General features: G+C 68.6%; 48 protein-coding genes and 7 pseudogenes (2 of these 55 only partly in view). 31 read left to right on the top strand and 24 right to left on the bottom strand.

The window, feature by feature from the left end:
- The 3 genes from rnpA to GVO57_RS09115 form a co-directional block, all read right to left on the bottom strand.
- Window positions 1–310, bottom strand: partial view of a ribonuclease P protein component gene (gene rnpA / locus GVO57_RS09125; protein WP_407695684.1) — the 5' portion only. It extends 185 nt beyond the left edge of the window; the window shows 310 of its 495 coding nt (coding positions 1–310); the start codon lies at window positions 308–310; its stop codon lies off the left edge, out of view.
- A gap of 26 nt (window positions 311–336) precedes the next feature.
- Window positions 337–471, bottom strand: a complete 135-nt coding sequence (rpmH, locus tag GVO57_RS09120; protein ID WP_160592881.1) for a 50S ribosomal protein L34 — start codon at window positions 469–471, stop codon at window positions 337–339.
- 121 nt (window positions 472–592) lie between these two features.
- Window positions 593–2464: a sensor domain-containing diguanylate cyclase gene (locus GVO57_RS09115; protein WP_160592880.1), complete on the bottom strand. Its 1872-nt coding sequence runs from the start codon at window positions 2462–2464 to the stop codon at window positions 593–595.
- A gap of 271 nt (window positions 2465–2735) precedes the next feature.
- On the opposite strand from GVO57_RS09115, the gene cysS reads away from it, so the two are divergent.
- The 7 genes and pseudogenes from cysS (at window position 2736) to GVO57_RS09080 (ending at window position 10682) form a co-directional block, all read left to right on the top strand.
- A complete protein-coding gene (cysS, locus tag GVO57_RS09110; RefSeq protein WP_160592879.1) occupies window positions 2736–4175 on the top strand; it encodes a cysteine--tRNA ligase in 1440 nt (479 codons plus the stop codon).
- Window positions 4172–5130 (top strand): annotated as a pseudogene (locus GVO57_RS09105) (D-2-hydroxyacid dehydrogenase). Before cysS ends, GVO57_RS09105 begins: the two are co-directional and overlap by 4 nt.
- 100 nt (window positions 5131–5230) lie before the next feature.
- Window positions 5231–6895 (top strand): putative bifunctional diguanylate cyclase/phosphodiesterase, encoded by a 1665-nt coding sequence (locus tag GVO57_RS09100; protein ID WP_160592878.1) that lies wholly within the window; start codon window positions 5231–5233, stop codon window positions 6893–6895.
- A gap of 137 nt (window positions 6896–7032) precedes the next feature.
- Window positions 7033–7836 carry a diaminopimelate epimerase gene (dapF, locus tag GVO57_RS09095; protein ID WP_160592877.1) on the top strand — a complete coding sequence of 268 codons (804 nt, stop codon included), beginning with the start codon at window positions 7033–7035 and terminating at the stop codon, window positions 7834–7836.
- A gap of 28 nt (window positions 7837–7864) precedes the next feature.
- The gene (gene mtaB, locus GVO57_RS09090; RefSeq protein ID WP_160592876.1) at window positions 7865–9103 is read left to right on the top strand and encodes a tRNA (N(6)-L-threonylcarbamoyladenosine(37)-C(2))-methylthiotransferase MtaB; all 1239 of its coding nucleotides are present in this window, start codon (window positions 7865–7867) and stop codon (window positions 9101–9103) included.
- Window positions 9100–10029 carry a signal recognition particle-docking protein FtsY gene (gene ftsY / locus GVO57_RS09085; protein WP_160592875.1) on the top strand — a complete coding sequence of 310 codons (930 nt, stop codon included), beginning with the start codon at window positions 9100–9102 and terminating at the stop codon, window positions 10027–10029. Before mtaB ends, ftsY begins: the two co-directional genes overlap by 4 nt.
- The gene (locus GVO57_RS09080; protein WP_160592874.1) at window positions 10026–10682 is read left to right on the top strand and encodes a septation protein A; all 657 of its coding nucleotides are present in this window, start codon (window positions 10026–10028) and stop codon (window positions 10680–10682) included. The genes ftsY and GVO57_RS09080 overlap by 4 nt, the downstream gene beginning before the upstream one ends.
- Before the next feature lie 78 nt (window positions 10683–10760).
- Here GVO57_RS09080 and GVO57_RS09075 read toward each other — a convergent pair whose 3' ends face one another.
- A complete protein-coding gene (locus GVO57_RS09075) occupies window positions 10761–11381 on the bottom strand; it encodes a superoxide dismutase (RefSeq protein WP_160592873.1) in 621 nt (206 codons plus the stop codon).
- 172 nt (window positions 11382–11553) lie between these two features.
- Window positions 11554–12642, bottom strand: coding sequence for a phage shock protein operon transcriptional activator (gene pspF / locus GVO57_RS09070; RefSeq protein WP_160592872.1), 1089 nt, complete (start codon window positions 12640–12642; stop codon window positions 11554–11556).
- Window positions 12643–13053: 411 nt separating this feature from the next.
- Here pspF and pspA point away from each other — a divergent pair, with 411 nt between their 5' ends.
- From pspA to GVO57_RS09025, 9 genes are all read left to right on the top strand, one after another.
- Window positions 13054–13725 (top strand): phage shock protein PspA, encoded by a 672-nt coding sequence (pspA, locus tag GVO57_RS09065; protein WP_160592871.1) that lies wholly within the window; start codon window positions 13054–13056, stop codon window positions 13723–13725.
- A gap of 1 nt (window position 13726) precedes the next feature.
- Window positions 13727–14002, top strand: coding sequence for an envelope stress response membrane protein PspB (gene pspB / locus GVO57_RS09060; RefSeq protein ID WP_160592870.1), 276 nt, complete (start codon window positions 13727–13729; stop codon window positions 14000–14002).
- A 2-nt stretch (window positions 14003–14004) separates the two neighbouring features.
- Window positions 14005–14385, top strand: coding sequence for an envelope stress response membrane protein PspC (gene pspC, locus GVO57_RS09055; protein ID WP_160592869.1), 381 nt, complete (start codon window positions 14005–14007; stop codon window positions 14383–14385).
- A gap of 26 nt (window positions 14386–14411) precedes the next feature.
- Window positions 14412–14702: a hypothetical protein gene (locus tag GVO57_RS09050; RefSeq protein ID WP_160592868.1), complete on the top strand. Its 291-nt coding sequence runs from the start codon at window positions 14412–14414 to the stop codon at window positions 14700–14702.
- 35 nt (window positions 14703–14737) lie between these two features.
- Window positions 14738–15064 (top strand): hypothetical protein, encoded by a 327-nt coding sequence (locus GVO57_RS09045; protein ID WP_160592867.1) that lies wholly within the window; start codon window positions 14738–14740, stop codon window positions 15062–15064.
- A gap of 91 nt (window positions 15065–15155) precedes the next feature.
- On the top strand, window positions 15156–15422 hold the full coding sequence (locus GVO57_RS09040) for a hypothetical protein (RefSeq protein WP_160592866.1): 267 nt from the start codon (window positions 15156–15158) through the stop codon (window positions 15420–15422).
- Window positions 15423–15437: 15 nt separating this feature from the next.
- Entirely contained in the window at window positions 15438–15692 is a 255-nt protein-coding gene (locus GVO57_RS09035; protein WP_160592865.1) for a hypothetical protein, read from the top strand.
- Window positions 15693–15716: 24 nt separating this feature from the next.
- A complete protein-coding gene (locus GVO57_RS09030; protein ID WP_160592864.1) occupies window positions 15717–15956 on the top strand; it encodes a hypothetical protein in 240 nt (79 codons plus the stop codon).
- A 100-nt stretch (window positions 15957–16056) separates the two neighbouring features.
- On the top strand, window positions 16057–16473 hold the full coding sequence (locus tag GVO57_RS09025) for a SufE family protein (protein WP_160592863.1): 417 nt from the start codon (window positions 16057–16059) through the stop codon (window positions 16471–16473).
- Here GVO57_RS09025 and GVO57_RS09020 read toward each other — a convergent pair.
- From GVO57_RS09020 to GVO57_RS09010, 3 genes are read right to left on the bottom strand one after another with little or no spacing between them, the layout of a single operon-like run.
- The gene (locus GVO57_RS09020) at window positions 16464–16766 is read right to left on the bottom strand and encodes a hypothetical protein (protein ID WP_160592862.1); all 303 of its coding nucleotides are present in this window, start codon (window positions 16764–16766) and stop codon (window positions 16464–16466) included. The two genes, GVO57_RS09025 and GVO57_RS09020, sit on opposite strands and share 10 nt — an antisense overlap.
- Window positions 16767–16813: 47 nt before the next feature.
- Window positions 16814–17341, bottom strand: a complete 528-nt coding sequence (locus GVO57_RS09015) for a J domain-containing protein (protein ID WP_160592861.1) — start codon at window positions 17339–17341, stop codon at window positions 16814–16816.
- A gap of 17 nt (window positions 17342–17358) precedes the next feature.
- Window positions 17359–18204, bottom strand: a complete 846-nt coding sequence (locus tag GVO57_RS09010) for an LD-carboxypeptidase (RefSeq protein WP_160592860.1) — start codon at window positions 18202–18204, stop codon at window positions 17359–17361.
- A 97-nt stretch (window positions 18205–18301) separates the two neighbouring features.
- Between GVO57_RS09010 and GVO57_RS09005 the strand changes: the two genes are divergently transcribed.
- Window positions 18302–19720: a Mur ligase family protein gene (locus GVO57_RS09005; RefSeq protein ID WP_160592859.1), complete on the top strand. Its 1419-nt coding sequence runs from the start codon at window positions 18302–18304 to the stop codon at window positions 19718–19720.
- Between the two features lie 281 nt (window positions 19721–20001).
- Window positions 20002–21320, top strand: a pseudogene (locus GVO57_RS09000) (L-serine ammonia-lyase).
- Window positions 21321–21470: 150 nt separating this feature from the next.
- Here GVO57_RS09000 and GVO57_RS08995 read toward each other — a convergent pair.
- A complete protein-coding gene (locus tag GVO57_RS08995; RefSeq protein ID WP_160592858.1) occupies window positions 21471–21920 on the bottom strand; it encodes a DUF6456 domain-containing protein in 450 nt (149 codons plus the stop codon).
- A gap of 92 nt (window positions 21921–22012) precedes the next feature.
- Between GVO57_RS08995 and GVO57_RS08990 the strand changes: the two genes are divergently transcribed.
- Window positions 22013–22591 (top strand): helix-turn-helix domain-containing protein, encoded by a 579-nt coding sequence (locus GVO57_RS08990; protein WP_160592857.1) that lies wholly within the window; start codon window positions 22013–22015, stop codon window positions 22589–22591.
- A gap of 213 nt (window positions 22592–22804) precedes the next feature.
- Here the strand turns inward: GVO57_RS08990 and GVO57_RS08985 are convergent, their stop codons facing one another.
- Window positions 22805–24220: a coniferyl aldehyde dehydrogenase gene (locus GVO57_RS08985; protein ID WP_160593923.1), complete on the bottom strand. Its 1416-nt coding sequence runs from the start codon at window positions 24218–24220 to the stop codon at window positions 22805–22807.
- A gap of 308 nt (window positions 24221–24528) precedes the next feature.
- On the opposite strand from GVO57_RS08985, the gene GVO57_RS08980 reads away from it, so the two are divergent.
- Window positions 24529–26613 (top strand): TonB-dependent receptor, encoded by a 2085-nt coding sequence (locus GVO57_RS08980; protein WP_160592856.1) that lies wholly within the window; start codon window positions 24529–24531, stop codon window positions 26611–26613.
- A 307-nt stretch (window positions 26614–26920) separates the two neighbouring features.
- On the opposite strand, the gene GVO57_RS08975 is transcribed toward GVO57_RS08980, so the two are convergent.
- The 7 genes from GVO57_RS08975 to GVO57_RS08945 form a co-directional block, all read right to left on the bottom strand.
- Window positions 26921–27337, bottom strand: coding sequence for a DUF3617 domain-containing protein (locus GVO57_RS08975; protein WP_327785559.1), 417 nt, complete (start codon window positions 27335–27337; stop codon window positions 26921–26923).
- An 81-nt stretch (window positions 27338–27418) separates the two neighbouring features.
- The gene (hslO, locus tag GVO57_RS08970; RefSeq protein WP_160592854.1) at window positions 27419–28330 is read right to left on the bottom strand and encodes an Hsp33 family molecular chaperone HslO; all 912 of its coding nucleotides are present in this window, start codon (window positions 28328–28330) and stop codon (window positions 27419–27421) included.
- The gene (gene argF / locus GVO57_RS08965) at window positions 28327–29268 is read right to left on the bottom strand and encodes an ornithine carbamoyltransferase (protein WP_160592853.1); all 942 of its coding nucleotides are present in this window, start codon (window positions 29266–29268) and stop codon (window positions 28327–28329) included. Before argF ends, hslO begins: the two co-directional genes overlap by 4 nt.
- A 49-nt stretch (window positions 29269–29317) precedes the next feature.
- Window positions 29318–30508 (bottom strand): aspartate aminotransferase family protein, encoded by a 1191-nt coding sequence (locus GVO57_RS08960; RefSeq protein ID WP_160592852.1) that lies wholly within the window; start codon window positions 30506–30508, stop codon window positions 29318–29320.
- Window positions 30509–30711: 203 nt separating this feature from the next.
- Window positions 30712–31068: a hypothetical protein gene (locus GVO57_RS08955; RefSeq protein WP_160592851.1), complete on the bottom strand. Its 357-nt coding sequence runs from the start codon at window positions 31066–31068 to the stop codon at window positions 30712–30714.
- Between the two features lie 81 nt (window positions 31069–31149).
- The gene (locus GVO57_RS08950; RefSeq protein ID WP_160592850.1) at window positions 31150–31854 is read right to left on the bottom strand and encodes a dienelactone hydrolase family protein; all 705 of its coding nucleotides are present in this window, start codon (window positions 31852–31854) and stop codon (window positions 31150–31152) included.
- On the bottom strand, window positions 31851–32678 hold the full coding sequence (locus tag GVO57_RS08945) for an ABC transporter permease (protein ID WP_160592849.1): 828 nt from the start codon (window positions 32676–32678) through the stop codon (window positions 31851–31853). Before GVO57_RS08945 ends, GVO57_RS08950 begins: the two co-directional genes overlap by 4 nt.
- Before the next feature lie 133 nt (window positions 32679–32811).
- Here GVO57_RS08945 and GVO57_RS08940 point away from each other — a divergent pair.
- The 3 genes and pseudogenes from GVO57_RS08940 (at window position 32812) to parE (ending at window position 36016) form a co-directional block, all read left to right on the top strand.
- A pseudogene (locus tag GVO57_RS08940) lies at window positions 32812–33554 on the top strand (GcrA family cell cycle regulator).
- 87 nt (window positions 33555–33641) lie between these two features.
- Window positions 33642–33983: a hypothetical protein gene (locus tag GVO57_RS08935; RefSeq protein ID WP_160592848.1), complete on the top strand. Its 342-nt coding sequence runs from the start codon at window positions 33642–33644 to the stop codon at window positions 33981–33983.
- A 56-nt stretch (window positions 33984–34039) separates the two neighbouring features.
- Complete coding sequence (gene parE / locus GVO57_RS08930) at window positions 34040–36016, top strand: DNA topoisomerase IV subunit B (RefSeq protein ID WP_160592847.1); 1977 nt, start codon at window positions 34040–34042, stop codon at window positions 36014–36016.
- 102 nt (window positions 36017–36118) lie between these two features.
- Here parE and GVO57_RS08925 read toward each other — a convergent pair whose 3' ends face one another.
- From GVO57_RS08925 to mutM, 3 genes and pseudogenes are all read right to left on the bottom strand, one after another.
- Window positions 36119–38620: a TonB-dependent receptor domain-containing protein gene (locus GVO57_RS08925; protein WP_327785508.1), complete on the bottom strand. Its 2502-nt coding sequence runs from the start codon at window positions 38618–38620 to the stop codon at window positions 36119–36121.
- Between the two features lie 264 nt (window positions 38621–38884).
- A complete protein-coding gene (locus GVO57_RS08920; RefSeq protein WP_160592846.1) occupies window positions 38885–40477 on the bottom strand; it encodes a hypothetical protein in 1593 nt (530 codons plus the stop codon).
- Between the two features lie 164 nt (window positions 40478–40641).
- Window positions 40642–41402 (bottom strand): annotated as a pseudogene (gene mutM / locus GVO57_RS08915) (bifunctional DNA-formamidopyrimidine glycosylase/DNA-(apurinic or apyrimidinic site) lyase).
- Between mutM and GVO57_RS15000 the strand changes: the two are divergent.
- The 7 genes and pseudogenes from GVO57_RS15000 to GVO57_RS08885 all read left to right on the top strand — a co-directional run bounded on the left by GVO57_RS15000 (window position 41292) and on the right by GVO57_RS08885 (window position 48743).
- Window positions 41292–41561 (top strand): hypothetical protein, encoded by a 270-nt coding sequence (locus GVO57_RS15000; protein WP_233281597.1) that lies wholly within the window; start codon window positions 41292–41294, stop codon window positions 41559–41561. The pseudogene mutM and the gene GVO57_RS15000 sit on opposite strands and share 111 nt — an antisense overlap.
- A gap of 11 nt (window positions 41562–41572) precedes the next feature.
- On the top strand, window positions 41573–42304 hold the full coding sequence (locus GVO57_RS08910; RefSeq protein WP_160592845.1) for a class I SAM-dependent methyltransferase: 732 nt from the start codon (window positions 41573–41575) through the stop codon (window positions 42302–42304).
- 2 nt (window positions 42305–42306) lie between these two features.
- Window positions 42307–43837, top strand: a pseudogene (gene ubiB / locus GVO57_RS08905) (2-polyprenylphenol 6-hydroxylase).
- 5 nt (window positions 43838–43842) lie between these two features.
- Window positions 43843–45065, top strand: a pseudogene (gene coaBC / locus GVO57_RS08900) (bifunctional phosphopantothenoylcysteine decarboxylase/phosphopantothenate--cysteine ligase CoaBC).
- Window positions 45062–45567 (top strand): annotated as a pseudogene (dut, locus tag GVO57_RS08895) (dUTP diphosphatase). Before coaBC ends, dut begins: the two co-directional pseudogenes overlap by 4 nt.
- Window positions 45564–46319, top strand: a complete 756-nt coding sequence (locus tag GVO57_RS08890) for a HesA/MoeB/ThiF family protein (protein WP_160592844.1) — start codon at window positions 45564–45566, stop codon at window positions 46317–46319. The pseudogene dut and the gene GVO57_RS08890 overlap by 4 nt, the downstream one beginning before the upstream one ends.
- Before the next feature lie 114 nt (window positions 46320–46433).
- The gene (locus tag GVO57_RS08885) at window positions 46434–48743 is read left to right on the top strand and encodes a TonB-dependent receptor (protein ID WP_160592843.1); all 2310 of its coding nucleotides are present in this window, start codon (window positions 46434–46436) and stop codon (window positions 48741–48743) included.
- Between the two features lie 47 nt (window positions 48744–48790).
- On the opposite strand, the gene topA is transcribed toward GVO57_RS08885, so the two are convergent.
- On the bottom strand, window positions 48791–51394 hold the full coding sequence (topA, locus tag GVO57_RS08880) for a type I DNA topoisomerase (RefSeq protein WP_160592842.1): 2604 nt from the start codon (window positions 51392–51394) through the stop codon (window positions 48791–48793).
- A gap of 103 nt (window positions 51395–51497) precedes the next feature.
- Between topA and GVO57_RS08875 the strand changes: the two genes are divergently transcribed.
- The gene (locus GVO57_RS08875) at window positions 51498–52445 is read left to right on the top strand and encodes a DUF481 domain-containing protein (RefSeq protein ID WP_160592841.1); all 948 of its coding nucleotides are present in this window, start codon (window positions 51498–51500) and stop codon (window positions 52443–52445) included.
- Window positions 52446–52926: 481 nt separating this feature from the next.
- Here GVO57_RS08875 and GVO57_RS08870 read toward each other — a convergent pair whose 3' ends face one another.
- The 3 genes from GVO57_RS08870 to GVO57_RS08860 all read right to left on the bottom strand — a co-directional run.
- Complete coding sequence (locus GVO57_RS08870; protein ID WP_160592840.1) at window positions 52927–54351, bottom strand: aldehyde dehydrogenase family protein; 1425 nt, start codon at window positions 54349–54351, stop codon at window positions 52927–52929.
- A gap of 195 nt (window positions 54352–54546) precedes the next feature.
- Window positions 54547–54945, bottom strand: a complete 399-nt coding sequence (locus GVO57_RS08865) for a tetratricopeptide repeat protein (protein WP_160592839.1) — start codon at window positions 54943–54945, stop codon at window positions 54547–54549.
- Window positions 54946–55030: 85 nt separating this feature from the next.
- Window positions 55031–56423 carry the 3' portion of a ribonuclease R family protein gene (locus GVO57_RS08860; protein WP_160592838.1) on the bottom strand. The gene runs 911 nt beyond the window's last position, so only the last 1393 of its 2304 coding nucleotides appear in the window; its start codon lies beyond the right edge, outside the window; its stop codon occupies window positions 55031–55033.

Here is a 56423-nt window from a genome sequence, read left to right as displayed (position 1 = left end):
GCGCAAGCGCGCGGAACCGGCGCTTCATCCGGTTGCGGACGACCGCGCCGCCGATCTTCTTGGTGACGGTAATGCCCAGGCGCATGGCAGGATCGCCATCGCCGCGCGGGCGGACGAGCAACACAAAGCCGGGCATCGGCACGCGAAGCCCCGCATTGGCAGCCAGAAAATCGGCCCGGCGCGTGATCGTCAGGACCGGCGCACCGCCCGCACCAATGGCCGGATGCGCACCGGTTTCTTTTTCCTGGCCGGCTTTTTCCCCCTGACCGGCGGGCACCATGGCCGCGCTGCGGGGCGCGGCCGGGGTCATCCCGCCCGCGCCGGGGTCCTGCCCGGTCAGGCCGACAGCGTCTTGCGACCGCGGGCGCGGCGCGCCGCGATCACCTTGCGGCCGCCGACCGTCGCCATGCGGGCGCGGAAACCGTGGCGCCGCTTGCGAACCAGGTTGCTCGGCTGAAACGTGCGCTTCATCGCTCATTCCTCAACAAATCTGAACAAAAAAGCCGCCCAAGCACAGGCGGCCACTTCACCGCGTCCCGTTAGCCGCGCGGCACCCCGGAGTCAATGCGGCGCAGGCGGCCCGCATCGGCATTTACGCGGCGCTGCGCAGGCAGTTGCGCCCGGCATTCTTCGCCGCATAGAGCGCCGCATCGGCCTCGCGCAACAGGCCGGTCGTGTCGATGCCCGGCTGCGCGACCGCGACCCCCAGGCTGACCGTCACCGTCAGCCCCGGACAGGACGGATGCACCTCGGCCGCGCAGGCGGCGCGCAGCCGCTCGCCCACCGCCACCGCCTGGGCCAGCGTCGCGCCGGGCATCAGCACGGCAAACTCCTCGCCCCCCAGCCGCCCGACCACATCATTGTCACGCACCGAGCGGCGGGCGACACGGGCGATGGCGCGCAGCACATCATCGCCCGCCAGATGGCCGAACCGGTCATTGACCTGCTTGAAATAATCAAGGTCGAACAAAGCGATGGCGAGGCCCGGCTGGTCCCGCCCGCGCATGGCATCGGCGCGGACCACCCCTTCTTCGCCCGCCTTGCCGGCCCGGTCGGCAAGCGCGCGCCCGAGCAGGTCGAGAAACGCCCGGCGCGACGCCAGCCCGGTCAGCTCGTCGGTCGCCGCCAGCAGCCGGGCGGCCTCCGCCTCGCGCTCGGCACGCCGCCGCGCCTCATCGGCATGGGCGGCAAGCGCCACACGGTCGGAGATGTCGACGATGGTGCCGGCAGTGCCGGTCACCACGCCTGCCGCGTCGCGCAGCGCGTGCGCGTTGACCTCCACCCAGCGCTGGCCGCCGTCGCGGCGGCGGAAACGCAGCTGCATGCGCAGCGAATCGAACAGCCCGGTGTCCATGCCCCGCGCGCGGGCCAGCACGGTATCGCGGTCTTCGGGCACCACCTGGCTCAGATAGGACTGGCCGAGCGACTCCGCTGTCGAAAAACCGGTCATCGTTTCCCAGGCGGGATTGAGAAAGGTCCAGCGGCCGCGCCCGTCGGTGCGGTAGATGACGTCCGACACCGCATCGACGACGGTGCGGAACTCGCGCTCGCTGCGGCGCAGCCGGGCGCTGAACCGGTCGCGCTCGCCCAGCACGGCGGCAAGCGCCAGTTCCGACAATATGGTGAGCGCGAGGAACAGCTGGAACACCAGCACCCGTTCCTGGTCACTTCCCCTGACCAGCACAAACGGCCCGGTATCCATGCCCAGCGCGACCGTGCCGATGATCGCCAGGATGCAGGCGGCCGCGGCCGCGCCGAAGCCGCGCAGCCAATAGGTGACGTGCATGACCAGCGGCACCAGCATGAAGGACAGCGGCCAGCGCGCCTGCGCGAACACGAAGGCGGCAACCGGCACCAGCGCGACCAGCGCAAGCATGCCGTTTTTCAGATCGCGCGGCGGCAGCGACAGGCTGCGCCGCCACGCGGTCCAGCCGATCAGCAGCGTGGGCGTGACGATCAGCAGCCCCAGCAGGTCGGACAGGAACCAGTCATGCGCGGTCGTGATGATCGGATCGCCCAGCCAGAAGGCGGCCGCAAGGCTGGCCCAGATCGCGCCCCACAGCGAACCGGCCAGCGCGGCGATCACGAACCGCCCCAGCCCGGCCAGGCTTTCAAGGTCCAGCGATTGCCGGCGCACCGACAGCAGCCGCCCGACGATATAGACCTGGCTGGCGTTGATCAGACCATAGCCTAACGACAGCGCCCAGATGCGGCCGTCGAGCGCCAGGTCGGTCCCCGAGGATGACAGGAACACGGCGGCGATCACCGCCGGCCAGCGCGTGCGCGGCGACAGCATCAACACGCACAGGGCGATCGCATTGGGGGGCCAGAACACCGCCGGCCCGTCGGTCCAGCCACCCAGCGCCAGCGACCCGAGGATCGTCGCCGACAGCAGCGGCGCGAGGGCGAGCGTGATGCCGGCCATCAGCGCCCAGTGCCGAAGTCGCGACCGGGCCGGCGTCATCGCGCGCCCGGGCGGGTCTTGCGGACGGGATGGGGAATGGCGCTCACAGTCTCCGGACACGGGCTTGCTTGGCAGGGGCAGGCCGGACCGGGAACCGGCGGGTGCGGGCCTGGGCGGCGCGGACCGGCCGGGTGGCTTGCCCGCACCTTGACCTGCCACCCATACCCTGCCTGACCCGGGTGAACAATCGGTTGCATCGCCCCTCCGGCATGACCGGTTGACGCGGCAGCGGTCACGCCCATAACCCCGGGGCCATGACCACCGCCCGCTCATGCTGTTCAACAGCCTCACGCGCCGCACCGAAGCCTTTGCGCCCGTCCATTCGGGGGAAGCGCGGGTCTATACCTGCGGGCCGACCGTCTATGCCTATCAGCATATCGGCAACATGCGCGCCTATGTGTTTGCCGACACGCTTGGCCGGGTGCTGAGCTGGAAGGGGTTTGCGCTGCGCCACGTCATCAACATCACCGATGTCGGGCATCTGACCTCGGATGCCGATGCCGGCGACGACAAGATGGAAAAGGCAGCGCAGCGCGCCGGGCAGTCGGCATGGGACATCGCCCGCCACTATACCGAGGCCTATTGGGCCGACATCGCAAGGCTCAATATCCGCCAGCCGTTCAAATGGACGATCGCGACCGATTATGTGCCCGCGATGATCGCCTTTGCCGAAACCATCGCCGACAGGCACTGCTATCTGCTCGACAGCGGGCTGTATTTCGACACCTCGACCGTGCCCGAATATGGCCGGCTGGCGCGCGCCGAAACCGGGGCCGGCGAAGGCCGCATCGACAGCGTTGAGGGCAAGCGCCACCCGTCGGATTTCGCGATCTGGCGGCGCACCCCGCCCGGCGAGACGCGGCAGATGGAATGGGATTCGCCCTGGGGCCGGGGCGCGCCTGGCTGGCACCTTGAATGTTCGGTGATGTCGGAGGCCGAGCTCGGACTGCCGTTCGACATCCATACCGGCGGCATCGACCACCGCGAAATCCACCACCCCAACGAAATCGCGCAGAACCAGGCGCGCTGCGCCAGCCATGACAGCGGCGCGCGCATCTGGATGCACAACAATTTCCTGATAGACCGTGGCGGCAAGATGTCGAAGTCGAGCGGGGAGTTTCTGCGCCTGCAACTGCTCGTCGACCGGGGCTTTCACCCGCTCGCCTACCGGCTGATGTGCCTGCAGGCGCATTACCGGTCGGAACTGGAGTTCAGCTGGCCGAGCCTGGCCGCCGCGCTCACCCGGCTGAAGCGCATGGTGATGGCGGCGGCCAGGCTCGGCGACACCATGGCGGCGGAGATCAAGACCCCGGCGCTGGTCGCCGCGATGGCGGCATTCGATGCGGCGCTCAGCGACGATCTCAACACCCCGCTCGCGCTCACCCAGCTCGAGGCGGTGCTGACGATGAAACAGGCCGCCCCGGCGGAACGGCGCGCGGCGGCGGCGCGGATGGACGAGGCGCTGGGGCTGCAGCTGTTCGCGATCGACCGCGCGGCGCTGCGCGTGCGCCCGGCCGATGCCGCGATCGACGAAGCCCGGATCGACGCCATGATGGCCGCGCGCCAGGCGGCGCGGGCGGCAAAGGATTTTGCCGAATCCGACCGCATCCGCGACACGCTCAACCAGGCGGGCGTCGAGGTGATGGACGGCGATCCGCTGGGCTGGGACTGGATCCTGTCCGCCGACGCGCCACGGGGAGAGAGCGCATGATCGTCGTTCTGCCCGCCCCCGCCCGGCCGCTGCTGGAGCCGCATCTGCCCGCCGATGTCGAGCCTTTGTGGTTCGGCACCGCCGAAGATGCCTATCGCATGGCGCCGGAGGCCGAGATTGGCTGGCTGGACATGCAGGTGCCCGGCCATACCGGCCGGGCGATCGCGCTGGGCGAAAAGCTGCGCTGGGTGACGACCATCTATGCCGGGCTCGATGCGTTTCCGCTCGATCTGCTGAAGGCGCGCGGCACCGTTCTGACCAACGGGGTCGGGGTCAACACCAATGCGGTCGCCGAATATGCGGTGCTCGGCATGCTGGCGCTGGCGAAGGATTTTCCCGCCGTGGTGCGCGCCGGCGACCGGCAAGAATGGCTGCGCGATTCGCCCGGCAAGGTCGAGCTGGAAGGCGCGCGCGCGCTCATCATCGGCTATGGCGCGATCGGCCGCCGGATCGGCCAGATTCTCGGCGGGTTCGGGATGAAGCTGACCGGCGTGCGCCGCTCGCCCCCTACGGAACCGGCCGGCGCGGACGGCACCGAGATTATCGGCCCCGGCGACTGGCGGGCGCGGCTGGGCACGTTCGACTGGGTGATCCTGGCCGCCCCGGCGACGGCGGAAACCGGCGCGATGATCGGCGCGGCGGAGCTGCGGGCGATGCGGCCCGATGCCCGGCTGGTCAATATCGGGCGCGGGTCGCTGGTCGATCAGGATGCGCTGGTCACCGCACTTGCAACGGGCGGCATCGCGGGGCGCATCTGGACGTGACCGATCCCGAACCTTTGCCCGCCGGCCACCCGCTATGGACCGCGCCCAACGCGCTCATCACCATGCATCTGTCGGGCCGCGCCCAGACCCGCATGTTCGCGCGCGCCGGGCAGCTGTTCCTCGACAATCTCGCCCGCTACCGCGCGGGCGAACCGCTGATGAACCGGGTCGATCTCGATCTTGGTTATTAAGGCCGGACGGGTGCGCCGGCCCGGCCTTAATCCTTCCATTTAACGCTTCCTACATCCCGCGCTGGCACGGTTCCCCGACCTTTGATGACAGGCCGGTGCCATGCGCGACGAGGCGTTTGAGGAAGTTGGGCGGCAGGATGCGCTGGGCACCGCCCGCCGCGATCTGCTTGCCGGCGGGGTGACCGTCGCCGCCGCGATCATGCTGGTCGGCCTGAGCGGCCCGGTGCTGTCCGAGGCGGTGAGCGTGATCGGCCGCGACGGTTCGGATCAGGTGCTGGCGACCGCGCTCATCCTCAACATCGCCCTGCTGCTGTTCGGCTGGCGGCGCTATGCCGATCTGCGCCGCGAGGTGCGCGAACGCGCCATCGCCGAGGCGCGGGTGCAGGCGCTCGCCTCGCAGGATCCGCTGACCGGCCTCCACAACCGCGTCGCCTTTCTCGCCGCCGCCGCGCAGATGATCGACCGCGCCCGCCGCCACGGCCAGGCCGCGGTGCTGGTGGTTCTCGACCTCGATCACTTCAAGACGATCAATGACGTGAACGGCCATGCCATCGGCGATGCGGCGCTCACCTTTGTCGCGCGGATCATCGACGCGCACCTGCCGCCCGATGCCCGCGCCGCGCGGCTGGGCGGTGACGAGTTTGCCGTGCTGATGACGGTGCCCGCCGGCCAGACCGATCTGGCAGAGGCCTTTGCCGATCAGCTGCTCGCCCGGCTTGGCGGCCAGATGGACACGGGCGGGGCCGCCGTTCATGTCGGCGCGTCGATCGGGCTGGCGGTGATCGAGGACCAGTCCGACACCGTCGATGCGCTGATGCGCCGTGCCGATATCGCCATGTATGCGTCGAAAAATGCCGGGCGGCACCGGTTCAGCTGGTTCGACGCCTCGATGGAGCGCGAGCTGTCGACGCGCAACGCGCTGGAGATCGGGATGCGCGAGGGCATTCCGCTCGGCCAGTTCGTGCCATTCTACGAACAGCAGATCGATCTCGCGACCGGCCAGCTGCACGGCTTTGAAATGCTCGCGCGCTGGCGGCACCCGAGCCGGGGCATCGTGCCGCCCGACATCTTCATCCCGATCGCCGAGGAAACCGGGCTGATCGCCGACCTGTCGATGTCGGTGATGCGCCAGGCGTTTGAAGAGGCGAAAAGCTGGGATCCTTCGCTCACCCTGTCGGTCAACATCGCGCCCAGCCAGCTCAAGGATCCGTGGCTGGCGCAGAAGATCGTCAAGCTGCTCGTCGAAACCGGCTTTCCGGCCAGCCGGCTGGAGGTGGAGATCACCGAAAGCGCGCTGTTTGAAAATCTGGGCGTCGCCCAGTCGATCATCGGCAGCCTGAAGAACCAGGGCGTGCGCATCGCGCTTGATGATTTCGGCACCGGCTATTCGTCGCTGTCGCATCTGCGCGCGCTGCCGTTCGACCGGATCAAGATCGACCGCAGCTTCGTCACCTCGATCGGCAGCAGCAGCGAAAGCGCGGCGATCGTCAACGCGATCACCAGGCTCAGCGACAGCCTCGGCCTGCCGGTGACCGCCGAAGGCGTCGAGACGCCGGCCATCGAGCGCCACATGCGCGAACTTGGCTGCCACAAGGCGCAGGGCTGGGTGTTCGGCAAGCCGATGGATGTCGGCCAGGTGCGCGCGCTGCTCGCCGAACAGAATCTGCTCCCGGCGCTGCGCGGCGACGAACGCGGCGAGGCGCTGCGCCGGGCGGTGCCGTCCGAGCCGGCCGCTTTGCCCCCGGTCGACCGGCTGAGCGCCTGAGGGGGTGTTTGTGCTGCGCCTTGTGGCGCAGGGAGTTGTTTGTTGCGCGCCTCACGGCGCCGGTGCCGTTCTTCCCAAGCAAACAACCGCCTCCGGGAGTGGACTTGGCGGCCCGCGCTGCTTAAGTCGCCGCTCCCATGCGCTTTGCCTTCGACAAGATGCACGGCCTCGGCAACGACTTTGTCATCGTCGATGCCCGCCGCCAGCCGGTCGCGATCGACGCGGCGCGCGCGCGCGCGGTTGCCGACCGGCACCGGGGCATTGGCTGTGACCAGCTGATCCTGATCGAAGCCTCGGGCGAGGCCGATCTGCGGATGCGGATCTGGAACGCCGATGGCGGCGAGGTCGAGCAATGCGGCAATGCGCTGCGCTGCGTCGCCGCGCTGACCGGGGCGACGCGGATCGAGACGGCGGGCGGGCTGGTCGCCGCCGAACAGGGCGGCGGCGGCATCACCATCGACATGGGTGCGCCGCGGTTCGAGTGGGATGCGATCCCGCTTGCCTATCCGCTCGACACCGCACCGCTGCCGCTGGGCTGGGACGGGCTGGCGGGCGGCCATGCGCTCAGCGTCGGCAATCCGCACATCGTGTTTTTCGTGCCCGATCTGGCGGCCGTGCCGCTCGACCGCATCGGCCCGGTGATCGAAACCGATCCTGTCTTTCCAAAGCGGATCAACGTGAACGTCGCTGAAGTGACCGGGCCTGCCGCGCTCCGCCTCAGCGTCTGGGAACGCGGTGCCGGGCTGACCCGTGCCTGCGGCACCGGCGCGTGCGCGACGGCGGTGGCGGCGATCCGCCAGGGGCTGGTGTCCGGCCCGGTCGAGGTGCGGCTGCCCGGCGGGCCGCTGGTCATCGACTGGACGCCGGGCGGCACCATCCGCATGACCGGTCCCGCCACCCATGTCTTTGCCGGCGAGGCCGAGTGGGAGGCGTTTGCGTGACCGCCCTTCTGCCCCGGGAAGGCCGTGCATGACCGTCATTTCGCTAGGCTGCCGGCTGAACATCGCCGAAAGCGCCGCCATCGGCGCGATGATCGGCGCGCGCAGCGACGTCGTCGTCATCAACAGCTGCGCCGTCACCGAGGCGGCGGTGCGCGAGACGCGGCGCGCGGTGCGCCGGGCGCGGCGCGACCGGCCCGATGCGCGCATCCTCGTCACCGGCTGCGCGGCGGAAACCGAACGCGACATGCTGGCCGCGATGGCCGAGGTCGATGCGCTGGTGCCCAATGTGGCCAAGCTCGATCCGGCGGCCTTTGCCGGGCTGCTGCCCCCGCCCGCCCCGGCTCTTGCCGAGGCGGAGGCGGAGGCGGAGGCGGAGGCGGAACCGGCTCCTGCCCCCGCCCCTGCCCCCCGCCATGCCCGCGCCTTTCTGCCCGTGCAGAATGGCTGCGATCATCGCTGCACCTTCTGCATCATCCCCTATGGCCGTGGCCCCAGCCGGTCCGAGCCCGCGGGCGCGGTGATCGCGCGGGCGCAGGCGCTGGTCGATGCCGGGCACCGCGAGATCGTGCTGACCGGCGTCGATGTCACCAGCTATGGCGACCTGCCGGGCGACGGGCTGGGCCTGCTCGTCGAACGGCTGCTCAGGCACGTGCCCGATCTGCCGCGCATCCGGCTGTCGTCGCTCGACCCGGTCGAGATCGACCAGCGGCTGATCGATCTGATCTGCCACGAACCCCGGCTGATGCCGCATCTGCATCTGTCGCTGCAGGCCGGCGACGACCTGATCCTCAAACGGATGAAGCGCCGCCATCTGCGCGCCGATGCGATCCGGCTGGTGGAACAGGTCAAGGCCGCGCGGCCCGAAATCGCCATCGGCGCGGACCTGATCGCCGGCTTTCCCACCGAGAGCGAGGCGGCATTTGCCAACAGCCTCAAAATCCTCGACGAATGCGATATCGTGTTCGGCCATATCTTTCCGTTTTCGCCCCGCCGGGGGACGCCCGCCGCGCGCATGCCGCAGGTCGATCCGGCAACCGTGCGTGCGCGCGCGGCGCAGCTGCGCGCCGCCTGTGGCGACCGGCTGGCCCGCCATCTCGACACGCTGATCGGCACGACCCAGCAGCTGCTGGTCGAGCTTGACGGCGTGAGCGGCCATGCGCCGGGCTTTCAACGCATCATGCTCGACCGGCCGCAGCCGCCGGGCAGCATCGTCGCCGCGCGGATCACGGGGCGGCTGGGCGAGACGCTACAGGGGACATTGGCATGAGCGAGGGAAGCTGGCGCGACCGGCTGCTGGGCGGGTTCCGCCGGACGTCGGACCGGCTGAGCGACAATCTGACCGGCCTGTTCACCCGTGCCGCGCTCGACAAGGCGACGCTCGACGAGATCGAGGATGCGCTCATCGCCTCCGATCTCGGCCCGGCCATGGCGCAGCGCATCCGCAACCGGCTGGCCGAGGGCCGGTTCGAACGCGGGCTCGACGCGCGGGCGGTGAAGGAAATCGTCGCCGAGGAGATCGAGAAGGTGCTGGCCCCGGTCGCCCGCCCGCTCGACATCGACGCCTTTCCGCGCCCGCAGGTGATCCTGGTCATCGGCGTCAACGGTTCGGGTAAGACGACGACCATCGCCAAGCTGGCGCGCCGGTTCCAGGAACAGGATTATGGCGTGATGCTGGCGGCGGGCGACACGTTCCGCGCCGCCGCGATCGCGCAGCTGCGTATTTGGGCGGAACGGATCGGCGTGCCGATCCTGGCCGGTCCCGAAGGCGGCGACCCCGCCGGGATCGTCTGGGACGCGGTCAAGCAGGCGACCGGCACCGGCATCGACGCGCTGATCGTCGATACCGCCGGGCGGCTGCAGAACAAGCGCGAGCTGATGGACGAGCTGGCGAAGATCCGCCGCGTGCTGGGGCGGCTCAATCCGGCCGCGCCGCACAATGTCATCCTGGTGCTCGATGCGACCACCGGCCAGAACGCGCTGGCGCAGATCGAGGTGTTCAAGGATGTGGCGGGCGTGACCGGGCTGGTCATGACCAAGCTTGACGGCACCGCGCGCGGCGGCGTGCTGGTGGCGGCGGCGGAGCGGTTCGGCCTGCCCATCCATGCGATCGGCGTCGGCGAGGGGATGGACGATCTGCGCCCGTTCGACGCGCGCGAGGTGGCGCGGATGATCGCCGGACTGGAGGATGAATGACCAGCGAACGCCCCACCCCCGCGCCTGCCCCACCCCCTGCGCCTGACAGCCGGCCGCGCGAGCTGTCGCCGGGGCTGCGCATGGCGGTCGATTTCGGGCCGCTGCTCGTGTTCTTTGCGGCCAACAGCCTCGCCTCCGGCCCCAAGCTGATGAAGGTGCTGGCGGCGACGACGGCATTCATGGTCGCGGTTGCCGCCGCGATGATCGTGTCGCGCATCAAGGCCGGACGCATTTCGCCGATGCTGTGGATTTCGGGCGGGCTGGTGCTGTTCTTCGGCGGCCTGACGCTGTGGTTCCGCGACGACACCTTCATCAAGATGAAGCCGACCATCGTCTATCTGATGTTCGCGGTGATCCTGGGCTATGGCCTACTCTCGGGCCGGCCGCTGCTCCGGATGCTGCTCGAGGCCAGCTATCCGGGGCTGAACGACGCCGGGTGGCGCAAGCTGACCGTCAACTGGACGGGCTTTTTCCTGCTGATGGCGGCGCTCAACGAGGCGGTGTGGCGCACGCAGAGCTGGGATTTCTGGGTGGCGTTCAAGCTGTGGGGCGCGGTGCCGCTGACCATGGTGTTCGCCATCGCCAACATTCCCATGCTGCTGCGCCACGGCCTGCAGGACGCGCGCAAGACCCCGCTTCCCCCCGAGCAATAAGCCGCAGACGTCCACGCAAAAGGGGCGGCGACCACCGGGTCGCCGCCCCCTTCATGTCACCCTTTCGGGTCCGGGCGATCAGCCCTGGTCGGCGCGCGACGCGCCGGCGCCGTCGAGATTCTGGCCGACAAACTCCCAGTTGATCGCCTTGGCGAGCAGGGCGGTCACATAGTCCGGCCGGGCGTTGCGGTAATCGACATAATAGGCATGCTCCCACACATCGATGGTCAGCAGCGGCTTCATCCCCGGATAGACGAGCGGCGTGTCGGCATCGTGCAGCGACGTGACCTTGAGCTCGTCACCCTCGAGCACCAGCCAGCCCCAGCCGCTGGCGAAATGGCCGACCGATTCGGCCTTCAGCTTTTCGACGAGCGCCTCGACCGAGCCGAAGGTCGCGTCGATCCGCTCCTTGAGCACGCCGGTCGGCGCCTGCGCCTCGGGGCTCAGGCACTGCCAGTAAAAGCTGTGGTTCCAGATCTGGGCGGCGTTGTTGAACAGCGCCTTGTTGCCGGTTTCCTTGGCGGCGACGATCACCTCGGACAGCTTGCGGTCGCCAAGGCCTGCCGCCGGCGCCAGCTCGTTGGTCTTGGTGACATAGGCGCGGTGATGCTTGCCCCAGTGATATTCGAACGTCTCGGCCGAAATCGTGTCGCCGAACGCGGTCGGCTCATAAGGCAGGGCGGGAAGTTCATATGCCATGTCGCTTTTGCTCCTTGGTTTTATCTCGGCGTTTTTACTTCGGCGTTTCTACTGCGGCGGTCCTGCATCGACCCGCCCGGTCAAATCCCCCGGGGCCGGCGCGGCCCCGGATGTGCCGTTGCGGCCTAAGCCGGTCATCGTCAACACCCGAGGTGCAGGTGCGTGCCCCCCGTCAGCCGGCAGCGGCGTCCTGGCCGGGTGCCGCCGCCTGGGCCTGCAGCCCGGCCAGCATGTCGTGCCGCCGCAGCGCGTGGCGAAGCTGGTCATAGCTGAGCGCCAGCGCCTTGGCGGTCAGCCGCTGATTATAGCGGCAGCGGCGCAGCGCCGCCTCAAGCAGCTTTTTCTCATAAGCGTCGCAGGCGGCGCGGAAATCGCTGCATTCCAGATCCTCGGCCGGCCGGGCGGGCGCAGCACCCGCCGCGCCATCCGCCGCCGGGCCATTGGCGGTCGCCGCCTGATCGGCGCGGGCATTTTCGCCGCGCGGACGCCAGGGTGAGGCAAAGGGATCGAACTCGACATCGCCGACCGGCCGTTCGGGATCGTCCCAGCGATAGACCGCGCGTTCGACGACATTGCGCAGCTCGCGGACATTGCCCGGCCAGTCATGGCCGACCAGCGCCGCCATCGCCGCATCCGCAAAGCCCGGCCAGCGGCTCCAGCCCAGCTCGGCGGCCATGCGGCGGCCGAAATGATCGGCCAGCACCGGCACATCGCCTTCGCGCGCGCGCAGCGGCGGCAGGGTGATGACCTCGAAACTCAGCCGGTCGAGCAGGTCGGCGCGGAAGCGGTTGCGCGCCACCATCGCCGGCAGATGCTCGTTGGTGGCCGCCACGATGCGGACATCGACGCGCACCGGCCGCGACGCGCCGATGCGCGTCACCTCGCCATATTCGACCGCGCGCAGCAGCCGTTCCTGCGCCGCGGCGGACAGCGTGCCCAGTTCGTCAAGGAACAGCGTGCCGCCATCGGCCTCCTCAAACCGCCCCGCCCGCGCCCGCGTCGCGCCGGTGAACGCCCCGGCCTCATGGCCGAACAGCTCGGCCTCGATCAGCGTTTCGGGCAGGGCTGCGCAGTTCATCACCACCAGCGGCCCGTCCCACCGCGTGCTCAGCCGGTGCAGACGCTCGGCAACCAGCTCCTTGCCGGTCCCGCGCTCGCCGATCACCAGCACCGGGCGGTTGAGGGCGGCGGCGCGGCTGGCGCGTTCGACCGAGTCGAGAAAGGCCAGCGACTGGCCGATGAATGCGCTTTCCCGTTCCATGGCCGAAACATGGTGCATTTTCCCAAATATTGGCAAGCGGGAAATGCCGTCCGGCTGACCTGCCGCAGGAAAAATGGCGGTTTTCCGCCATTTCCTCGAATTGGCACGGCTTCTGCAAAACATTCTGCGACGCCGGCGGTGACAGCCGGCCCCGCACACAAGAGTTCAAGGAGGACCAAGATGTCGAACCCGCTTCCCCCCCGCCAGGCCCTTTCGGCGGTGCTGTGCGCGATCCTGTTCAGCGCCACCTGCGTGCTGAGCGCGGTCGGCCCGGCCGGCGCGGTTTCGGCCCACACCCCCGCGCGGCGATCGGCACGCTTGCCTGATCCCGCCCCAGGCCGGGGCGGTCGCCTCTCCCCCCGAACGGCACCGCCCCGGCCACCCCAGAGTTTTCGACAGGAGCACGACCAGATGGGTATTTTCTCCCGCACCCGCGACATCATCGCCGCCAACGTCACCGACCTGCTCGACCGGGCCGAAGACCCGGCCAAGATGGTCCGCATGATCATCCTCGAAATGGAAGAGACGCTGGTCGAGGTGCGCGCCTCCGCCGCCCGGACCATCGCCGACCAGAAGGAAATGCGCCGCCACATCGCCAAGCTTGAAAAGCTGCAGGACGACTGGACGGAAAAGGCCGAACTGGCGCTGTCCAAGGGCCGCGAGGATCTGGCCAAGGCGGCGCTGGTTGAAAAGCAGAAGGCCGCCGACATGGCCGGCCAGCTCAATGCCGAGATCGGCGTGCTCGACGAGGCGCTGCAGGCGGCCGAAGCCGACATCCAGAAGCTGCAGCAGAAGCTGCGCGAGGCCCGCGCCCGCCAGAACTCGATCACCGCGCGGCTGGAATCGGCGCATAACCGCATGAAGCTGCGCGAGGCCTATGCCGGTGCGCGCGTCGAGGAAGCGTTCAGCCGCTTCGACGTGCTGGAACGCCGGGTCGACATGGCCGAGGGCCGCGCCGATGCCGCGGGCATGGGCAGCGCGCCCAAGACGCTGGAGGACGAGATCGCCGAGCTGCGCGCGTCGGACAAGGTCGATGCCGAACTCGAAGCGCTGAAGGCGCGGCTCGCCAAGCGGGAGGGCTGAGATGGAAGACATCATCGTCCCGCCGCTGATCGTCGGCCTGCTGTTCATCGGGCTGCCCTGGCTGATCCTCCATTATGTGACCCAGTGGAAGAAAAGCTCGGGCATCACCCGCGAAGACGAAAATCTGCTCGAAGACCTTTACGAAACCGCCCGCCGCCTCGACGACCGGCTGCACAGCATCGAACGCATCGTGGCGGCGGACAATCCGGAACTCGGCCTGCGGCCCCAGCCCCAGGACCAGCTGCGCGGCGACGTCCGCAAGATCAGGGAGATGTGAAGATGAACCCGCGCCGCACGACCTTCTATCTCGACAAGCAGAATGCCAAATGGATGGGCGTCTGCTCGGGCATTGCCGATTATCTGGGCTGGGATGTGACCTGGGTGCGCATCGGCATGGTGATGCTGACGCTGTTCGGGGCCTTTCCCTGGACGCTGATCGCCTATCTGGTCGCCGCCTGGGCGGCCAAGCCCAAGCCGTCGGGCCTGTATTCGGACAAGGACGAGGAACAGTTCTGGCAGGGCGTCCGCCGGTCGCCGGCTCGCTCCACCCGCGAGGTGCGCGCCAAGTTCCGCGACATTGACCGCCGCCTTGCCGATGTCGAGCTTTACTACACCAGCCGCAACCGTCGCCTGGCCGACGAAATCGACAGCCTGCGCTGATCGGGGCTTCAGGGGGAGACACGCACATGAACTGGAACTGGCTGGTGCCCGTGCTGATCGTCGGATCGATCAGCCTCAGCTGGGCCTTCACCACCTGGGTCCGTGCCCGGCACGGCTATCCGATCGACGACGGCAACGGCAACATCGTCCACAAGACGACCAGCCTTGAGGACAGCCGCAAGCTGGAACTGCTGGAGCGCGAAAATGGCGCGCTCAAGGGCCAGATCGGGCGGCTGGAAGAACGGATCGCGGTGCTGGAACGCATCGCCACCGATCCCGCCGAACGCACCGCCCGCGCGATCGACGCGCTGCGCTGAACCCGACCCAAGCTTTCAACACAGGATGTCCCGAAATGGCTGAAGCCCATATCATCCCCAACCTGCCCTGGATCATCGGCGGCGGCCTGCTGATCGGTTTCATGAGCGTGATCGGCTGGATCTTCACCACCTGGCTGCGCGTCCGGCATGGCTATCCGCTCGACGGCGCCTGGGGGCAGGCCATCTATCCGCAGAAGAATGAGGAACTGGTCGAGCGCATCCGCCTGCTCAGCCAGGAAAGCGCCCAGCTCCGCGCCGAACTCGGCTCGGTCAAGGACCGGCTCGCCAATGTCGAGCGGATCGTGACCGACGAAAGCCACCGCGTGGCGAGCGAGATCGAGGCGCTGCGGCGGCCCAACTGACCGCATTTGGTCGATCCGGGTCAGCGCTCAGTCGAAACGCGCTGGCCCGGACAGAAGAATGCCGTCCTCAAGGACAGCAAGGGAGGCAAACATGCCGGGTTTTGTCTGGTTTTTCGTGGTGGTGGTCGGGATCCCGGTCGTCGCCGGCGTGCTGGGGGACGCGTTCAAGCGCCATCTGCGCTTCAAGGAGCGCCAGCTGGAGGCCGTGACCAGCGAGACCGCCGAAAAGGCCGCGCAATATGCCGCCCAGGTCGAACGGCTGGAACAGCGGGTGCGCGTGCTCGAACGGATCATCACCGACCGGGGCATGGACCTCGCCACCGATATCGAACGGCTGCGCGACGCACCGCTGAACTGACGAGGAGCCGGCACGATGAACCCTTTTGAAATGGTCGTCCTGATCGTCGCGATCGTCATGGTCGCCAGCATCTTCAAGGCGAAATATCGCGCCGGGGGCAAGGCCGGCATCCGGCTCGACGCCGAAACCCGGGCCGAGAATGAACGGATGCGCGCGGAACTCGACCTGCTCAAGGACCGGGTGGCGGTGCTCGAACGGCTGGCGACCGAGGACGAAGCGCCCCGCGCGCTCAACCGTGAAATCGAAAAGCTGCGCTCGCGCGACGCCTGAGCGCGCCCGGGCAGGAGAGAGGATATGATGGACCCGATCGTCTATCTGGAAATGGGCCTGATGGGCCTGGCCGGCACCGGCATCGTGACCATGGCGGCGCTCGCCGGCTGGCGCGGCTGGCTGGATCTGAAGCGGCTCGAGCTGCAGGACCGGCGGCAGATCGATCCCCAGCCCGCGCCCAGCGCCGCCTCGCGGATCGAGCTTGCCGACTTGAAGGAACGCATCCGCAAGCTCGAAGCGATTGCCGCCGGGGTCGACCTCTGACCCCGGCCGCACCGGCCGGGCGGCGGCCGGTGAACGGATCGCAGCCGGGGCCGCACACCGCCCCTTAACCCGGCCCGCGGCTTCGGCTATCTGGCCGGCCATGCCGAACCCAGCCGCGCCCAGCCTTGCCGACATCCAGTCCGACTATGAACTGCTCGACGCCGATGATCGCTATCGCCTGCTGATCGATCTTGGCCGCGCGCTCGAACCGATGCCCGATGCGCTCAAGACCGATGCGACGCTGGTGCGCGGCTGTTCGGCCTCGGTCTGGGTCTATCCGACCCGCACCGACACCGGCCTGCATTTCCTCGCCGATTCGAACGCGGCGATCACCAAGGGCATCATCGCGCTCGTGCTGCTGACCGTGCAGGACCGGGGGGCGGCCGAAATCCTGGCGACCGATATCGATGCCGCGCTCGCCCCGTTCGATCTGCGCAACCAGCTGAGTTCCAACCGCACCCAGGGCATTCCCAACATGATCGCGCTGATCCGCGAGACGGCGGCGCGCTACGCCTGAGGCGGTGCCGCCCCCTCGCCCGGCTGCGCATCCTCAAGGCCGAGCGCGGCGATCACGTCGGGCAACGGCGTGCCCGGCCTGGCCACCAGCCAGTCGCCGGGTGCTGCGGCATTGAGCAGCGTCACGCCATGCGCCGGGCACAGCCCCAGACAGCGTGTCTCGACAATGCCGATCGCGGCCTTGCGTCCCTTGCCGAGCCCGAGCGCGCGGCGGAGCGCCTTGGCCAGCGGGGTGCGCCCCTTGCGTCCGAAACCCCCGCCCTGCTTGCGGCTGCATTTGCCGCACACCAGCACGGCCGCGCCCCAGCGCGCGGCGAGCGCGCGGACCGGCGGCTGGCCGCTCAGGCCGCGCGCCTTTCCTCGGCCCGGCGCAGCACGTCATAGGCCGCCTGCACGGCGCGGAACCGCTCGGCAGCCTCGGCATCGCCGGGCTTCACATCGGGATGGTTGGCCTTGGCCAGCCGGCGCCACGCCGCCTTGATCGCGTCAAAGCTGGCATCGGCATCGAGATCGAGCACCTCGAGCGCGCGCAGCTCGTCGCGCGAGCGGCTGCCATCGCCCGGCCCGCCCCAGCCATAATGCGCCGAACGGGCATAGCCGGCAGCGCCGCGCGCCTCGCCCTCGGCGCGGGCGGCCGCTTCCTCCGCGCCCAGCCCTTCGAAATAATTCCAGTTGCGGTTGTATTCTGCGGCGTGGTCGACGCAGAAATACCAGCGTTCGGGGCTGTTGGGCGCCTTGGGCGCCGGGCAGTCACCGGGCCGGTCACAGCCTTCGCGGTCGCACAGCCGCACCCGCGCCGCCCCGCGTTCGGAGCCATAGCTGCGCCAGCGGGGAAAGCCCCAGTCATCGGATCGGGTCGAACGCGGCATAGGGCCCAGATAATGGTTCAGCCGGTGGGGGCAAGCGCGGCGAACTGCGGGGTGGCGGTGAACGGGCCGAACGGCACGATGCGATTGGCCGCATCATGGCCGATATCGGCCAGCCCCAGAAACGGGATGCCCGAGCGCGCGCACCAGTCGCGCACCAGCGTCGGCCCGTCCATGCCGAAATCCGGATCGTTTTCGGGCACATCGCTCAGCCGCCCCAGCCGGATGCCGGCCAGACCCGGCAGCGAGGCGGCGATCTGCGCCAGATCGCGGTCGGTGCGGTAGAGATATTCACCCACCTCCTCGATCATCAGCACATGGCCGGCCAGATCGGGCAGATGGCGGGTGCCGGCCAGATGGGCGAGGATGCAGATGTTGAACGCCGCGCGCGGATGGCCGTCATCGGTCGGCTCCACCCCCGCAGTCCCGCCGCCCAGCCAGTCGAGCGCGCGGCCGACCGCCGTCTCGCCGCCGTCACGGCGGATATCAGCGGGCATCGGGCCATGGGCGACGCGGCCGATCCCCGCCGCATAGAGCGCGCCGAGCAGAGTGCCGCCATCCGAATAGCCGAGATAGGATTTGTCGCGCGCCGCCGGGCCAAGCGCGTCCATGACCCGATCAACGATCCGCACCGCGCCATAGCCGCCGCGCGCAAACCAGACCGCATCGATCGCCGGATCGTTCGCAACCTCGATCAGCGCAGCCGCGCGCGCCGCGTCCGGCCCGGCAAAATGGCCGTGCGACAGCCAGCATTGCGGGTGCCAGACCAGTTCGACACCGGCATGATCGCGCGCGGCCAGGGCGGTGACGCGGTCATGGATCGCATCGTCGATGCGGCAGCTGGGTGCCACGATGCCGATCCTCATTCGCCCGCTGCCCATGCCGCTCCGTCCCCGCTCAGCCTTTGCACGTCGCGCCCGCGCGCTTGTCTGGCCGGGCAAAAGCGGTGATAGCGCTCAGGTCATGGCTGCCAAATCCTATTTCTTCTGCGGGATCGGCGGCAGCGGCATGCTGCCGCTGGCCGCGATCGTCCGCGCGCTCGGCCACCGCGTCGCCGGATCCGACCGGGCGCTCGATCAGGGGCGGACCGCACCCAAATTCGCGTATCTGCGCGGGCTTGGCGTCGATCTGTTCGCGCAGGACGGCAGCGGGCTGACCGATCCGGGGCAGATCCTCGTCGCCTCGGCAGCGATCGAGGACAGCGTTCCCGATGTCGCGGCGGCGCGCACTCTGGGCTGTGCGCGGATCAGCCGTGCCGGGCTGCTGGCCGCGCTGTTCAACCAGGCCGAAGCGCGGGTCGCGGTCGGCGGCACCAGCGGCAAATCGACGGTGACGGGGATGATCGGCTGGATCCTCGACCGTGCCGGGCGGCGGCCGATGGTGATGAACGGCGCGGTGATGAAGAACTTCGTCACCCCGTCCGCCCCCTTTGCGAGCGCGCTGGTCGGCGATCCGGCGCTGTTCGTCAGCGAAGTCGATGAAAGCGACGGATCGATCGCGCTGTTCGATCCGTCGGTCGCGGTGCTCGGCAACATCTCGCTCGACCACAAGGACATGGACGAGCTGCGCGCGCTGTTCGGCGATTTCATCGGCAAGGCGGCAACCGCGGTCGTCAATCTCGATCATCCCGAGGTCGCGGCGCTGGCCGCCGAACTGCATCAGGATCGGCTGCTGACCTTCGCCTTTGACCGCGAGGCGCAGCTGATCGGCCATGAGGTGACGGAGCGGCCCGAGGGCGTGTCGTTCCATGTCACCGAACGTTCGGGCGGCAATCATGCCGAAGTGCGGCTGCGCCTGCCCGGACGGCACAATGCCGCCAATGCGCTGGCGGCGATCGGGGCGGCGGTCGCGCTGGGCGTGCCGCTTGGCGAGGCGGCGGCGGCGCTGGGCGATTTTGCCGGGCTGAAGCGCCGGCTGGAGTTGGTCGGCACCGCGCGCGGCATCGCCGTCTATGACGATTTCGGGCATAATCCGGACAAGATCGCCGCGACGCTGGCCGCGCTCCACGCCTTTCCCGGGCGGCTGCTGATCTTCTTCCAGCCGCATGGCTATGGCCCGCTGCGCGTGATGGGCGACGCGCTGATTGCGATACTGGGCGAACAGCTGGGGCCGGACGATGTGCTGATCCTGTCCGACCCGGTCTATTTCGGCGGCACGGTCGACCGGAGCGTCGGCAGCGAAGCCATTGTCGCCGGGGTGCAGGCAGCGGGGCGCAATGCCGCGCATCTGGCCACCCGCGACGCCGTGGCCGACCGGCTGGCCGCGCTCGCCCGGCCCGGCGACCGGATCGTGGTGATGGGCGCGCGCGACGACACGCTCAGCCAGTTCGCGGCCATGCTGGTCGAGCGGCTGGGCACGCAACCGGACGCTGCGGAAAACTGACTTTTTCTTGTTTCACAAAGCGGATAGAGCCGGTGCGCGAGGGTCTGTTCGGGCATTCGCGCAAGCGCAGATGCCGGGGCGGCACCAGCCCGCTCCCCCACCCGGCCACCCACAGGATAGTGGCCACGGGTGGCCGGGTGGAGGAGCGGGCCGGTGCTGCGGAATGCGCCACGGCGCATTTCCAGACGCGCTCCAACCAGAAACGACAGAGGATAAGGGCCGTGCCGCACAGCGTGTTTGACCTGTTCAAGATCGGGGTCGGCCCGTCTTCGTCGCACACAATGGGACCGATGTCGGCGGCTGCCACCTTTGTCGAGGGGCTGGCCGGGGACGGGCTGCTGCCGCGCGTCGCGCGCGCAACCGCCGAGCTGTTCGGCTCGCTCGCGCTGACCGGCAAGGGCCATGCCAGCGACCGGGCGGTGCTGCTCGGCCTGTCGGGCCTGCGCCCCGACAGCCTGTGCCCCGATGCCGCCGACCGCATCATCGGCGAGGTGCGCGCCAGCCGGCGGCTGAACCTGGGCGGCAGCCATGAAGTGCGTTTCGACGAGGCGCGCGACCTGATTTTTCACATGCGCGAGCGCCTGTCCTTCCATTCCAACGGCATGCGCTTTGCGGCGTTCGATGCCGAGGGTGCGGAACTGCGCGCGGGCATCTGGTATTCGGTCGGCGGCGGGGCGATCGTGTCGGAGGCCGAGGTCGCGGGCAATGCCCCGCCCGCGCTGATGGCCGATGTGCCCCACCCTTTCATTCGGGGGCTGAACTGCTCGCCCGTGCCGAGGCGGCTGGGCTGGACATTGCCGGCCTGGCGCTGGCCAACGAGACCGCGCGCCTGCCCATTGATGAGGTGCGCGCGCGGCTGGCCGCGATCCGCCAGACCATGTCCGCCTGCATCGACCGGGGCATTGCGCAGAGCGGCATCCTGCCCGGCGGGCTGAAGGTCAAACGGCGCGCGCCCGATATCCATGCCCGGCTGGTGGCGCGGCAGGAACGCGCGCTGTCCGACCCGCTGAGCGTCATCGACTGGGTCAATCTGTGGGCGCTGGCGGTGAACGAGGAAAATGCCGCCGGGGGCCGCGTCGTCACCGCGCCGACCAACGGCGCCGCCGGAATCGTGCCGGCGGTGCTGCGCTATTATGAGCGGTTCGTGCCCGGCGCGAACGATGACGGTGCGGATCGTTTCCTGCTGACGGCGGCGGCCATCGGGTCGCTGTTCAAGGAAAATGCCTCGATCTCCGGGGCCGAGGTCGGCTGCCAGGGCGAAGTGGGCGTCGCCTGTTCGATGGCCGCCGCCGGGCTGACCGCCGCGCTCGGTGCCACCAACGCGCAGATCGAAAACGCCGCCGAAATCGGCATGGAGCATAATCTCGGGCTGACCTGCGATCCTGTCGGCGGGCTGGTGCAGGTGCCGTGCATCGAACGCAATGCCGTGGGCGCGATCAAGGCGATCGAAGCGGCACGGCTGGCGCTGCTCGGCGACGGCACGCACCGGGTGAGCCTGGATCAGGTGATCGAAACGATGCGCCGTACCGGCGCGGACATGAGCCACAAATACAAGGAAACCGCGCTCGGCGGGCTGGCCGTCAACGTCGTCGAATGCTGAGGGGTTGAGCTTTGTTCGCGCGGGGTTGTTCTTTTCTGCGCCCATCGGCGCGGGGGCGGCACCGGGGGTTTTTCGTTTAGGAAGAACGGCAGCGGCCGGTGCGGCGTTCAGCCGCACAACAAACAACCGGAAGCCCGGCTCCCCTTCCCCTCACCCGATCCGGTAGAAATCGGCCAGCCGGTCGAGCGCGAGGCCCAGCACCAGCTTGCCCGCCCGCGCCGGCCAGCCCAGCGCGCGTTCGGCCAGCGCCAGCCCTTCATCGGCGCACACCACGCGCCACAATATGTCGGACAGGCCGGGGCCGACATGGCCGATGGCGGCATCGAAGCGGCGCTTGGCATCGATCTGCGACATGGTCGGATCGGGCGCGCCGATGGTGCCCGCCCCGCGCCGCCCGCGCGGATCGTCCCAGCGCATCGTGACGCGCGGCGACAGGCCGGCGCGTTCCCAGTCGCGGCGCAGCGTGTCGCCAGCGAGCGCCTGACGCGGCGAGATGCGGCCGCGCGCGGCGAGCCATGACAGCGCCGATTCCCCGATATTGACCGTGACGCTGCGGTTGCCCGCCCCGGCCAGCCGCTGTTCCCGCAACTCCCGACCCATAGCCCGCTCCGTGTTGTGATTCGACGCTTGCCTCGCACGTCCGGCACGGTGTAGGACAGAGAAATAACCGCAACGGTTCAAGGATCGATCCGATGATCACCGCCATACGCGAGGTGCGCCGTGCCAAGGGGCTGACGCTGGAGGATGTGGCGCGCGCCTGTGTGCCGCCCACCACCGCCCAGACGATCGGTCGGCTGGAAACGGGGACGCGCACCGTATCGGTTGCCTGGCTGAACCGCATCGCCCGCGCGCTGGGGGTGGAAGCGGCCGATCTGGTCCGCCTGCCCGACCGGCCCGACCTGCCGGTCGCGGCCCTGCTCGGCCCGGACGGCGCGCGCGCGCCGCGCCAGCCGGCGGTCGTGCTGCCGCCCCAGCCCGCCCCGGCACTGATCGCGGTGATCGCGGACGGATCGATCGGCGACTATCGCGCCGGCGACGAAATCTGGTGCGAGCGGCTGGACCCTGCGCAGTTCGCCCAGGCGCTCAACCGCGACGTGCTGGTGCCGCGCCCGGCCGGGCGCTTCGCCTTTGGCCGGCTGATCGGCCGCGACAGCGGCGCGGAGGGCGAAGGCCGCATCCAGCTGCTGCCGCTTGGCGCGGGCGGGCGGCAGCAGATTTTCGCCGATCCGCCCTGGCTGGCCCGCGCTGTCCGACTGGTGCGCGCGCTCTGAAGCGGGGTGTTCGCTGCGCCTCAGGGCGCGGGGGCGGCGTCGCTTGTGTTGCGCCTCGCGGCGCAGGGGCGGCACCAGCCCGCTCCCCCACCCGGCCACCCATAGCGTATCCTGCCGTTGGGTGGCCGGGTGGGGGAGCGGGCTGGTGCCGTTCTTCCCAATTCACAAACCCCCGGTGCCGCGACCAAAACAAAAACCTCCCGCCGCCCCCGATCAGACCTTCAATTCGCGGGCGATCGATTTGGCGGTCGCCGCGCCATAGGGCGGCTTGAACCCGGCCAGCTTGGCGATGTCGATCCTGGGCTGGCGATAGATGGACCGGGCGTGGCTGAAGGTGCGGAACCCGTCCAGCCCGTGATAGGCGCCCATGCCCGACGGGCCGATCCCGCCGAACGGCAGATCCTCCATCGACACATGGAAGATCACATCATTGACCGTCACCCCGCCGGAGATCGTGCGGTCGAGCACGCGCCGTTCCTCGGCGGCGTCGGTGCCGAAATAATAAAGGCCGAGCGGCCGGTCGCGGCCGTTCACATAGTCGATCGCCTCATCGATCCGCGCATAGCGCTTGACCGGCAGCACGGGGCCGAAAATCTCGTCCTTCATCACCTGCATGTCGTCGGTCGGATTACGGACGATGTAGAGCGGCATCTTGGTGCCGTTGGACGCGGCGAAATCCTCGCCCGCCGGGTTGACGGCGATCACCTCGCCGCCCTTGGCCCGCGCATCGTCGAGATAGGCATTCAGCCGGCCATGATGGCGGGCATTGACCACCGCCGTATAGTCGGGATTGTCGAGCAGGCGCGGATACATGGCCGAGACCGACTGGGTCAGCCCGGCGATCACCGCCTCTTCCTTGTCCTCGGGCACCAGCAGATAATCGGGCGCGAGGCAGATCTGCCCGGCATTGAGCATCTTGCCGAGCGCGATCCGCCCGGTCGCCTGCGCCAGATCGGCCGACCGGCCGATGATGGTCGGCGATTTGCCGCCCAGTTCCAGCGTCACCGGCGTCAGATTATCGGCCGCGGCGTGCAGGATGTGGCGGCCGATCGGCGTCGCGCCGGTGAAGATCAGATGATCGAACGGCAGCGCCGAAAACGCCTGGCCGATATCGGCACCGCCGCTGACAAAGGCCAGTTCGGTCGCGTCGAAATAGCGCGGCGCGACCTCTTCGAACAGCGCCGCCACACGCGGCGTGAACTCGGATGATTTGACCATCGCGCGGTTGCCCGCCGCGAAGATGCCGGCAAGCGGCCCCATGGTCAGCTGCACCGGAAAGTTCCACGGCGCGATCACGCCGATCACGCCCTTGGGCAGATACTCAACCGTCGCCCGCGCGCCGAGCAGGCCGAGCGGGAAATCCAGCCGCCGCCGTTCCGGCCGCGCCCAGCGCGCCAGATTGCGCCGGGCATGTTTGAGCGCGCGGATCGAGGCGATGATGTCGGTCACCATCGACTGTTCGCGGCTGCGATGGCCGAAATCGTCCGCCAGCGCCGTGCAGAACGCCTCGGCATTGTCGACCATCATGCGGATCGCCCGGGTCAGCCGGTCGCGGCGCACCTCAAGCCCTTCGGGCCGCGCGGCATCGCTGGCGGCGCGCTGCGCCAGAAGGATCGCATTCAGGTCCATGTCCATCCACTCCCTCAAAATCCCCCGCGCCCTCACGATCAGATCGTGGCGACGGCAGGGGACATGCCCGCACACGCTCCGGCCGTGGGCCGGGCGCGCATCTTTCCGTTGACGCAAAGGTGAAGGAAAATCGCGGCGCGGGCAAGCGCTTGCGGATCTCCGCCGGGCGGGCCGGCGAAAGGGGGACCGGACCGTGACCCATTCCTCCGCGCCCGCCGCCCCGGTGACGTCGCTCGTCGAACACCGCTTGATATAACATTACATTTCAGCGTAACCGCGCGGCCGAATCACATAACATTGGGGACAACATGATCCGTTTCGCACTGCTTGCCGGCGTCGCGCTGATGCCGGTCGCCGCCGCTGCCCAGTCGACCGCCGGCGGGGCCAACCCGGCCCCTGCGCAGCGCCAGACCGACGATTTCCATGTCGAAAGCGCGCCCACGATCATCATCACCGCGCCTTACGCCCGCGACCGTGCGGCGATCCCGTTCGGCGTGTCGGTGCTGGCGGGGGCCGAGCTGGCGCGCGAAGTGCGCCCGACCATCGGTGAAACCCTGGCCCGGCTGCCGGGTGTCAGCTCGACCGCCTTTGGTCCCAACGCCTCGCGCCCGGTGCTGCGCGGTTTTCAGGGTGAGCGCATCCGCGTGCTGACCGACGGCATCGGCAGCTTCGACGTGTCAAACACCTCGGTCGACCATGCGGTGGCGATCAACCCGTTCCTGGCCGAGCGCATCGAGGTGCTGCGCGGCCCGGCGGCGCTGCAGTTCGGCTCCTCGGCCATTGGCGGCGTGGTCAATGTGCTCGACCGCCGCGTGCCGCGCGGCCTGCCCGATGAACAGCTGCACGTCGACACGCTGGCCGGCTACAGCTCGGCCGCCGATCAGGTTTTCGGCGCAGCGTCGGTCGACGTGCCGGTCAGCAACAACATCGTCGTGCATTTCGACGGCAGCTATCTGGACGGCGACGATCTGCGCATCGGCGGCCCGGTGCTGTCGCGCGGCGCGCGCGCCCAGGCGCTGGCGAGCAGCAACCCCGAAGTGCGCGAACTGGCCGATCTGTCGGGCCGGATCGACAACACCCAGGCACGCACCTGGGATCTGGCGGGCGGTGCCGCCTATGTCGGCTCGGGCGGCTCGCTCGGCTTTGCGGTCAGCCGCTATGACAGCGTCTATGGCATTCCCGCGCGGTTCGATCTGACCACCGGCGAGGGCGAAGCCCCCACGCTCGACATCCGCCAGACGCGCCTTGACGTGCGCGGCGAGCTCAATCTGGGCGGCGGGCTGTTCGAGCTGCTGCGCGGCCGCTTCGGCTATGCCGATTACACGCATGACGAAATCGAGCCCGAAGGCGATATCGGCACGACCTTCACCAGCGAGGCGATGGAAGGCCGGGTCGAGCTGGTCCAGCAGCAGCGCGGCGGCTGGAAGGGCGCGGTCGGCGGCCAGTTCTTCATCCGCGATTTCGACGCCGTCGGCGAAGAGGCGTTCCTGCGCGAGAACCGCACCGAGCAATTCGGCCTGTTCACGCTTCAGGAAGTGACGAGCGGCCGCTGGAAGGTCGAGTTTGGCGGCCGCATCGAGCGCACCAGCGTGGAATCGCCCGAGTTCGACGTGACGCGGCGCTTCACCGCCCTGTCCGGCTCGGTCGGCGCGTCCTATGAGTTCACCCCCGGCTGGCGGCTGGGCGTCAACCTGTCGCGCACCGAGCGCGCGCCTTCGGCCGAAGAGCTGTTCTCGAACGGCCCGCACAAGGGCACCCAGGCGTTTGAAATCGGCGATCCGACGTTCGACACCGAACGCAATCTCGGCCTCGAAGCGGTGCTGCGCGGCGGCGGCAAGGGGCTGAACTTTGAACTGTCGGCCTATTACAACCGGTTCAGCAACTTCATCTATGAAGACGCGACCGGCGGCGTCGATCCCGACGAAGGCCTGCCGATCTTCGAGTTCCGCCAGCAGCGCGCGCGCTTCTACGGGATCGAAGCACAGATCGGTGCGACCCTCGGCCGCGTGGCCGGGGCCGAAATCGCCATTGACGGCGTTGCCGATTATGTTCGCGCCACGCTGCCGGGCGTCGGCCCGGTGCCGCGCATCCCGCCGCTGCGCCTGCTGGGCGGCGTCAGCGCCACCTCTGACCGGCTGACCGCGCGCGCCGAGATCGAACGCAGCTTCCGCCAGGACCGGGTGACCGATTTCGAAACCGAAACCGCGGGCTTCACCCTCGTCAACGCGCAGATCGCGTGGCGGCCCTGGGGCACCGGCCCGAAAAAGCCGGAACTGATGCTGCAGGCGAACAACATCTTCGACGTCGTCGCCCGCCGCCATGCCAGCTTCCTCAAGGATTTCGCACCGCTTGCCGGGCGCGACATCCGGGTGTCGGTCAAGACCTCGTTCTGATCTGGCAGCGCCCCGGCCCGTGCCGGGGCGCTCTCTGCCAATAACAGCCTCAAATAAAACGGGCCGCCTCGACAGAGGCGGCCCAGTTGGCCTTGCGGCCCTTAAGGGAGGAAAGCGTGCCTACGCGACACGCTTTCTGAATAGCGCAAACATCGTAAACGCCAGCTTAACGGCAAGATGTGGAATATCCGCTCCGGATCATTTTCGCGGGCAGCCTGCCGCCGCCTCCCGGCTTGAAACCGCTCGAACTTGTTGGTTTGCCGCGTTTTCCGAACCGTCAGGTGAGTCCAGCTGACGGGAAACCGCTTTAGCGCCTGCGCCGCCCGGCGGCCGGACAATCCCCCAGCCGGCGCCCCTCGACGGCCATGCTGAACGGCGCACCTGCCGTCACGCCCTGGCTGTCGATCTGGATCAGCGCCGGGGTTTCGAGGCGGATCGTGGTCCGGCCATGCCCGGCCCCAGGGCAGCTGTAATGCACGGTGCCGGTCACCGGCTGGTCGTCGATCACGAAGCGCTGGCAGCGCGGGCCGGGATGGGCGAGCTGCACGAACATGTCGGGATCGACGATGCACTGCTGCCGGGTGCGCCCGTCGGGTTCGCGGTCGCGCAAAGCCCACAGGCCGGGCTGGATGCGGCCGAGCACAGCCAGCCGGGGCAGCACCGCATCGCGCACGGGGGGCATCGCGCTGGCCAGCGCGGGTCCGAGAAGGGTCGCCGCCAGCATTACCGCCAATGCCCGTCCTGCCGCCATCGCCCTGCCCTCCTGTCCGGCACCGGCCCTAACCGCCCGATATTACCCTTTTGTTCATTGCCTGTCGGCAATGACCGCCAGCGGGATCGGGTGAACGATCGAGCAGAAGGCGCAATCGACGCGGATCACGCCTTCGTCATCGGCCATTTCGGCGCGCTCGCCCTCCGGAAAACGCGCCAGCACGTCGATGATATGGGCGGCGTTGCAGCGGCAGCCCTTGCGGATCGCCGCCCCGCCCAGCACCCGGACGTCATCTTCCTCATGGAACAGCCGCCACGCCAGCGTTTCGAGCGGCAGCGCCGCATCGGTCAGTTCTTCGAACCGGATGGTTTCGCCCAGCACCCGGACATGTTCCCATTCGGGATGATCGAGCCGGGTATGCAGCCGGTCGCGCCCGTCCTCGCCGTCCGGCAGATGCTGGAGCAGCATGCCGCCGACCACGCAGCCGCCGCCATCGCGGTGGCGATGGGCGATGCGCACCAGGCTGGGGATCTGTTCGGACTGGGCGAAATAGCTTTCCGCCGCCTCGGCCAGCGACCCGCCCTCGAGCGGCACGATCCCCTGATAGCGTTCGCCGCTGACCGCCTGATCAAAGGTGATCGCCAGATAGCCGGTGCCGAACAGCGCGAACAGCGACGGATCGGCGGGCATCTGGGCGTAACGATCGGCATCGAAGCGCACATAGCCGCGCAGTTCACCGCCGCGATAATCGCAGACCAGCAGATCGACCACGCCGCCCTGCGCCTGCGCCTGCAGCGTCATCTGCCCGCCCTCGTCCTTCAGCGTCGAGCCGAGCAACGCCGTCAGCGCCAGCGCCTCGGCCAGCAGCTTTTCAATCGCCGGCGGATAGGCATGGGCGGCCAGGATCGCATCGAGCGTCGGCCCCAGCCGCACGAAACGGCCACGGGCGTGACGCCCCATGATCGCAAAGGCCAGCGTCCGGTCGGGTTCGGGGGTGTCGGTCATCCGATCAGCCCGAAACACCACATCAGCACCGCCTTCTGGGCATGGAGGCGGTTTTCCGCCTCGTCCCAGATCGCCGATTGCGGCCCGTCCAGAATGTCGTCGGTCGCCTCCTCGCCGCGATGGGCGGGCAGGCAGTGGAGGAACGTCGCCCCGGCCCGCGCCGATGCCATCAGCAGCGGATTGACCTGATAGGGCGTCATCGCGCGGATCTTGGCCGCGCTGTCGGCCTGGCCCATCGACACCCAGGTGTCGGTGACGACGACATCCGCCTCGGCCGCCGCGCGCGCGGGATCGCGCTCGATGGTGACACGGGCATTGCTGCCGGCCAGCCGCGCATTGGCTTCGGCGACGATCGCGGGGTCGGGATCATAGCCTTCGGGACAGCCGCAGGCGACGGAAAAGCCGAACAGCCCGGCCGCCTCGATGATCGAATGCAGCACATTGTTGCCATCGCCCAGCCAGGCCCATTTACTGCCCGGCAGCGCCAGCCCCCGCTCGGTCACCGTCTGCAGATCGGCAACGATCTGGCACGGATGGGTGCGGTCGGTCAGCCCGTTGATCACCGGCACGCCGGCATGCTGGGCGAGTTCGTCAAGCTTGGCCGGATCGTCGGTGCGGATCATGATCGCATCGACATAGCGGCTGAGCACCCGCGCGGTGTCGGCGATCGTCTCGCCGCGGCCAAGCTGGGTGGAGCCCGCATCAAGGATGATCGCGCTGCCGCCCAGCTGGCGGATCGCCATGTCGAACGACACCCGGGTGCGGGTCGAGCTTTTCTCGAAGATCATCGCCAGCACATGGCCGTCGAGCGGCCGGTCGGCATCGGCGCGCCCGCGCGGCCAGCCGGCGCGCGCGCGCTTGCGGTCATGCGCCTCGGCGAGGATCGCGGCCACGGCATCGGCGCCCACCGCGCCCAGGTCGAGGAAATGGCGGGTCATCAGCATCTCCCTGGCCGGCTGGCCCTGGGGCCGGCGCGGCCGGTCTGTGTCAGGCCGCCTCGGCGGGCGCGAAGCTGCGCGCGCCGGCGGACAGCCGGTCGATGAACTCGGCGACATGGCTGTCGTCGATGACGAGCGGCGGCAGCACGCGCACGACATTGTCGCCGGCCGCCACCGTCAGCAGGCCGTGATGGTCGCGCAGATGCGCGACGAACGCCCGGCTGTCGGACTTGAGCTTCAGGCCCAGCATCAGCCCCATGCCGCGCACGCTGTCGAACAGATGATCGTGATTGGGGATCAGCTGTTCGAGCGCCTGGCGCAGCCTTTCGCCCATCCGGCGGACATTGGCCATGAACTCGGGCTCGAGGATCACGTCGAGCACCGCCTGGCACGCGGCCATCGCCAGCGGGTTGCCGCCATAGGTCGACCCATGGGTGCCGATGACCATGCCGCGCGCGGCATGTTCGGTCGCCATGCACGCCCCGACCGGAAAGCCGCCGCCAATGCCCTTGGCGGTCGCCAGAATGTCCGGGGTCACGCCATATTGTTCATAGGCATAAAGGCTGCCGGTGCGCGCCACGCCGCACTGCACCTCGTCGAGCACGAGCAGCAGGCCATGCTCGTCGCAGATGCGCCGCAGCCCTTCCAGAAACTCGGGCGTAGCCGGGCGGATGCCGCCTTCGCCCTGCACGGGTTCGACCAGGAAGCCGGCGGTCGTCGCGTCGACGGCGGCGGCAGCGGCCTCAAGATCGTTGAACGGCACGACCTTGAACCCGCCGAGCAGCGGCTCGAAGCCCGAGCGCAGCTTTTCCTGATCGGTCGCGCTGATCGTCGCCATCGTGCGGCCGTGAAAGGCGTTGGAGAAGGTGATGAGCGTCGTGCGCTCCGGATTGCCGCCGACATGGTGGAAGCGGCGCGCCGTCTTGATCGCGCATTCGAGCGCTTCGGCGCCCGAGTTGGTGAAGAACACCGTGTCGGCAAAGCTGTTGTCGATCAGCCGCTGCGCCAGCGCCTCGCCCTGCGGGCTGCCGTAAAGGTTCGAGACGTGCATCAGCGTCGCCGCCTGCTCCTGGATCGCCTTCACCAGATGCGGGTGGCCATGGCCGAGCAGGTTGACGGCGATGCCGCTGGCGAAATCCAGATAGCGTTCGCCCTGCTCGCCGATCAGATAGCACCCCTCGCCGCGCACCGGTCGCACGCCGCAGCGCGGATAGACGGGCATGAGCGGGGTGATGGCCATCGTGACAGTCTCCACTGATCGAACCGGATGCCCGGTCGTAACGCAAAAAGGCGACCTTCCGGTCGCCTTGGCGTCGATATAGGCAGCGGGCGCATTTCGGTCAACAAACCGGGAGCAGCCGCGGGCAAGATGCCAGAGAGGAAAAGACGTCGCGCCCCGGCGTTGCAGCCGGGGCGCGGACGCCCGTTATGATCGACGATCCGTCACCAGCGGCGGACGTCGTCATCCCGCTTCTGCCGCCAGACGCGGTTTTCGAGCACCGCGATGCGGCGGTTGAGATCCTGCCATTCGCGCCGGTCGATGCCGTTGAAGCTGTAGCGGCGCTCGAGCCGGGAAATGTCGTTCAGCTGGCCGCGCAGCCGCCGGGATTCACCGCGGGTGAGCGCGCCGTTGCGCTCGCCCCGTTCGATGCGGAACGCGATCCGGTCAAGCTGACGCTCGATCCCGGCACCGCGCCCCGGCCCACGCCCGCCCCAGTCGCCCATGGGCTGGGCGCTGGCGGGCATGGCGGCGGCCGCAGCGGCCAGAGCGATCACCCCGGTGAACAGAAACTTGGTCATCTTGAGCCTCCGACTTCTGAATGCCCGGCCGGTCTAGCGCGGCGGGGCTGGGCGGAGGCTGAACGCGGCCGTTATCCGCGGTTAAGCGAAGATTTCGGCCAGAAAGCCGGTCAGCGCGGCAAAGGACCGCCGGTCCGCCGCCGCGTCATAGGCAAGGCCCGGCGAAGACGCCGCCGGATTGGTGAAGGCATGGCCGACATGGCCATAAGCATGAAGCTGCCAGTCGGCACCGGCCCCGGTCAGCTCACGCGTCAGGCACAGAACATCGTCGGGGGTCGCCAGCGGATCGTCCCAGCCATGGAGGACGAGGAGTTTGGCCGTAATCGGGGCCTGCGGCCCCAGCCCGGGCGGCGCGAACACGCCGTGCAGCGACACCGCCCCCAGGATCGCATCGGTGCCGGTGCGCGCGATGTCGAGCGCGCACAGCCCGCCGAAACAATAGCCGATCACCGCGATCCGCGCCGGATCGACCCCGTCCAGCCCCTGCACGAACGCCAGCGCGGCGAGCAGCCTGGCGCGCAGCAGCGCCCGGTCGGCAAGCAGCGCGTCCATCTGCGCGCGCGCCTGATCGGGCGCCAGATCCTGCTGCTCCTTGCCGTAAACATCGATCAGCACGGCCATATAGCCAAGGCCGGCGAGCCGTTCCGCCACCTGGCGCTCGAGCGCGCTCGGGCCGCGGATCGTCGGCGCGATCATCACGGCGGGGAACGGGCCCGCACCTTCGGGGCGGGCGACCGAAGCCTGGCAGATCAGGCCCCCGGCCGGATAATCGGCAGTTTCGATCATGCCCTGAGTTTCCAGCCTGACCTGAGCAGGGCGTAACAGGCCGCACCCATGGCGAGATTGATGACAAAGAGAAGCACGGCGCCAAGCATCACCGGCGAGTCGGCGTCACCCAGAAAGCCATAGCGGAAGCCCGAAATCACATAGAAAAACGGGTTGGCATGGCTGATCGTGCGGAACAGCGGCGACAGCGCCTCGACCGAATAGAAAGTGCCCGACAGCAGCGACAGCGGGGCAACGACAAAGTTGGTCACCGCCGCTGCATGATCGAACTTTTCCGCCCAGATCGACGTCATCACGCCCAGAAAGGCGAGGAACATCGATCCGAACAGCCCGAACCACAGCACCGCCCAAATATTGCGCGGCATCACATGCACGCCCGGCCAGAACTGCATCGCCAGCCACACGGTCAGCCCGACCAGCACCGCACGGGTGACCGACGCGCCCACCATCGCCGCAAGCAGCTCGCCATTCGACAGCGGCGGCATCAGATAGTCGACGATCGTGCCCTGGATCTTGCCGACGAGCAGCGAGAAGCTGGAGTTGGCAAAGGCGTTCTGGATCATGCCCATCACGATCAGGCCCGGCGCCACGAAATCGGCAAAGCTGTGGCCGAGCACCATCCGCCCGCTGCCGCCCAGCGCGACCGAGAAGATGACGAGGTAAAGCAGCGTCGTGATCGCGGGCGCCCAGATCGTCTGCAGCTGGACCTTGAAGAAACGTCGCACCTCCTTCACATAGAGGGCGCGGAGCCCCGGCCAGTTGACGCGCCTGATCGACGCGACCCCGGGTGCGAGGCGAATTCCGGATTGGGACTGGTCAGCCATCGCCTGCTCGCCTATCGGCTCGTGGCGCGGTCCGCAAGGTGGGCATGATCTGCAAGGTGATGGCCGCCCGACGATCGTTTTGAGACGCCGATGGTTTTGAGACACCGATGGTTTTGAGGCACAAGGGATAAAGATGGCCTGGACTGACGAACGCATCGAACAGCTGAAGTCGATGTGGGAAAAGGGCATGACCGCAAGCCAGATTGCCGAGGAACTGGGCGGCGTCAGCCGCAACGCAGTGATCGGCAAGGCGCACCGGCTCGGGCTCCAGTCCCGTCCCTCGCCCGTGCGCGACAAAGACAAGAACAAGGACGGGGACCGGGCTGCCGCGAAGCCGCCGGCGCGCGAACGCACAGCCGATCCCGCCCCGGCTGCGGCCACCCCTGTCGCCGTCCCCCGGCACCGCGGCGCGAGGCCCAGCCGGCCGCAACCCCGGCCCCTGCTCCCGCACCCGCGCAGCCCGCCCCCGAACCGGTGGACGCGCGCGCCGACGAACCGTTCGATGATGACGATGCCGCCGATGCGCCCGCCACGCCCGCGCCCATCATCCGGTCGATCGGTCCCGGCGGCTTTCTGCGTCAGGCCCCCGGCGAACCCGCCGCGCCGATCCCGCCCGCGCCGCCGCGCCGGCTGGTGCCCGCGCGTCCCAGCCCGGAAATCGCGGGCAAGACCAGCCTGCTCGACCTCAATGACCGGATCTGCAAATGGCCGATCGGCCATCCGGGCGAGCCGGACTTTCATTTCTGCGGCCGGCCGGTCAATCCCGGCTTCCCCTATTGCGTCGATCATTGCGGCCAGGCCTATCAGGCGCAGCTGCCGCGCCGCGACCGGCGTCCGCCGCCGCCGCTGCCCTTTGGCGGGCCGCGCGTGCGCTGAACCGGGCTCGACCCGCCTAGAATAAGGCAAGAACCCTGCGCGCGCGGCCAGCCGGCCGCCGCGCAGGGTGAGTAAGGGTCGGTGCCGATGCGACAGCACGCCAAGGACAATCCCGTCGCCCGGCCGCGCAGCCGCCGTCCCAGCGCGCTGACCGTGCAGGCGGCGCTGGTCGCAGCGAGCGGGCTGCTGCTCGTCATGCCGCGCGCCGAAGGGCCTTTCCTGGTCGTCCCGCTGCTGCCCGGCCAGTCGGGCCAGGCCCCGGCATGGGTGACGGAGACGGGCGGACGGCTGATCGGCCCGGCGCGCATTCCGGGTGCGCTGGTGGTGACCGGCGACCGCGCGGCACTGGCCTCCGCCGCGCTCGGCCACGGCGCGCTCATCACCCATGCGCCGCTCTGGGCATGCGGGGGCCCCGTGCAGCGCCGTTGACGCGCCCGCGAACGGCGGCTTCCGCCGACGGGGCTGCGCCTTTATAGCATCATGCCATGTCCGATCTGTTCGCCGCCGCCACCCCCGCCGCCCAAGACTATGACGCCTCGGCGATCGAGGTGCTGGAGGGGCTGGAACCGGTGCGGCGGCGGCCGGGCATGTATGTCGGCGGCACCGACGAGCGCGCGATGCACCATCTGGCCGCCGAAGTGCTCGACAATGCGATGGACGAAGCGGTCGCCGGCCATGCGACGCGGATCGAACTGGTGCTGGAGCCGGGCAACCGGCTGACCATCACCGACAATGGCCGCGGCATCCCGATCGACCCCCACCCCAAATATCCGGGCAAGTCGGCGCTGGAGGTGATCCTGTCGACCCTGCATTCAGGCGGCAAATTCGCCGGCAAGGCCTATCAGACATCGGGCGGGCTGCACGGCGTTGGGGTCAGCGTCGTCAACGCCCTGTCGTCGGATACGGTGGTCGAGGTGGCGCGCAACAAGACGCTCTACCGCCAGCGTTTCGCGCGCGGCCAGACGCTCGGCCCGCTTGAAGAGGTCGGTGCGGCGCCCAACCGGCGCGGCACCAGCGTCGCCTTCACCCCCGACACCGAGATTTTCGGCGAGGAGATGCGCTTCAAGCCGGCGCGGCTCTACCGGCTGGCGCGGTCAAAGGCCTATCTGTTCGCCGGGGTCGAGATACGCTGGCGCTGCGCGCCCGAGCTGATCGGCGACGACACGCCGGCCGAGGCGGTTTTCCAGTTTCCCGGCGGCCTTGCCGATCATCTGCGCGAACAGATCGGCGCGCGCGAATGCGCGACGACCGAGTTCTTTTCGGGCGCGCAGGAGTTTCCCGACGGTCAGGGCCGCGTCGAATGGGCGGTCGCCTGGCCGCTGTGGAGCGAGGGCGGGACGAGCTGGTATTGCAACACCATCCCCACCCCCGATGGCGGCACCCATGAACAGGGGCTGCGCGCCGCGCTGACCAAGGGGGTGCGCGGCTTTGGCGAGCTGACGGGGCTGAAAAAGGCCAAGGACATCACCGCCGACGATGTCATGGCGGGGGCCGAGCTGATGCTATCGGTGTTCATCCGCGATCCCCAGTTCCAGAGCCAGACCAAGGACCGGCTGACCAGCCCCGAAGCCGCCCGGCTGGTCGAGGCGGCGATCCGCGATCATTTCGATCATTTCCTGTCCGACCGCATGGAACGCGGCAAGGCGCTGCTCGGCTTCGTTCTTGACCGGATGGACGAAAGGCTGCGCCGCAAGGCCGAGCGCGAGGTCAAGCGCAAGACCGCGACCGGCGCGCGCAAGCTGCGCCTGCCCGGCAAGCTGACCGACTGCGCGGCGTCCGACCCGGCGGGGACCGAGCTGTTCATCGTCGAGGGCGACAGCGCCGGCGGATCGGCCAAGCAGGCGCGCGACCGCAAGACCCAGGCGATCCTGCCCATTCGCGGCAAGATCCTGAACGTCGCCTCCGCCACCGCCGACAAGATCCGCGCCAATGGCGAGATTGCCGACCTGATCCAGGCGCTGGGCTGCGGCACGCGCGACAAATGCCAGCCCGATGCGCTGCGCTATGAACGCGTGATCATCATGACCGACGCCGATGTCGACGGCGCGCATATCGCGACGCTGCTGATGACCTTTTTCTTTCAGGAAATGCCCGACATCGTCCGGCGCGGCCATGTCTATCTGGCCCAGCCGCCGCTCTACCGGCTGAGTGCGGGCGGCAAGAGCCTGTATGCGCGCGACGACCAGCACCGGGCGGAGATCGAACGCCAGGCGTTCAAGGGCCGCAAGGTCGAGGTATCGCGCTTCAAGGGTCTAGGCGAGATGAACCCGCAACAGCTGCGCGAAACCACCATGGATCCGCGCACCCGCACGCTGATCCGCGTCACCCTGCCCCAGGATTATGAGGAACGCGCCGGCGTGCGCGATCTGGTTGACAGGCTGATGGGCCGCAACCCCGAACACCGGTTCCAGTTCATCCAGGAAAATGCCGCGCGGCTGGACGAAGAGGCGATCGACGCCTGAGGCGACGGCCCCTGCCCTTCTTCCCCCGCGCGCCCGCCCTCGCATCCATGAAAAAAGGGGGCTGAAGCCCCCTTTTCCCTGATCCTGAACGGGCGGTGCCCATCAGTAAGTGGTGCTCAGCCCCACCGAGATGATGCGGCCCTGGTTCCAGCGGTTGATCAGCACGCGCCGGTCGGAAAACTGCTGGAACTCGCGGTAGGGCGTGCCGGTCAGGTTGCGCGCCTCGACCTTCAGCTGCCATTTGCCGCCGAACAGTTCCAGCTCCTCGCGGGCGACCAGATCGAGCCGAATGCCCGGCCGCTCGATGATGTCGGGCAGGAGGTTCGGGCCGCGATTGGTGACGCGGTCGCTGGCATAGTTGAACAGCACGGTCACCTGGCTCACCTTGTCGGTGCTCTCGATGCCGAGCTGGAAGTTCACCAGATGGTCCGACTGGCCGGTGAGCGGCGCGCCGTTGCGGAAGATCAGGCTGGCGGGCACCAGCGCGGCCGCGCCGGCCGAGTTCTGGATCGCGCTCGGCACCAGCGTGTCGTCGACGCGGAGCTTTGACTGGGTGTAGGTGTAGTTGGCGACGATCAGCAGACGGCGCGAGGCGAAGAAATCACCGCCCAGCCCGTCGAGCGGGAAATATTTCTGCACCTCGGCCTCGGCCCCGTAGAGCACCGCGCGCGGCGCATAGGAGAAGCCGGTGGTGAGCGTCGCGTCCTCGCTCGGGAAAAAGGCGACCTGTTCGATCGGCCGCTTGATCGTCTTATGGAAGGCCGCGATCGCGATCCTGTCGTCCTTGGCCGGGTAGAACTCATACCGGCCTTCAAAGTTGTAGAGTTCCGAGTCGGTCAGGCGCGGATTGCCGAAGAAGAAGCGGTCGAACTCGAAATCGCGGTAGATCTGCGGGGCAAGTTCGCGGAACTGCGGCCGGGCGATGGTCTTGGACGCGTTGAGGCGCAGCTGCATGTCATCGGCGAAGTTCCACGTCACCGTGGTTGCCGGCAGCCAATAGCCGTTGTTGAGCCGCGTGCCGGCAAAGGTCGCGCTGTTGGTGCCGACGCGCTGCGTCGCATCCTCATAGCGCAGGCCGGTGGTGACGCGCAGGCCGTCGGCCAGCTCGCCCTCGGCCTGGAAATAGGCGGCATTGATGCGCAGCCCGGCATCGTAGAACGCCGCCCCCTGCGAGGCGGAGGTGTTGAACAGGCGGATGCACCCGGCCTCAGCCGCCACCGCCGTCGGATTGGCGCACGCGTTGAGGATGCTTGCCGGCGACAGCAGCAGATCCGGGCGAAGCGTCGCGAATTGCGGGTTGATGCCGCCGCCCAGGAAGCTGCGGAACCGGAAGTCGAGACGCAGCGATTCGCGCTGGGTGTCGCTGTAATAATAGCCCGCCGAAATCGTCACCGGCCGTTCGGTCGGCAGCTTCAGGCTGGCATCGATCGCGCCGCTCCACAGATCCTCGTTCAGCCGGCTGAACGCGACGGTCGCGGATTCCTGCAGGCCGTTCAGATCGTTCTGGAACTGGCCGGTGACCCGGTTGCGGCGATAGCTGAAGAAGGTCTCGTAGGGCGCAAGCCGCTTGGTGTTGGCATAGGTGCCGCGCAGATCGAGCGACAGGTCGCCGAAGCGCAGCTCGCCCACCGCCTGGCTGTCGATCAGCTGGCGGCGGAACAGATTGGTGTTCTGCTGCAGGATCGGATCGCCGCTGCTGTTCAGATAGACGGTCGCACCCGACAGGCGCGCCTGCTTCAGCGTGTCGTTGATATAGAGGTTGGTCAGCCGGATCTTATGGCCGCCAAACTCGAGCCCGGCACCGAGCAGCAGGTTGGTGACCGCGCGATTGTCGGTCAGCTGGGTGCGGAAATCATTGCGCAGCGCGCCGGTCGGATCGGTGGTGTCCTGCTGGATGGCGTCGCGGTTGCGCCAGCCATTGTTGAACTGCGCCGAGGCGACAAGGCCCAGATCGGCATCGTCGCCCACTTCCATCCGGTGGCCACCGCTGAACTCCAGATTGAAGTTGGCGGGCGTGTCGAAGCGCTGGAGCAGCCGGGTACGCGCGCCCGAAAAGCCGGTGATTTCGTTCGAAAAGAACACGCCGCGCGTCAGGCCCTCGGCCTGGATCACGCCGGGCACCGCCCGTTCGCCCGAATCAAACCCCAGCCAGTCGCTGCGGCTGCCATAATAGCCGAGCCCGCGCCGGCCGGTGGTGACCGAATCAACGCCGATCGAGCCGGACATGGAGATGAAGCTCTCCTCGGGCACGGCGCGTGTCGTCAGGTTGATGACGCCGCCGCCGAACTCGGCGGGATAATTGGCCGAATAGCTTTTCTGGACGAGCGCGCTGGCGACGATCGACGTCGGGAAGATGTCGAGCGGCACCGTGCGCCGCAGCGGCTCCGGCGACGGCAGCGGCGAGCCGTTGAGCAGCGAGGAGGAATAGCGGTCACCCAGGCCGCGCACGAAGACGAAGCCGTTGCCGACGACGCTCAGGCCGGTGACGCGGGTGAGCGCGCCGGCAATATCGCCTTCGCCGGTGCGGGCGATATCCGCCGTCGACAGCACCGAGACGACCTGCGGGGTCGCGCGGATGACGTTGGGGATGTAGCGGCCGCGCACGATGATGTCCTCGCCGTCCAGCTGCCCGGCGCCGGGGGCCGAGACATCGACCTCCTCCTCGGCCGGTTCGGGCTGGGCGGGGGGGTCTGCTGCGGCGCGGCGGGCGGCGCGGTCTGCGCCAGCACGGCGGGCGCGAAAAGCTGGCTCGAGGCGAGCAGCAGCGTGGCGAAAGTAAGCGGCCTGGTCATCATTCTATCCTTGCTGCGCGACCGGAAGCGGGCTGATCCTGCTTCCGGCCTCCCCCTGCATGCGTCCGGGATCGGGTCAGTTGCCGTTGCAGGCGAAGAACACCGACCGGAACACCGGCGCGCCCAGTTCCTGAAGGCCGGCATTGGCCGCCCGGATGGTGGACTTGCCGCCATTGGCCTCGGTGCCCGCGACGATGTTGGCGCAGGCCGCGACCGACTTCACGATGCCGTTGTAGAAACCGAAATCCGCACCGCCGCGCAGCCGGATCGCCGCCGGGGCGTTGGCCGTCTGGATGAAGGTGAAGTTGGCATATTGGCCATAGGTGCGCGGCAGCGCATCCTCGTTGCCGTTCGAGTCGATTTCGGTGGCGAAGGAGTCGGTGGTCGCCCCGGTCAGCTTCTGCGCGACGATCAGGAACTGGACGAGCCCGCGCCAGCCGGTGTCGACGTCGAAGCCGTCGTCATCGGCACCCGTGACGACCATGTAGCGGAAGCTGTTGCGGCCGCCGAACACCTCGACCCCGTCATCCGAGCTGTTGTGGACCTGGATGTAGCTGATGTCGGTGCCCGAACCCGCGCCCGCGGTGGTCAGCCCCTGCAGCTCGTTGCCCGGCGTCAGTTCCAGGCCCGAATAGCGGATCTGGACATAGCGCATCGTGCCGCTGCTGTCGGTCGGCGCGTTGCCACCGTAAAGCGCGGTCACCGTGCCTTCGACGATGTTTTCGCAGGTAGTGCTGGTGCCATCGGCATTGTTGGTGCCCGACGAGCAATTGGCAATCGGCGCACGCCCGGCGATCACGATGCCGCCCCACTGGCCCTGGCTGGAGTCGCCGTTATTGGCCGGGTTGAGGTTCTGCTGCGAGGTGAAGATGATCGGCTGGGTCGCGGTGCCGACCGCATTGATCTGCGAACCGCGGTTGACGACCAGGAAATCGGGAGCCGGGTCGATCGGGTTGGCGACGATGATCGCGCCCGCCGCGATGGTCAGCGTCGCCGCCGCGCCGCCGGTGCCGAGCGTGCCGCGATCCTGGCCGACATCGACGCGGCCGTTCAGCTGATAGGCGACGCCATCGACACGCGGCAGGCTGAGCGTGCCCGAAACCTGCGCCGGCAGGCGGCACAGCCGGTAATTGTTGGCGGTGCCCGCGTCGGTGGTGCCGGTCGGGCAGGCGCTGGCGGCAGGCGCGGCGGCGCTGCGCGACAGGCCGGTCGCGCAGCTGGCATTGCCCGGCCCGAGGTTCAGCGTCGAGGAATTGCAGGTCCAGCCCTGGAACCAGGTGTCACCGGCCGGATTGACCGCGCCGATATAGCTGGTGCGGGTGAAGAACGGATTGACCGTCGAGGCATCGAACGCGCCGACATTGAGCGCGGAGCCGGTCGGGGCGACCCCGTTCAGCGGGTTGGTGCCGGTCAGCACATTGTTGGTGCCGGCGTTCACGACCGCAATCTGTTCGGCAACCGTCACCGTCACGCCGCTGACCGTCGTGGTCGCAAACGCCGCTTCCGCCGTGTTGGGGCCGACGCCCGGAGCCGGGGCCGGAGCCGGGGCCGGAGCAGGCACCACGACGACGCCACCGCCGCCCTGACCGGGAGAGGCCGGATCGCTGGCTCCGCAGGCGGCGAGCGGAAGGGCGGCAGCCCCGAGGAGGAGCAGACGAGTGCGCGACATGAAGTTCCCCTGTCAGTGTCCATCAGCCGGCGCGCGACTCCGCGCCCGGTCGGTCCTCCGGTTAGGCAGGGGCTGTGATGCTTGCGTGTCAGCCGGGTTTCGGTTGGGTGACGGATCGGCGTCAGTTTCGTGACAGCGCCGGATCCGGGCCGCGCTTTGGCGGCTCAGCGCTGGCAGCGGGGACAGAAAAAGGTCGAGCGGCCCGAATCCACCCGGCGCTGGATCACCGTGCCGCAGCCACAGGCCGCACCCTCGCGGCCATAGACGCGCCAGTCCTTGGCAAAATAGCCGAGCTGGCCGTCGGGCCGCGCATAGTCGCGCAGGCTCGATCCCCCCGCCGCGATCGCCGCGTCCAGCACCTCGCGGATCGCGGGCACCAGCCGGTCGATGCGCGCGCGCGGCACATCGCCGCCCGCCCGGCCGGGGGCGATCCCGGCCATGTGCAGCGCCTCGCAGACATAGATGTTGCCCAGCCCCGCCACGACCCGCTGGTCGAGCAGCAGCGCCTTGACCGGCGCGCGCCGCCCGGCCAACGCGGCGGCAAGCGCGCGCGGCGTGAACTCGGGGCCAAGCGGCTCCGGCCCCATTCTGGCAAAGGCCGGATAGCGACCAAGCTGCGCCGTCGGCACCAGATCGACAAAGCCGAAGCGGCGCGGGTCATAGAGCGCCAGCCGCCGGCCGCTGCCCGTCTCGACCAGCAGATGATCGTGCGGCAGCAGCGCATCGGCATCGACCCGCCACCGCCCCGACATGCCGAGGTGGAAGATGATCGTATCCCCCGGTCGGTATCGATCAGGCCATATTTGGCGCGGCGGTGCAGGCGCACGACGCGCGCGCCCGTCGTCCGCTGGCGCAGATCGGCGGGAAAGGCGAAACGCATGTCGGGGCGCTGCGGCGCGACACTGGCGAGGATCTGGCCATCCAGCGCCTCGGCCAGGCCGCGCACCGTGGTCTCGACTTCGGGAAGTTCGGGCACCGCTCCGGCATAGGCGGTGCCGGCCAACGTCTCAAGGCCCGGCCATGGCGAGATTTCGGGCCTTTGTCGGGCGATGTCGGGTTTGCCTCGCCCCCCGCGCTCGGCTAGGGGGACGGGCGATGACCGAGACCGTCTCTTTCGGCTATGCCGAAGTATCGCCAGAGGAAAAGACCGCCCGTGTCGGCGAGGTCTTTTCCAGCGTCGCGCGCCGCTATGACATCATGAACGATGCCATGTCGGGTGGCATGCACCGGCTGTGGAAAGACCGGTTCGTCCGGCGGGTCAAACCGCGCGCGGGCGAGGATATTCTCGACATGGCCGGCGGCACCGGCGACATCGCCTTCCGCCTTGCCCGGCAAGGCGCGCGGGTGACGGTGGCGGACATCAACCCCGACATGCTCGACATCGGCATGCAGCGTGCGGCCAAGCGCGGCATTGACGGGCTGGTGTGGACCGAGGCCAATGCCGAGGCGCTGAACTTTCCCGACCGGTTCTTCAGCGCCTATACGATCGCCTTCGGCATCCGCAACGTGACCGACATTCCGGCAGCGCTTGCCGAGGCGCACCGGGTGCTGAAGCGCGGCGGCCGGTTTTTCTGCCTGGAGTTCTCGACCACCACCTGGCCGGGCTTTTCCGATGTCTATGACGCCTATTCGCACCATCTGGTGCCGCGCCTCGGCAAGGCGCTGGCGGGTGACGAGGACAGCTATCGTTACCTGATCGAATCGATCCGCCGTTTCCCCGACATGCCGACGTTCGAACGGATGATCGCCGAGGCGGGGTTCGTGCAGACGCGGGTCGAGCCGATCATGGGCGGGCTGGTGGCGATCCACAGCGGCTGGAAGATCTGAGCTTGGCCTCCACCGCAACGCATCTCTTCAGGCTGCTGCGCTGGGGCCGGACGCTCGCCCGGCATGGCGCGCTAACCGGGATCGAGCGCGATCCGCTGACCCCGCCGCAGCTGCGCCGGCTGGTCCGCATCGCCCGTTTCGGGGCACGCGTGCCCGCCCAGCCGGCTTATGCGACCGCCTTCGAGTCGCTCGGCCCGGCGGCGATCAAGCTGGGCCAGGCGCTTGCCACCCGCCCCGACCTGGTCGGGCCGGAGGCGGCGGAGGATCTGCTGCGGCTGCAGGACGATCTGCCCCCGCGCCGTTCGCGGAAATCCGCGACTCGATCGAGCGCTCGTTCGGCCGCCCGATCGAGGAGATCTTCGCCTCGATCGACGAAAGCCCGGTCGGCGCGGCGTCGATCGCCCAGGTCCACCGCGCGGTGACCACCGATGGCCGGCAGGTCGCGGTCAAGGTGCTGCGCCCGGGCGTGGAGGAGGATTTCACCCGCGCGCTTGAAACCTATGAATGGGCAGCGGCCCAGGCCGAGGCGCTGGGCGGCGAGCTGAAGCGGCTGCGCCCGCGCCAGGTGATCGCCCAGTTCCGGCAATGGACGATGCGCGAGCTGGACCTGAGGCGCGAGGCGGCCTCGGCCTCCGAACTGGCGCAGGCGATGCAGGCCGAGCCCGGCTACCGCATCCCCGAGATCGACTGGCAGCGCACCGCCAAGCGGGTGATGACGCTTGAATGGATTGACGGGATCAAGCTGTCGCGGCGCGACGCGCTGATCGCGGCGGGACATGATCCGCAGGTGCTGGCCGGGCGGCTGGTGCGCGCCTTTCTGCGCCAGGCGATTTCGGAAGGTTTCTTCCACGCCGACATGCACCAGGGCAATCTGTTCGTGCGCCCGGACGGCGACATCGTCGCCATCGATTTCGGCATCATGGGCCGGATCGACCGGCGCGCCCGGCGCTGGCTGGCGGAGATCCTCTACGGCCTGATCACCGGCAATTACGAACGCGTCGCCGAAATCCATTTCGAGGCCGGCTACGTGCCCCGCACCACAATATGGCAGAGTTCGCGACCGCGCTGCGCGCGGTGGGCGAGCCGATCCGCGGGCTGCCGGTCAAGGCGATCTCGATCGGCAACATGCTCGACGGGCTGTTCGGCATCACCCGCGATTTCGACATGCCGACCCAGCCGCATCTGCTGCTGCTGCAAAAGACGATGGTCATGGTCGAAGGCGTGGCAACCGCGCTCGATCCCGACATCAACATGTGGGAAACCGCAGCCCCCTTTGTCGGCGAATGGCTGCGCACCGAGCTTGGCCCGGAAGCCTGGGCAGCGGACCGGCTGATCGAGGCGAAGCGGACGCTGGCGCTGGTGCCCGATCTGATCCGCCGGCTCGACAAGCAGCTGCCGCGCCCCGGCGCGGCACCGCCGCCGCCGCCGCTGCCCGACATTCCGGTGGTCGGCATCGGCCGGGGCTGGCGCACGCTGGCGACCGCGCTCGCCGGTGCGGGCCTGGGCGCCGGGCTGATGCATCTGCTGGGCTGATGCGGATGGCGGGCGCGCGCATCCTGCTGATCGTCGGGGCGGCATCGCCGCCTACAAGGCGTGCGAGCTGATCCGGCTGATGCGCGCCGACGGCATGTCGGTGCGCTGCGTGCTGACCGAAGGCGGGGCGCAGTTCATCACTCCGATGACGCTGGCCGCCCTGTCCGAACAGAGCGTCCATACCAGCCTGTGGGACCTGAAGGACGAGGCCGAAATGGGCCATATCCAGCTCAGCCGCCAGGCCGATCTGGTCGTCGTCGCGCCCGCGACCGCCGATCTGCTCGCCCGCATGGCGGCGGGCATTGCCGATGATCTGGCGACCACGCTGCTGCTGGCGACCGACAAGCCAGTGCTGGCGGTGCCGGCGATGAATGTGCGCATGTGGGGCCATGCCGCGACCCGGCGCAATGTCGCGCAGCTGCGCGCCGATGGCATCATGATCGTCGATCCGGCCGAAGGGCCGATGGCCTGTGGCGAGTTCGGCCCCGGCCGCCTGCCCGAACCGGCGGCGATCATGGACCGGGTGCGCGCCGCGCTTGACGGGCAGACGCCGAACGCCGGCCCGCTTGCTGGCCGCCATGTCGTGGTGACCGCCGGGCCGACGCATGAACCGATCGATCCGGTGCGCTACATCGCCAACCGGTCGTCGGGCAAACAGGGTTATGCACTGGCCGCCGCACTCGCCGCGCGGGGCGCGCGGGTCACGCTGGTCAGCGGGCCGGTGACGCTGCCGACGCCGCCGGGCGTCACCCGCATCGATGTCGAGACCGCGCGCGAGATGGCGGACGCGGTGACGGCGGCGCTGCCCGCCGATGCAGCGGTGCTGGTGGCGGCGGTCGCCGACTGGCGGGCCGATGCCGCGCCGGTCAAGATCAAGAAACAGCCCGGCACCACGCCCAGCCTGACGCTTCACGAAAATCCCGATATTCTGCAAGGCCTTGCAAGGTCGCCTGCACGGCCACCGCTGCTGATCGGCTTTGCCGCGGAAACCGACCATGTCGTCGAACACGCGACCGCCAAGCGGGCGCGCAAGGGCTGTGACTGGATCATCGCCAATGATGTGTCGGGCGATGTGATGGGCGGCGAGACCAACAGCATTCATCTGATCACCGGCGACGGGAGCGAACATTGGCCGGCCATGGCCAAGGCCGATGTCGCAGCGCGGCTTGCCGACCGGATCGCCGCCGCGCTCGCCGCGCCGGATCAGCCCCTGAAGGACCAGATATGAACCAGGCGACCCCGGATCCGCGCCCCAGCCTTGCCATCGCGCTCATCCGCCTGCCGCATGGCGAGGGCCTGCCCCTGCCCGCTTACGCGACCGACGGCGCGGCGGGCATGGATGTGGTGTCGGCCGAGGATGTCGAACTGCCCCCGGCGGCCGCCATGCGGTGGCGACGGGGCTGGCGATCCAGATTCCGCCGGGCTTCGAGGTGCAGGTGCGCCCGCGCTCGGGCCTCGCGCTCAAGCACGGCGTCACCTGCCTCAACACCCCCGGCACGATCGACAGCGACTATCGCGGCGAGGTGAAGGTCATCCTTGCCAATCTGGGTGACGCCCCGTTCCGCATCGCGCGCGGCGACCGCATCGCCCAGCTGGTCCCCGCCGCCGTGCAGCGGGCGCATTTCACCGAGGTTGCAGCGCTTGACGACAGCGCGCGCGGCGCGGGCGGGTTCGGATCGACCGGGACCGGCGCGATCGGGGGCGCGATTGCGGGCGGGAGCAGCGCGTGAGCCTGAGCGATGCCGAGCTTGACCGTTATGCCCGGCACATTGTTCTGAAGGAAATCGGCGGCGCGGGGCAGAACCGCCTGCGCGCCGCGCGCATCGCGATTGTCGGCGCGGGCGGCATCGGCTGCCCGGCGATCCAGTATCTGGCCGCCGCCGGCATTGGTGGCCTGCGCCTGATCGACGATGACCGGATCGACCTGTCCAACCTACAGCGCCAGATCCTGTTCGGCGATGCCGATCTGGGCCAGCCCAAGGCCGAGGCGGCAGCGCGCGCGGTGGCGCGGCTCAACCCGCATGTCACGGCAGAGCCGGTGGTCGCCCGGATCACCGCCGACACTGCCGCGCAGCTGCTTGCCGATGTCGACCTGATCCTTGACGGGTCGGACAATTTCGCCACCCGGCTGATCGTGTCGGACCAGGCGGTGCGGCAGCGCACGCCGTTGGTGTCGGCGGCACTCGGCCAGTTTCAGGGCCAGATCGCCACCTTTCGCGGCCATCAGCCGGATCAGCCCTGTTATCGCTGCTTTGTCGGCGACGCATTCGATGCCGAGGATTGCGACACCTGCGCCGATCAGGGCGTGCTGGGCGCGGCGGCCGGGCTGGCCGGGGCCTGGGCGGCGATGGAGGCGGTGCGCGCGCTTGTCGGCTTCGGGCCGGACCCGGCCGGGCGCGTGCATGTGTTCGACGCGCTGACCCCGGTGCTGCGCACGATCCGCATCGTCAAGGATCCGGCCTGCCGGGGCTGCACCGGCTGAACAGCGGGGGGCATATCCCCCAACATGCTGTCACGGCATTGAAATCGCGGCGCCATCACGCTGCAATCCGCCGCCCCTACCCGCCCCCCGGTCCGACACAAGGGGGATGATCAGATGACCAGATTGAACAGCCTGTGCGGGGCGGCGATGCTTGCTGCCCTGCTCCACGGCGCAAGCGGCACGGCGATGGCGGCGACGCTCGCCGCGCCGGCACCCGAGGCCGAAACCGTAGACGCGCCGGGTGCGGAAGATGCCGGCGACATCGTCGTCCTCGGCCGTGGCGAGACCCGCCAGGTGCAGGAGGTGCGCGCCGAGGATCTGCGCACGCTCGCGCCCGGTTCGAGCCCGCTTAAAGGCATCGAGAAGCTGCCGGGCGTCAATTTCCAGTCGGCGGATGCCTTTGGCAATTACGAATGGGCGGTGCGCATCTCGATCCGCGGTTTCAACCAGAACCAGCTCGGCTACACGCTCGACGGCATTCCGCTCGGCGATTTCAGCTATGGCAACAATAACGGCCTGCACATCAGCCGCGCGATCAGCCCGGAGAACATCGCGCTCACCCGGGTGACGCAGGGCGCGGGATCGGTTTCGGCCAACGCCACCAACAATCTGGGCGGGACGATCGAGTTCAGCTCGCGCGCGCCGTCCGAACAGGCCGAGGTCGAGGCCAATGCCACCTATGGCAGCGAAAACACCCTGCGCGGCTTTGCCCGGATCGACACCGGCGCGCTGGGCGGCGGGTTCCGCGCCTATCTGAGCTATGGCTATCTGGGCCTCGACAAATGGAAGGGCGTGGGCGAGCAGCGCCAGCATGTCGTCAATGCGCGGGCGGTGCTGCCGCTCGGCGGCGATGCGCAGCTGAGCGCCTATGGCAGCTTCTCCGACCGGCGCGAGAATGACTATCAGGACATGTCGCTCGAGATGATCCGGCGGCTGGGCTATGATCATGACAATATCTCGAACGACTTCGCGCTTGCGGTGCGGCTGGCGCAGATCGGGGCCAATCGCGGCGACACCGGCACCGCGGTGACCAACCGGGCCGCCGGCACCGTCTATCCCGCGCCCTTCACCAGCGTTGATGATGCCTATTATGACGCAGGCGGGCTGAGGCGCGACTATCTGGGCGGGCTGCGCCTCGAGGCGCCGCTCGCCGAAGGGCTGAAGCTCAGCCTGTCGGGCTATTACCACAATAATCGCGGCCAGGGCCTGTGGTGGACGCCCTATGTGATCGGCACCAATGGCGTGCCGGTTGCCGTCCGCACCACCGAATATGGCATCAAGCGCGGCGGCGCGTTCGGCGCGCTCGACTGGGAACGCGGCGACAACAAGCTGAGCATGGGCATCTGGTGGGAACGCAACAGCTTCCGCCAGGCGCGGCGTTTCTACAATGTCGATGATACGGCGACGATCGATGGCCGCGACCATCTGCGCTATCAGGAAAACCCGTTCGCGACCCAGTGGTTCTTCCGCTATCTGACCGAGACGGTGCAGCTGTTCGTCAGCGACCGGGTGACGGTGGGCGATCTGACGCTCAGCTTCGGTGCCAAGGGCTATCAGGTCACCAACCGCGCGACCCCGATCGTGCAGGGCGGGCTGGCCGCGGGCCGGATCGAGGCGACCGACTGGTTCCAGCCCTCGCTCGGCCTCAACTACCGGCTTGGCGATGTCGAGCTGTTCGCCGGGTTCGCGCAGGTCACGCGCGCTTTTCCGTCGGCGGCGACGACCGGGCCGTTCGCCACCACGGTCGCGGGCTTCAACGCGCTCGATATCGAGCCGGAAGCGTCGGACACTTACGAGGCCGGGGTGCGGCTGACGCGCGGCGGCTTTCAGGGCGTGCTGAGCGGCTATCTGGTCAACTTCCGCAACCGCCTGCTGTCGTTCCGCAACGGTGCGGGCATCGTCGGCAATCCGGCGATCCTGCAGAATGTCGGCGGCGTCCAGTCCTACGGGATCGAGGCCACCGCCCAGTATCAGCTGAGCCGCCCGCTGCGGCTGTTCGCATCCTACAGCCACAATGTGTCGACCTATCGAGACGATGTGCTCAACGCCGATGGCAGCGTGCGCTCGGCGATCCGGGGGCGCACGGTGGTCGATGCGCCGCGCAACATCGCCAGTACGGAAATCGTCTATGACGATGGCGGGGTGATCGGCCGGATCGGTGCCAATTACATGAGCCGGCGTTTCTTCACCTACACCAACGACCAGTCGGTGCCCGGCCGGGTGCTGGTCGATGCCTCGCTCGGCTACCGCTTTGCCGCCGGCCCGCTCAAGGGGTTCGAACTGCAGGCGAGCGTCGTCAACCTGTTCGACAAGGATTATGTGGCGACCATCGGGTCGAACGGCTTTGGCGACAGCGGCGACAATCAGACACTGCTGATCGGCGCACCGCGCCAGGTGTTTGCAACGCTCAGGACCCGTTTCTGAGAGGCCGATGCTGATGTCGGGGGCCGGCGGCTGCCGCCGGTCCCCGCTCAGTCCGCTTTCTTTGCCGCCTTTTTGGCCGGGGCCTTTTTGGCGGCAACAGTCTTGGCCGGAGCCTTTTTGGCAGCCGGTTTCTTGGCCGCCGGCTTTTTCGCCCCGCCCTTGCGCGCCGGGGCCGCTTCGGCCCGCGCCTTCAACAGCGCGACCGCCTCATCGAGCGTGATCGCATCGGGCGCGCTGGCCTTGGGCAGCGTCGCATTGGTTTCGCCATCGGTGACATAGGGGCCGTAGCGCCCCTCCATCACCCGCACGTCGGCACCGCTGTCGGGATGCGCGCCCAGCACGCGCAGCGGCGCGCGCGGCGCGCCCCGCGCCGGCCGCCCGCCGCCGCTTGCCGCTTCGGCCAGCTTGACGACGGCGGCGTTCATGCCGGTCTCGAACACCTCGGCGGTCGAGGCCAGCCGCGCATATTTGCCGTCATGCGCCAGATAGGGGCCATAGCGGCCGATCGAGGCGGTGATCGGCTGGCCGGTTTCGGGATGCGGGCCAATCTCGCGCGGCAGGCTCAGCAGCTTGAGCGCCCAGTCAAGGTCAAGCGTGCCGATATCCTTGGGGATCGACGCGCGCTTGGCCTCCTTGCCGTCGCCCAGCTGGATGTACGGCCCGAACCGGCCGGTCTTGCGCGCGACATCCAGCCCGGTGGCCGGATCCTGGCCCAGCACGGCGTCGCCACCGGCCTCGCCGCCCTCGCCCTCACCCTGGCCGAAACGGCGGGTATATTTGCAGTCCGGATAATTGGAGCAGGCGATGAACGCCCCGAACCGCCCACCCCTCAGGCTCAGCCGGCCCTGATGGCATTGCGGGCACAGCCGCGCATCCTGGCCGTCGTCGCGCGGCGGGAACAGATAATCGCCCAGAAACGCATCGAGCGCGGCGGTGATGTCGGAGGGCTTCTGCTCCATCACCTGCGCGGTCTTGGGCTTGAAATCGCGCCAGAACGCCTCGAGCACCGCCTGCCACTGCGCGCGGCCGCCCGAAATGTCGTCCAGCTCCTCCTCCAGCCCGGCGGTGAAGTCATAGCTGACATAGCGGTCGAAAAAGCGTTCGAGGAACGCGGTCAGCAGCCGCCCGCTTTCCTCAGGCATGAAGCGGTTCTTTTCCACCCGCACATAGGCGCGGTCCTTCAGCACCTGCAGGATCGAGGCATAGGTGGACGGCCGGCCAATGCCCAGTTCCTCCAGCCGCTTGACGAGGCTCGCTTCGGAAAAGCGCGGCGGCGGCTGGGTCGAATGGCATTCGGCATGCACGGCCTTGCGCGCCGGGGCATCGCCCTCAGCCATGCGCGGCAGCCTGCGGGCATCGTCGTCATCGCCGTCGGCCTGCCCGGCATCGGGGCCGCTCTGGTCGTCGCGCCCTTCCTCGTAAAGCGCGAGATAGCCGGGGAACAGCACCACCTGCCCGGTCGCGCGCAGCGCGGTGCGGCCGGTGCCGTCCTCCAGCTCGACGGTCGTGCGCTCCAGCCGTGCCGAAGCCATCTGGCTGGCGAGCGCGCGCTTGAAGATCAGCTCGTAAAGCCGCGCATGATCGCCCGATCCGGCGCGGTCGCGCGAAAAATCGGTCGGCCGGATCGCCTCATGCGCTTCCTGCGCATTCTTGGCCTTGGTCTGATACTGGCGCGGCTTGTCGGGCACGAAGGCACCGTCATAGCGGCTGGCGATGGCGGCGCGGGCGGCGGAGATGGCGCTGGCATCCATCTGCACGCCGTCGGTGCGCATATAGGTGATCGACCCGTCCTCATAGAGCGCCTGGGCGATGCGCATCGTGTGGCTGGCCGAAAAGCCGAGCTTGCGCGCCGCTTCCTGCTGCAGGGTCGAGGTGGTGAAGGGCGGCGGCGGATTGCGCATCAGCGGCCGGGTCTCGACGCTCGCGACCGTGAAATGCCCAGCTTCGACCGCGCGGCGCGCCTCTTCGGCTGCCGCCTCAGTGGCGATCGACAGCCGCTCGACCTTTTCGCCCTTCAGCCGGACCAGCCGGGCGAGAAAAGCGGTGCCGTCATGCTCCATCTCGGCGGTGACCGACCAATAGTCCTGGGCGCGGAACGCCTCGATCTCGCGTTCGCGGTCGACGACCAGCCGGAGCGCGACCGACTGCACCCGCCCCGCCGACTTGGCACCGGGCAGCTTGCGCCACAGGATCGGCGACAGGGTGAAGCCGACCAGATAATCGAGCGCGCGGCGCGCCCGATAGGCGTCGATCAGATCCTCGTCGAGCGCGCGCGGCCGCGCCATCGCCTCGGTCACCGCCGCCTTGGTGATCGCGTTGAAGGTCACGCGCTCGACCTGGGCGGGCAGAGCCTTTTTCTGGCGCAGCACTTCCTGCACATGCCAGCTGATCGCCTCCCCCTCGCGATCAGGGTCGGTCGCCAGGATCAGGCGGTCGGCCCCGCGCGCTTCATCGGCAATCGCCTTCAGCTGGCGCGCCTTGTCGCCGTAAACCTCCCATTCCATCGCAAAGCCGTCATCCGGATCGACCGAACCGTCCTTGGGCGGCAGGTCGCGGATATGGCCGTAGGAGGCGAGCACCCGGAAGTCGCGGCCCAGATATTTCTCGATGGTCTTCGCCTTGGCGGGCGATTCGACGATGACAAGCTGCATATTGGTCCGTTCAGGCCTTTCCTACGCACGCGCGAGGGTGGAGAGCGAGGAGCGCGCGCGTCAAGCCGCACCGTGACCGGCAGGCAGAAGCCCGGCCGATACGGTGCTGGCACCCGACGCCGCGCCTCGCTACACCATCGCCATGCTCGATCAAGCACCTCCGCCGCCGCCCGCGATTGCCGCCGCTGCTCCCGCCCCGGTTCCGGCAGACCTGAAGGCGCTGCTCGACGTGGCGATCGCCGCGGGTGACGAGACGGTGATCGACCGGCTGTTCGGCTATGCGCGGACAGCGCGCCCCGATGCCGCCGCCGCAATCGATGCGATGCAGGCCGCTCATGCCGCAAAGCGCGAGGCGGTGCGCCTGGCCCAGGTGCAGGCGGACGAGCAGCGCCGCGCCAATGCCGGGCCGCTCGACAATTGGAGCGGCAAGATCGAGTTCGGGGCGAGCCGGGCGACCGGGCCGGTGTCGAGTCTGGGCCTTGTCGCCGCGATCGATGCCGAACGCGCCGGGCTCAAATGGACGCACAAGCTGAGCGCGCGCGCCGAGGTGCAGGATGCCGAAGGGGTGAACGCCGTCGAACGCATCGTCGCCTCGTGGCAGCCGCGCCGCATCATCGACAAGCGCGGCTATGTGTTCGGGCTGGGGCTGTATGAACGCGATCCGGGCCTGGGCTATGAGCAGCGCCTGACCACGGGCGTCGGTGCCGGCTGGTCGCTCAATCGCGGCGAGCGGCTGAAGATCGCGCTCGAAGGCGGGCCGGCGCTGCGCGTGACCGATACCGGCGCGATGATGCGCGAACGCGTGGCCGGGCGCGGTTCGCTCGACCTCGACTGGACGATCAACCCCCGCCTCGATTTCTCGCAGCGCGCGTCGATCTATTACGAACAGGACACGTCGAGCGGGGTGCTGACCTCGGCGCTCAACAGCAAATTGTCCGAACGGCTGAACCTGCGCCTGTCCTATGAATACCGGATCGAGGAAGACCGCGAACGGGCGATCAGCGCCTCCGGCACCGTCAGCCGCGCCAGCATCGTCTACCGGCTGCAATAGAGCGGTTTCCAGTCAGGTGGAATCACCTGACGGTTCGGAAAACGCGGCAAACCAACAAGTCAGAGCGTTTGATCTGGGTCAGCCAGATCAAACGCTCTAGCGCCGCGCCGTCCACCCCGTCACCTTGAACGAGGCGGGGCGCGCCCTATCTCAGATCAGCTTCGAAACGCCTGCGACCGCGCCCGGGCGCGATCATCCGCCGCCTGCCGGGACGCAGACGGGCGGCGCGGCTTCCCCTCCCTGGCCGCGCCGCCGAAGCGCCTTTCGGCCAATCGCCCGACACCGGAAAAGAAAAGGGCCGCCCCCCGGTGGCGGAGGGCGGCCCAGACCGAAAATCGGGGGTGTCCATCCCGATCCCCCCTCCTAACAGCGTTGTCATCAAACGGAAACAGCGCCGAAGGCAGGGATTTGATGCCCTTTGTGCCGGTGCGGGACAGCAGTCGGCACAAAGGGGCGGAGATCGCCGGGTATCAGGGGTGGATCAGGCCGGCAGGCCGACCACCGACTTCACCTCCATGAAATCGACAAGCCCGTAACGGCCGTTTTCGCGGCCATTGCCCGACTGTTTGTAGCCGCCGAACGGCGCACCCGGATCGGGCGACCAGCCATTGATCGTCACCAGCCCCGCGCGCAGCCGCCGGGCAACGCCCGCCGCCCGTTCGGGATCGCCCGAAATCGTCGCCGACAGGCCATAGACGGTGTCGTTGGCGATGCGGATGCCCTCTTCCTCGTCGCCATAGCTCATGATCGTCGCGACCGGGCCGAACACCTCTTCCTGCGCGATGCGCATGTCGGGGGTGACGTCGCGGAACAGGGTCGGGCGGACATAATAGCCGCGATTGACGCCTTCGGGCAGGCCGGTGCCGCCGGTGACCAGCGTCGCGCCCTCGTCGATCGCGCTCTGGATCAGGCCCTGGATCTTCTCCCATTGGGTGCGGTTGACGACCGGGCCGATATGATTGCCCTCAGCCAGCGGATCGCCGACCGGGGTTGCCTCCATCATCGCCTTGATGAAGGCGGTGGCTTCATCGACCTGGCTCTGATGGACGAGGATGCGGGTGGGCGCGATGCAGCTCTGCCCGCTATTGGCGAGCACGCCGATGACCGTGGGCGGCAGCACCTCGGCGAGCTTTGCGCCTTCGAGCACCAGATTGGGCGCCTTGCCGCCCAGTTCCTGATGCACGCGCTTGACGGTCGGCGCGGCGGCGGCGGCGATCGCCGTGCCCGCGCGGGTCGATCCGGTGAAGCTGACCATGTCGACATCGCGGTGCGCCGACAGCGCCGCCCCCACGGTCGGCCCGTCGCCCTGCACCAGATTGAACACCCCCTTGGGGACGCCCGCCTCATGCAGCACCTCGGCAAGGATCGCCGCCGAAGCCGGGGTTTCCTCCGACGGCTTCAGCACCATCGTGTTCCCGGCGGCGAGCGCGGGCGCGACCTTGGCGACGATCTGGTTGATCGGCCAGTTCCACGGCGTGATCATCGCGACGACGCCGATCGGTTCATGGACAACGCGGGTGCGGCCGATCATCTCCTCGAACGGAAACTCCCGCAGCGCGCGCAGCGTGTACATGAAATGCCCAAGGCCCGCCGGTGCCTGTGCCGCAGAGGCCAGCCCCATCGGCGCGCCCATTTCGACCGCGATCGCGCGGGCGATATCGGCCATGCGCGTCTTGTAGACCGCGATGATGCGTTCGAGGAGCGCGGCACGTTCATCGACGCTGGTGCGCGAGAAATCGTCAAAGGCGCGGCGCGCGGCGGCGACGGCGCGGTCGACATCGGCGGCGCTGCCGAGCGTGATCTCGGTGCACGGCTCCTCGGTCGCCGGATTGATCACCTGATGGCGGCGGCCGCCCTCGCTCTCGACCCAGGCCCCGTCGATATAATGGTGGGGATAATTCATCATCGCGCGCTCTCCTGATTCTGGTTGCCTGTTCTTGTGCAGGCCCAGTGTGCGTTTTTGTTCGCAACTGGCAAGCCGCATGTCGCGGGGGCAGATCAGCGCCGCCGGGCGCGGCGGCCATCAGGCGGCATGAAAAAGGCCCGGGTGCGGGGCACCCGGGCCGTTCGGCGTGCGGCGTGACGCAACGCCTGTAAAAGGTCAGCGCGCGGCGATCGACCGGGTGCGGTCCAGCCCGCGCTGGGCCAGGTCGTGCGACCAGACCGGACGGCTGGACGCGGTGGCCATCAGCGCATTTTCCGAGCTGAGCACCTGCCGGTAAAGCGCCTCGGCCTGATCGGCGCGGCCGGTGCGGGTATAGACATGGGCAAGGTTGAGCAGCACCGCCGGCTCATTCGGTTCGGCGACGCGCTGCGCGACCAGCCGCGCCTCGGCGGCGGTCAAATCCTCACGCTGGATGGCGTTGAAGCCATAGCGCTGCTCCTGCGTCGGCTGGGGCGGCGGCACCTGCATCTGCAGCTGGGCAGTCGCGGCCGTGGCCGACAGCGCAGCGCCGACAAGCGCAAACGTGACGGGGACAAGAAAGGATCCACGCATCATCGACTCCTCTCAACATGACTCTTTGTTGAAAAGACGATGACATTCTTGTGACATATGTCAAAAGGAATTTTCGGACTGCGTCCTATCACCTTGATTTATGACGTATGTTTTTTGGACGACCGCGCCGGTGAATGACACGCGGCCGGCCGCTGCGCGCGGGAAACGGTCCGGTATCCACGGCATCGGGCAGCGCGAAACGCAGCGCCCCCGACACCGGATTCGCCTCGGCCAGCCGCAATTGCAGCCGCTGGCCCGGCGCATAGACGGTGCCGCTTTCCTCCCCGGTCAGTGTCTGGCGGCCCTCGTCATAATGGAAATATTCCGTCCCCAGCGTCGACACCGGCACCAGCCCGTCACCGCCCAGCCCCTCGACGGTCGCGAAGAACCCGAAGGACTGCACGCCGGTGATGCGCGCGGCGACCAGCTCGCCGACATGATCGGCCAGATAGGCGGCGACATAGCGGTCGATGGTCTCGCGTTCCGCCTCCATCGCCCGCCGCTCGAGCTGGCTGATCGTCTCGCCGATCCGCTCCATCGCCTCGGCATCGGCGGCGGTCAGGCGCGTCTCGTCGGTCGCCGGGGTTAGGCCATGCGCGCCGACCAGCGAACGGTGGACGATCAGATCGGCATAGCGGCGGATGGGGCTGGTGAAATGCCCATAGGAAGCCAGCGACAGGCCGAAATGCCCGGCATTGACCGGCGCATAATAGGCCTGGGTCTGGGTGCGCAAAATCTGTTCCATCACCTGCGGCCGGTGGTCGGCATCCCCCACCCGCGCGATCAGCCGGTTGAAGGTCGCCGGGCGGACGACCTGGCCGAGCGCGAACTCCAGATCGAAGCTTTTCAGATATTCCTTGAGCGCCACCAGCTTCTCGCGCGAGGGCGGCTCGTGCACCCGGTACATGACGGGGGCCTTTTTGCCCTCGAGCGCGCGGGCCGCCGCGACATTGGCGGCGATCATGAAATCCTCGATCAGCCGGTGCGCGTCGAGCCGGTCGCGCGGTGCGACCGACAGGATCCGCCCGGTTTCATCGAGCACCACCCGCCGCTCGGGCAGATCGAGGTCGAGCGGCTCGCGCGCGTCGCGCGCCTTGGCGAGTGCCGCCCAGCAGCCCCAGAGCGGGCGCAGCGCCGCCTCGACCAGCGCCGGCGGCACCGTTCCCCCGTCGCCCTCCCCTGACCCACCATTCACGCCGTCGATCGCCGCCTGCGCGTCCTCATAGGCGATGTTGGCGGCGATGCGCACGACCGCGCGGGAAAAGCGCCAGCCGGTCATCCGCCCGTCGCGGTCGAAGCTCAGATGGCAGGCAAGCGCCGCGCGGTCGGCCCCGGCCTTCAGCGAACAGATATCGGCCGACAGGCTTTCGGGCAGCATCGGCACCACCCGGTCGGGGAAATAGACGCTGTTGCCGCGCCGCCGCGCCTCGCGGTCGAGCGCGGAGCCGGGGCGGACATAGAAGCTGACATCGGCGATGGCG

It is taken from the genome of Sphingomonas changnyeongensis, assembly GCF_009913435.1.
Lineage (GTDB): Bacteria > Pseudomonadota > Alphaproteobacteria > Sphingomonadales > Sphingomonadaceae > Sphingomonas_B > Sphingomonas_B changnyeongensis.
Note: the sequence above shows the minus strand (reverse complement) of the source record. Positions and strands in the feature narration are given on the sequence as shown.

What these genes read in the sequence shown, in the direction of transcription:
- rpmH (WP_160592881.1), bottom strand. Translation starts at nt 471, where the DNA reads ATGAAGCGCACGTTTCAGCCGAGCAACCTGGTTCGCAAGCGGCGCCAC.
- GVO57_RS09115 (WP_160592880.1), bottom strand. Translation starts at nt 2,464, where the DNA reads ATGACGCCGGCCCGGTCGCGACTTCGGCACTGGGCGCTGATGGCCGGC.
- cysS (WP_160592879.1), top strand. Translation starts at nt 2,736, where the DNA reads ATGCTGTTCAACAGCCTCACGCGCCGCACCGAAGCCTTTGCGCCCGTC.
- GVO57_RS09100 (WP_160592878.1), top strand. Translation starts at nt 5,231, where the DNA reads ATGCGCGACGAGGCGTTTGAGGAAGTTGGGCGGCAGGATGCGCTGGGC.
- dapF (WP_160592877.1), top strand. Translation starts at nt 7,033, where the DNA reads ATGCGCTTTGCCTTCGACAAGATGCACGGCCTCGGCAACGACTTTGTC.
- mtaB (WP_160592876.1), top strand. Translation starts at nt 7,865, where the DNA reads ATGACCGTCATTTCGCTAGGCTGCCGGCTGAACATCGCCGAAAGCGCC.
- ftsY (WP_160592875.1), top strand. Translation starts at nt 9,100, where the DNA reads ATGAGCGAGGGAAGCTGGCGCGACCGGCTGCTGGGCGGGTTCCGCCGG.
- GVO57_RS09080 (WP_160592874.1), top strand. Translation starts at nt 10,026, where the DNA reads ATGACCAGCGAACGCCCCACCCCCGCGCCTGCCCCACCCCCTGCGCCT.
- GVO57_RS09075 (WP_160592873.1), bottom strand. Translation starts at nt 11,381, where the DNA reads ATGGCATATGAACTTCCCGCCCTGCCTTATGAGCCGACCGCGTTCGGC.
- pspF (WP_160592872.1), bottom strand. Translation starts at nt 12,642, where the DNA reads ATGGAACGGGAAAGCGCATTCATCGGCCAGTCGCTGGCCTTTCTCGAC.
- pspA (WP_160592871.1), top strand. Translation starts at nt 13,054, where the DNA reads ATGGGTATTTTCTCCCGCACCCGCGACATCATCGCCGCCAACGTCACC.
- pspB (WP_160592870.1), top strand. Translation starts at nt 13,727, where the DNA reads ATGGAAGACATCATCGTCCCGCCGCTGATCGTCGGCCTGCTGTTCATC.
- pspC (WP_160592869.1), top strand. Translation starts at nt 14,005, where the DNA reads ATGAACCCGCGCCGCACGACCTTCTATCTCGACAAGCAGAATGCCAAA.
- GVO57_RS09050 (WP_160592868.1), top strand. Translation starts at nt 14,412, where the DNA reads ATGAACTGGAACTGGCTGGTGCCCGTGCTGATCGTCGGATCGATCAGC.
- GVO57_RS09045 (WP_160592867.1), top strand. Translation starts at nt 14,738, where the DNA reads ATGGCTGAAGCCCATATCATCCCCAACCTGCCCTGGATCATCGGCGGC.
- GVO57_RS09040 (WP_160592866.1), top strand. Translation starts at nt 15,156, where the DNA reads ATGCCGGGTTTTGTCTGGTTTTTCGTGGTGGTGGTCGGGATCCCGGTC.
- GVO57_RS09035 (WP_160592865.1), top strand. Translation starts at nt 15,438, where the DNA reads ATGAACCCTTTTGAAATGGTCGTCCTGATCGTCGCGATCGTCATGGTC.
- GVO57_RS09030 (WP_160592864.1), top strand. Translation starts at nt 15,717, where the DNA reads ATGATGGACCCGATCGTCTATCTGGAAATGGGCCTGATGGGCCTGGCC.
- GVO57_RS09025 (WP_160592863.1), top strand. Translation starts at nt 16,057, where the DNA reads ATGCCGAACCCAGCCGCGCCCAGCCTTGCCGACATCCAGTCCGACTAT.
- GVO57_RS09015 (WP_160592861.1), bottom strand. Translation starts at nt 17,341, where the DNA reads ATGCCGCGTTCGACCCGATCCGATGACTGGGGCTTTCCCCGCTGGCGC.
- GVO57_RS09010 (WP_160592860.1), bottom strand. Translation starts at nt 18,204, where the DNA reads ATGAGGATCGGCATCGTGGCACCCAGCTGCCGCATCGACGATGCGATC.
- GVO57_RS09005 (WP_160592859.1), top strand. Translation starts at nt 18,302, where the DNA reads ATGGCTGCCAAATCCTATTTCTTCTGCGGGATCGGCGGCAGCGGCATG.
- GVO57_RS08995 (WP_160592858.1), bottom strand. Translation starts at nt 21,920, where the DNA reads ATGGGTCGGGAGTTGCGGGAACAGCGGCTGGCCGGGGCGGGCAACCGC.
- GVO57_RS08990 (WP_160592857.1), top strand. Translation starts at nt 22,013, where the DNA reads ATGATCACCGCCATACGCGAGGTGCGCCGTGCCAAGGGGCTGACGCTG.
- GVO57_RS08985 (WP_160593923.1), bottom strand. Translation starts at nt 24,220, where the DNA reads ATGGACCTGAATGCGATCCTTCTGGCGCAGCGCGCCGCCAGCGATGCC.
- GVO57_RS08980 (WP_160592856.1), top strand. Translation starts at nt 24,529, where the DNA reads ATGATCCGTTTCGCACTGCTTGCCGGCGTCGCGCTGATGCCGGTCGCC.
- GVO57_RS08975 (WP_327785559.1), bottom strand. Translation starts at nt 27,337, where the DNA reads ATGCTGGCGGCGACCCTTCTCGGACCCGCGCTGGCCAGCGCGATGCCC.
- hslO (WP_160592854.1), bottom strand. Translation starts at nt 28,330, where the DNA reads ATGACCGACACCCCCGAACCCGACCGGACGCTGGCCTTTGCGATCATG.
- argF (WP_160592853.1), bottom strand. Translation starts at nt 29,268, where the DNA reads ATGACCCGCCATTTCCTCGACCTGGGCGCGGTGGGCGCCGATGCCGTG.
- GVO57_RS08960 (WP_160592852.1), bottom strand. Translation starts at nt 30,508, where the DNA reads ATGGCCATCACCCCGCTCATGCCCGTCTATCCGCGCTGCGGCGTGCGA.
- GVO57_RS08955 (WP_160592851.1), bottom strand. Translation starts at nt 31,068, where the DNA reads ATGACCAAGTTTCTGTTCACCGGGGTGATCGCTCTGGCCGCTGCGGCC.
- GVO57_RS08950 (WP_160592850.1), bottom strand. Translation starts at nt 31,854, where the DNA reads ATGATCGAAACTGCCGATTATCCGGCCGGGGGCCTGATCTGCCAGGCT.
- GVO57_RS08945 (WP_160592849.1), bottom strand. Translation starts at nt 32,678, where the DNA reads ATGGCTGACCAGTCCCAATCCGGAATTCGCCTCGCACCCGGGGTCGCG.
- GVO57_RS08935 (WP_160592848.1), top strand. Translation starts at nt 33,642, where the DNA reads ATGCGACAGCACGCCAAGGACAATCCCGTCGCCCGGCCGCGCAGCCGC.
- parE (WP_160592847.1), top strand. Translation starts at nt 34,040, where the DNA reads ATGTCCGATCTGTTCGCCGCCGCCACCCCCGCCGCCCAAGACTATGAC.
- GVO57_RS08920 (WP_160592846.1), bottom strand. Translation starts at nt 40,477, where the DNA reads ATGTCGCGCACTCGTCTGCTCCTCCTCGGGGCTGCCGCCCTTCCGCTC.
- GVO57_RS08910 (WP_160592845.1), top strand. Translation starts at nt 41,573, where the DNA reads ATGACCGAGACCGTCTCTTTCGGCTATGCCGAAGTATCGCCAGAGGAA.
- GVO57_RS08885 (WP_160592843.1), top strand. Translation starts at nt 46,434, where the DNA reads ATGACCAGATTGAACAGCCTGTGCGGGGCGGCGATGCTTGCTGCCCTG.
- topA (WP_160592842.1), bottom strand. Translation starts at nt 51,394, where the DNA reads ATGCAGCTTGTCATCGTCGAATCGCCCGCCAAGGCGAAGACCATCGAG.
- GVO57_RS08870 (WP_160592840.1), bottom strand. Translation starts at nt 54,351, where the DNA reads ATGATGAATTATCCCCACCATTATATCGACGGGGCCTGGGTCGAGAGC.
- GVO57_RS08865 (WP_160592839.1), bottom strand. Translation starts at nt 54,945, where the DNA reads ATGATGCGTGGATCCTTTCTTGTCCCCGTCACGTTTGCGCTTGTCGGC.